The following is a 57671-nucleotide window of genomic DNA, read 5'->3' as shown; positions in this document are numbered from 1 at the left end:
TGAATTAGTTGGACTTATCGGCCCTAACGGTGCAGGTAAAACGACATTATTCAACTTGCTGACTGGTGTTTATGAGCCGAGTTCAGGTGAAGTAAAATTATCAACTGACGAAGGTGACGTGGTTTTAAATGGTAAAGAGCCAAGTGAAATCAACCGCTATGGTTTAGCAAGAACCTTTCAAAATATCCGTTTATTTGGTCAGTTGACTGTTTTAGACAACGTGTTAGTAGCTTTACATACTAAACACGGCGCTAGCTTTTTGTCTAGTGTTTTACGTACGCCAGCTTTCTACAAAAACCGAGAAGAATTAAAAGAACGCGCAATCGAATTGCTAAGTATTTTTAACCTTCAAGATTTACTATATGAAAAAGCGAAAAACTTGCCATATGGTCAACAACGTCGTCTAGAAATCGTTCGTGCCTTAGCGACTGAGCCAAAAATCTTATTCTTGGATGAACCAGCTGCAGGGATGAACCCAAATGAAACAGCTAATTTAACCGAATTAATCCGTCAAATTCAAAAGGATTTCGACATTACAGTAGTCCTTATCGAGCATGATATGTCGCTAGTAATGAATGTGTGTGAACGTATCTACGTATTAGAATACGGTAAATTGATCGCCCACGGTACACCTAGTGAAATCCAAAGTAATCCAGCTGTTATCAAAGCATACTTAGGAGGCGAGTAAAATATGACAATGTTAGAAGTAAAAGATTTGAAAGTCTCATACGGCATGATTGAAGCGATTAAAGGGATTAGCTTTGAAGTCAATCAAGGCGAGATTGTTTCCCTAATCGGTTCCAATGGTGCGGGTAAATCCACAACCTTACGGACAATTTCAGGTATCAAACCAGCTAAAAGTGGTCAAATTCTTTATGAAGGACAAGATATCCTAAAATCAAACGCAATGAAGATTGTAAAAGCAGGTATTTCTCAAGTACCTGAAGGGCGTCACGTATTTAAAGGGATGTCAGTTAAGGAAAACCTGTTAATGGGTGCTTACACTCGTAAAGACCGTGATGGCTTAAAAGAGGATATGGAAAAATCATTTGAATACTTCCCAATCATTAAAGAGCGTTTAAATCAAGACGCAGCGACTTTATCAGGCGGGGAACAACAAATGGTTGCCATGGCAAGAGCTTTAATGGCTAAGCCAAAATTACTATTATTAGATGAGCCATCAATGGGGTTGGCGCCATTATTCATTCAACAAATATTCAATATTATTGAAGAAATTAATGCAGCTGGTACAACAGTACTATTGATTGAACAAAATGCCAAGCAAGCGTTAAGTATTTCTGATCGTGCTTACGTTATGGAAACTGGTAAAATTTTATTATCAGGAACTGGTGATGAATTATTAACTTCTGAGAAAGTACAAGAAGCTTATCTTGGTGGGGCAATGATCTAGATTTATATAATCTTAATATAAGCGTTGAGTAATCGTAATGGTTTACTTAACGCTTTTTATGTATAATGCAAGGGAAAAATGGACTAATTATAGCCCAAAGTAAGATGTATGCAAGGAGGTGACAATATTTTGGCAAAGAGAAAGAAACAAGCAAGACGCAAATTAAAGGGTTGGCAAGGTTGGCTTAAAGGGTATCAACAAGCATTCAGGTTAATTTTCAAAAAAAGAAGACATAGAAAAGTACGATATCTTTCGAAGAAGAAACGTACGCAACGTCGTAAAGAAATATGGTTAGGAACACTTGCAATTCTTGGATTGATGCTATTTTTCCTTTCCCAAGACTATCAAGGCGTACCCACGTCAAGTGACACCTCGAGTGAAGAGGTGGAAATGGTATATACGGACCAAGAATTTGTGGATTTAGTCGGGCAATATGCAGTAACTGAATATCCTAATTCTCATGTATTACCAAGTATTGTCACCGCCCAAGCAGTATTAGAATCTAATTTTGGTAAAAGTCAATTATCTAGTGAGTATTTTAATTTATTTGGTCGTAAATCATATAGCCCAAATGATCCAAGTGTAGATTTACCCACACAAGAATTTGTGAATGGCCAATATATTACGGTGGATGAGCCTTTCCGGGTTTATACATCTTGGGAAGAATCAGTAGCTGATCACGGAAGGTTACTTGCAAACGGCACTTCATGGAATGAAACACATTATAATGGTGTTTTGAATGCAAGTTCGTATAAAGAAGCTGCCTATGCCTTGCAAGAAGCTGGCTATGCCACCGATCCTAATTATGCGGAATCTTTGATAGATGTGATAGAAAGATACGAATTAACTAGATTTGATAACCGGGTTCAATAGGATAAGTGAAAGAAAATTCATTTGCAATGGTACCTATTCAAGTGTATTATAAAAGATGAACAATATTTCGGTATATTGTACTTTTTATAGGGGGTAAAACCGTGGCGAAGACTAAGAGCTATAAGGACATAGCATATCAATACCTAAAGGAACAAATCGATAGTAATTTGCTATTACCAGATACACACTTAAAAGAAGTGGAAATTGCAGAAACGCTAGGCATGAGTCGTACGCCGGTTCGAAAAGCCATGGCACAACTTGCTGAAGAAGATTATATTCGTATTGAACAATACAAGGGTGCGGTAGTAGCGAAAAATGCACTAAACGCACGAGCAATTGTGGAACGTCTACAATTTATTGAATTGTTAACTATGAATCTCTTCCAGCAAATGCAAAATAAAGATGTCCAAGTAGACACCGAACGCGTTGAAGAATTGAAACAAAATATTTCTGAATCACTTGCAGCATATGACTTGGAAACTTACTTTGATACTGAATTCAAAATGTTTACCTATTTGGTATCCTTCTATCCGAATTCATACTTCAGACAGGTTACCTTGAATACAATTCAACCCCTACATGAATTGTACATAAAAGAAGCCAAGGAAGATCACTCAACCTTCAAACGTGAAGCGAATGATTTAAAAGAAATCTACCCAACGATGTTGAAAGCTTTAGTACATAAAGATTATGCGATGGCGCGTAAACAAGCCCGCATCTGGATAAACCAATTAATTCTTTATCAAATCAACAAATAGGAGAGAGACGAATCTTAAAAGGTTCGTCTTTTCTTATGGTATCAGCTTGTGTCGCACCTTGTTAGTTGAGCTCTTCAGAGCAGTCAGGTGTCCGCTTCAGATATAGTTTGTGTGATGTGCCATCACTACAACTATATCTTCCATCTTATGAGCGAGTTAATGCTTTAGCATATACTCGCTCAAATGTGTTAGAAGTCTCCTGCCTTAGCGCTCTGAATCACATCCTATAATCGGGTTCGCTCGACCAGCTCAAGTCCAATTCAGACTAACTTGCAGCTGATTGCATCAGCCACTGCATTAGTCCTCCAGCGTTGTTGAGCTGAACGGTCTCGCTCACACCTTGTTTAATCGGGCTCCACAAACCAGAAATGACTGCGTTTCAGATTAGTTTGCAACTGACTGCGTCAGTCACTACACTAATCTTCCAACGGTTCATTTCTACCGGTTTGTGTCGCACCTTGTTTTCGTTGAACAGGTGTTCTATAAATGGTATCCTTATCAATGAAACTATACGGGAAGGTGGCCTAATGATGGCATTGAATCAATTTACGAAGGGGCTTAATGATCGACAAAAGGAAGCTGTTGAGCATACCGAAGGGCCGCTATTAATTATGGCTGGTGCTGGTAGTGGGAAAACACGTGTTTTGACTCACCGCATGGCCTATATTTTAAGTGAAAAAGATGTGAATCCTTGGAATATTTTGGCGATTACATTTACCAACAAGGCCGCTAAGGAAATGAAAGAACGAGTTTCAGCTCTAGTAGGCCCGGATGCCAATGATATGTGGGTATCCACTTTTCACGCTATGTGTGTACGTATTTTAAGAAGAGAAGCTGAGGCAATTGGTTTTACAAGGTCCTTTACCATAGCTGATCCATCAGAACAACAAACCCTTATCAAACGTATTATTAAAGAATTAAACTTAGATAAGGATAAATTCTCTCATAAAATGCTGCTAGGGCGTATTTCTGATGCGAAGAATAACTTAATGCTACCAGATGACTACCGTCAAAATTATTCTGGATATATAGAAGATGTAGTGGCAGATGTATATGAACGCTACCAGAAAGGTCTTCAAGCAGCGCAATCTTTCGACTTCGACGATTTAATTATGTATACCGTTAAATTATTTGACCAACAGCCAGATATTCTGAAATACTACCAACAAAAATTTCACTATATCCATGTGGATGAATATCAAGATACCAACGAAGCCCAATATAAATTGGTCAAACACCTAGGAGGGTACTTCCATAATGTGTGTGTAGTAGGGGATGCTGACCAGTCTATTTATGGTTGGCGTGGTGCCAATATGGAAAATATCTTGAACTTCGAAAAGGATTATCCAAAATCAACCACTATCCTATTGGAACAAAATTATCGGTCTACTAAAAATATCTTGCAAGCGGCCAATAATGTCATCAATAAAAACACCTATCGTAAGGATAAGACCCTTTGGACTGATAATAACCAGGGTGAATTGATTTCTTATTACCGGGCGCAAAATGAGCGTGATGAGTCCAACTATGTCATCGGTAAAATTAAAGATGCTATCAAAGATCAAAACAAGCGTTACGGTGACATTGCCATTCTGTATAGAACCAATGCCCAGTCCCGTGTAATGGAGGAGAATTTGGTCAAGGCCAACATGCCTTACCGGATCGTTGGCGGTCTAAAATTCTACGACCGCAAGGAAATTAAAGACATTCTAGCTTACCTACGTCTACTGGCCAATCCGTCTGATAACCTATCATTTACGCGTATTATCAACGTGCCTAAACGTGGTATTGGACCAGGAACCCTAGATAAATTAAACACATTCGCCAGCCAGCAAGGGATTTCCCTTTTACAGGCGGCAACCCTAGTCGACCATTCACCAATCACTGGTAAAGGTGCTACGAATTTAAAGGCTTTCGGCAAAATGATGGCCAATCTCCAAACGCAACGCGAATTCTTAGCCATCCAAGACTTAGTCGAGGAAATTTTAGCGCAAACCGGCTACTTAAAGGACTTGGAAAATCAAAAAACACTTGAAGCTGACGCCCGCATCGACAATATTCACGAGTTCATTTCGGTAACCCAAGAGTTCGACAAACGTTGGGAAGCTGAGCAAGAAGACCGCGAACAAGCAGCGCAAATTGCGGCCCAAGAAGAAGCAGACCGGCCGACAGAATTACAAGAAGCCAACCTCAACCAAAGTGACGTGAATCCGGGCAATAACCCACTCAATCCAGATGGTACCTTCAATTTATTCGACCTTGAAGGGATTCAAGCAGAACTTGATGGTGTGATTGACAACAATCCGGCTGAAGATGATGCCTTGATGGGCTTTATCACGGATTTATCATTGGTATCAGATTTAGACAACCAAGAAATTGACCAACAAGGGGAATTGACCTTGATGACCTTACATGCGGCTAAAGGACTTGAGTTCCCAATTGTTTTCATTATTGGGATGGAAGAAGGCATGTTCCCACTAGCCCGAGCAGCTAAGGAGGAGTCGGAACTTGAAGAGGAACGACGACTTGCTTATGTAGGCATTACCCGAGCGGAAGAGAAACTATACTTAACCAATTCATTGTCGCGCTTGCTTTACGGGAAATACCAGTCCAACCCAGTTTCGCGATTTATCGCAGAAATTGATGACGAATTATTAGACGACAGCGAAAATGAGCGGTCTATTTTCCAACCATCTGGCGGCAGTCCATCAGACTTACCATTTGGTAGCAGCAGCTCATCAGGTTTCGGTTCATCATCTTCATCCGGCTCAGGATTTGGCTCAGGCGCAACTTTTGCGGCAGATTATGCCAGCAAACGTAAACGAGCGTCCAATACCTATGAAAGAGCCAATGCCAAGTCTTACTATGAACGCAAGAAAGAAGCGAAACGGTCAGTATTTGACCCAGTTACCGCTAATAAAGATATTAAAACAGTAGATGGTCCAGTAACCTGGGCTATCGGCGATAAAGCCGTCCACAAAAAATGGGGTGTTGGGACAGTTGTCAAGATTTCAGGTACTGGCAATGACCAAGAGTTAGATATCGCTTTCCCTAATCAAGGAATCAAGCGTCTATTATCTGCCTTCGCCCCAATTGAGAAACAAGCTTAAAATATACATCATGGAATAAAAGGAGATTGAACGATGACAAAGGATAACCAACAAAGTATTGATGTTGCGCGTATTGAAGCCTTAACCCATCTCTTGAATGACTATGCCTACCAATACTATGCCTTAGATAATCCAACGATTTCGGATACCGAATACGACAAACTTTACCGTGAGTTACAGGATTTAGAAGCCAAGTACCCAACTTTCATTCAAGCTGAATCGCCAACGCAACGGGTGGGGGACGCTGTGTCCGAAGCCTTTACTAAGGTAACCCATTCACAACCGATGATGTCACTAGGTAATGCCTTTAATTTTGAAGAAGTAGCTAAATTTGTAGCAGATGCAAAGAAAAATGTTGGCGACCATATACGCTTTGTATGTGAGTTGAAAATTGATGGTTTATCAGTAGCTATTCAATATGAAAATGGCCGTTATGTCAGAGCAGCCACCCGGGGGGATGGTGTTGTTGGGGAAGATATTACCAACAATGTTCGTACCATTAAATCAGTCCCTATGAAACTTCGTCAAGATATTGATATCGAGGTGCGCGGCGAAATCTACATGCCTAAAGATGCCTTTTTGGCCTTAAATGAAAAACGTGAAGAAGCAGGATTGCCAACTTTCGCTAACCCGCGGAATTCAGCTGCTGGGTCAATCCGTCAATTGGATTCAAAAGTCACAGCCAGTCGTAATTTGAATATTTTCTTATACTCTGGGGTCTTTTCTGATCAATTACCGATCAAGAGCCAACAAGACTTGTTCCAACATTTCCCAGACTATGGCTTGCGTGTAAACCCGCTAACCAGAGTGTGTGAAACTTTCGAAGAAATTCAAGCCTACATTGAAGAAATGACTGCTAAACGTCACGAATTGTCTTACGGTATTGATGGGATTGTTATCAAGGTAGACGATTTTAGTGACCAAGAAACTTTAGGCTATACGGTTAAGGCACCCAAATGGGCGATTGCCTACAAATTCCAAGCCGAAGAAGTGGAAACGACCATCCATGATATCGAGTGGACGGTTGGGCGTACAGGTGTAGTGACCCCAACTGCCATTATGGAACCAGTTTTATTAGACGGGTCAACCGTTCAACGGGCTAGCCTCCACAATATGGACTTGATTGAAGCTAAAGATATCCGCCTAAATGATACAGTGGTCATCCATAAGGCGGGGGATATTATTCCAGAAGTGGTGACGGTTGTTTTAGACAAGCGACCTGAAGATTCAACGCCGTATCCAAAACCAACGACTTGTCCGGTTTGCCATAGCGACCTAGTCCATTTAGAGGATGAAGTGGCCTTGAGATGTGTGAACCCAGCTTGTCCAGCCCAAGCAAAAGAGAAGTTGTACCATTTCGTGTCTCGAAACGCTATGAATATTACCGGTGTTGGCCCATCTGTCCTAGAACAAATGTATGACAAGGCCAATGTCCATAGTCCAGCAGACTTATACCAAGTCAAGAAAGACCAATTGATGGCCTTAGATAAAATTGGTGATAAGGCGTCAGATAAGATTATCCAAGCAATAGAAGATTCTAAAGAAAATTCCCTAGAGCGCTTATTATTTGGTTTAGGCATTCGTCATGTTGGTGCTAAAGCAGCTCGTCAGATCGCTGAAGTGTACCCAAGCATGCAAGAAATTATGACCAAGGAAATCTCCGATTTAACCAGTATTGAAGGGATTGGTGAAACCATCGCGGATTCCGTGGTTGCCTTTTTTGCCACAGACGGCGCGCGCGAAACCATTGAGGCCCTAGTGGAAAATGGCGTCAACATGCAGTACAAGGGGCCGGTTAAAGCAGAAGTTGAAGCCATCGATTCCTTCTGGGCCGGCAAAACAATCGTCCTAACTGGGAAATTATCTCAGTACACAAGACCGGAAGCTAAGAAAGCTATCGAAGCCTTAGGTGGTAACGTTACAGGGTCCGTTTCTAAGAAGACGGATATCCTAGTTGCCGGGGAAGATGCAGGGTCAAAATTGGCCAAAGCAGAAAACTTAGGCGTTACTGTATTTTCTGAACAAGACATGGTTGACAAGTTATAATATAATAGACTCTATGAAGTGCGTTTCGAAATAGCTTCTTTAGACGGACTACAGTCATCCTATCGGGCTTGAAAAGTTGAAACGACTTTTCTTGAAGCGCCAGAAGAAAAACGCGGACTTGTGATTGGGGAGAATACCAAGTTAAGAAAGGGAATGTCGTGTTGAAAATAAAAAAATTCAAAACATTATCCATATTATTGGTGGCGACGTTGGCCCTAGCAGCCTGTCAAAACGACCAAGCCGATTCCACTGAATCAGCGGGTTCAGCCAGCCAATCTTCATCTAGTAGTGAAGAACAACAAACAAGCCAATTGTCGACAGAATACTACTCGTCATACATTAGTGACGGCACTTACCAAACCAATTCTGCTTCAGGCATTACAGCGGGGGCGTCTTCACAAGCCAATGCGGAGAATTTAGAGCGCGGTTTGTATGACCTAGCCAAGAACATTTTTTCCACTGAAGACTACTCGCTCCAAGAAGGACAAGTCATCGGCGAGGATCAGACCTTGGCTTACTTAACAGCCCAATCGGACGAAAATCCAGATGGCCTAAATCCGTCCGGTTATGCATCGACCACTTTGGAAGGGTTTGAACCCCGCTATTTAAACACCCTTATGGAATACGATTTCGTTGACCAGGACGGGAATATCGCAGGGATTTCAATCGGTTTAGGGATGAACCATTCAGATACCTTCGCCTCTGATTCAGACAGCGAAGAAGTAGAAATTACATCCGAAGAGCGAATCGAACAAGGGAAGCAAATGGCTGAAACCATCGTCGCTGATATTCGTGAAAACGAAGCTTACGCAGACATTCCGATCCATGTAGCCATCTTTGAAAACGAAGAGTCTGGTGATTTAGGAGGCGGAACCTTCTCAACTGATGCCGTTTCATCAAGCGGCAACTCATTCGGTGACTGGTCCACTTATAATCAAGACTTCGTTGTTTATGACGTAGACGATGCACCAAATGAAGAAGATACTGTATCCTTCACCCGTTTCCGTGACCAAATCCAGTCCTTCTACCCTCAACTATCAGGTTTATCAGGGGTAGGATACTATCAAGATAACGAACTGCAAAACGTTAATATTGTAATCAATAGTCAGTTTGATGGTTATAGTGAAGTTATTGCCTTGTCTCAGCAAGCAATTTCAACTGCTAGCTCAGTATTCAATAACAATATTGAGATTCAAATTCAAGTAGTGACCGCTGACGGTGTACGCGCCTTATTGACGAGAAATAAAGATTCAGACACCTTTGACTATGTATTAGTCGATTAACATGTGTGATGTTTTGTGACATATCAATCTATTTTTCTTATTTGAAAATGGGGTTGTCAGCTGTTTGCTAGCTGACAGCAATAGGAAAAATGAGCAAATCGATAGGCAAGTTTTAGTATAAAAACTTGTCTATTGCCATTTATAAGCGATTTTTAACGATAGAAGATTAAAATTATAAAAAAGCTACTCATGTAACCTTAATTTACATTGTTGACTTGAGCGGTTTGTGCTAAAATAAAACAGGTAAAATAAGGCGAAAACTAAGCTGAAGAATGAAGGAGGAACCCGTTATGTCAATTTCTGAAGAAGAAGTTAAACGGATTGCTAAATTAGCTAAATTCAAGGTTGAAGATGAAGATGTCGTTCACTTTACTGAAGAATTTGGGAATATTTTAAATATGATTGAAGAATTACAAGAAATCGATACTACAGATGTAGCGCCTATGTTTTGGGCAGTCGATTTTGAAAACGTGATGCGCGAAGATAAAGTTGTGAAAATGCAAACGCGTGATGAATTATTTATCAACGCCAAAACAACAGTCGATGGCTTTATCGAAGTGCCATCAATTATTGATACAGATGGAGGCGACGCTTAATGGAAAAATTTACAGATACAATTCGCTCATTAAATGAGAAATTAGTAGCAGGCCAAGTGACATCTGTTGAACTAGTGGAAGAAGCTATCCGACGCATTAAAGCAGACAATGACGTTATTAACGCTGTGATCACATTAGACGAAGAAAATGCTTTAGCTAAAGCCAAAGCATCTGACGAAAAAGGTTACTCCTCTGACCGACCATTACAAGGAATTCCGATTGGATTAAAAGACAATATCTTAACAAACGGTGTCACAACTACAGCAGCATCTAAAATGCTAGCTGACTTTGTACCAATTTATGATGCAACAGTTACTGAAAAATTAGCTGCAGCAGGTGCGATTAATATTGCCAAATTAAACATGGATGAATTCGCCATGGGTGGTTCAAATGAAACGTCTTATTTCGGCCCAGTTCGCAATCCATTTGATACAGACCGAGTACCAGGCGGTTCTTCAGGTGGTTCAGCAGCCGCTGTTTCAGCTGGCCAAGTGATGGCAACATTAGGTACCGATACAGGTGGTTCAATCCGTCAACCTGCGGCATACAACGGTATTGTAGGAATGAAACCTACTTACGGTCGTGTGTCACGTTGGGGTGTTATTTCTTTTGCTTCTTCATTAGACCAAGTTGGGCCAATGACTCGTACAGTTGAAGATAATGCGATTATGTTAGAAGCAATTGCTGGTTACGATGACCATGATTCAACCTCAGCAAACATTGAAGTGCCTAACTATGCGGCCTCTATGAAAGATGGCGTTCAAGGGTTAACAGTTGGTGTACCGGTAGAGTTCTTCGGTGACTCAGTTGATGATCAAGTGAAAGAACAAGTACGCGCATCAATCAAGCAATTAGAAAATGCTGGTGCAACTATTAAAGAAATCAGCTTCGAAAACTTGAAATATGGTATTCCAGTTTACTATATCATTGCCTCTGCAGAAGCATCTTCAAACTTACAACGCTATGATGGTATCCGCTATGGTTACCGCGCAGAAAACTTCAATGATCTAGAAGAATTGTATGTCAATACAAGAACTGAAGGTTTTGGTGACGAGGTTAAACGTCGTTTAATGACAGGTACATTCTCTATCGCATCAGAAAACTTCGACGAATACTTCATGAAAGCTGCTAAAGTACGTATGTTAATTAAAGAAGCCTTCGACAACATCTTCTCTGAAGTTGATTTAATCGTCTCGCCAGTAACTACTGGTACAGCATTTAAATTAGGCGAGAAAAATGACGATCCAATCGAAATGTACATGGCTGACTTATTAACAGTTCCTGTAAACTTAGCTGGACTACCTGGTTTATCAATGCCTGTTGGTTTTGACGACAAAGGTCTACCAATTGGTTTACAAATCATCGGTAACCGTTTCGAAGAAGAAAAAATTTACCGTGCAGCTTATGCTGTTGAACAAGTAAACGACGCTTATACTAAACATCCAGCAGAGTAAGAGGGAGGAAATCGCATGAATTACGAAACAGTCATTGGACTTGAAGTCCATGTCGAATTAAAAACAGAATCAAAAATGTTCTCTCCATCTGCCGCTCACTTTGGAGCAGAACCTAACACAAATACAAACGTTATTGACTTCGGTTACCCTGGTGTCTTACCAAAAATGAACCGTCGCGGTATTGAATTCGCTATTAAAGCGGCCTTAGCCTTAAACTGTGAAATCAATCCAGTACAACACTTCGACCGTAAAAACTACTTTTACCCAGATAATCCAAAAGCCTTCCAAACAACACAGTTATGGCAACCAATTGGTGAAAATGGTTGGATTGAAATTGAAGTAAACGGCGAAACGAAAAAAATCCGTATCGAACGTCTTCACTTAGAAGAAGATGCAGGTAAAAACATCCACGGTGCTGGCGACTCACTAGTTGACTTGAACCGTCAAGGTACGCCTTTATTAGAAATCGTATCTGAAGCTGACATGCGTTCACCAGAAGAAGCTTATGCTTACTTAGAAAAAATCCGTGAAATCATCCGTTTCACAGGCGTTTCTGATGTAAAAATGGAAGAAGGGTCAATGCGTTGTGACGCCAACATTTCTTTACGTCCTTACGGTCAAAAAGAATTTGGTACGAAAAACGAATTGAAAAACTTGAACTCATTCAACTATGTTCGTAAAGGTCTTGCTTACGAAGAAAAACGTCAAGCACAAGTCTTAAACGCAGGTGGCGTAATTGAACAAGCGACTCGTCGTTACGATGAAAACACTGGTAAAACACAATTAATGCGTGTAAAAGAAGGGGCAGCGGATTATCGTTACTTCCCAGAACCAGACCTACCGCCATTTACAGTAGCTGATGCTTGGTTAGAAGAAATTCAAGCGACCCTACCAGAAATGCCAGCTGATCGTCGTAAACGTTATGTAGATACTTACGAATTACCTGAATATGACGCTCAAATCTTAACACAAACCTTAGAAATGTCTGATTTCTTTGATGCTGCAGTGAAAGCTGGCGCTGATCCGAAACAAGCTTCTAACTGGTTAATGGGTGAAGTGAATGCTTACATGAACGACAATGAAAAAGACTTAGACCAAATCGGTTTAACACCTGAATCATTGGCAGAAATGATTGGCTTGATTGAAGATGGAACCATCTCAAGTAAACAAGCGAAGAAAGTATTCAAAGCCTTAGCAGATAAAGGTGGTTCTGCTAAAGAGGTTGTTGAAGCTGAAGGGTTAGTTCAATTGTCTGATCCAGCACAATTATTACCATTGATTACTGAAATCCTTGATAACAACCAACAATCAATTGGCGACTACAAAGCTGGTAAGAAGAAAGCGACTGGTTTCTTAGTTGGTCAAATTATGAAAGCGACTAAAGGTCAAGCGAACCCACAAGTTGTTAATCAATTATTAACAGAAGAATTAGATAAACGCTAATTTTGAACAAAGATAAAACATGTCTGGTCCACCAAGTCGGTGAATCGGACATGTTTTTTTATTGTTAGTAAATGAATCGCAAAGTCTCTTGTTTACACTTACCCTCAAATACTCTGATATGGTCAGTTACCCTTTTTAACTGTTAAGGCATGCTAGGTAGTTCTAGGCTCAATCTTGCAAACCTATCTCACATACCTGAATAATTTAATGACCAACTTTAAAATCTACTATTTTTTAATCCGGATGGTAATATAAATTGGAAGCTTAAGATATATAATTGCCTAAAATTGGGGTAAAGCTAATTACGGTTAAAAAGTAAATATTGGCTATTTTTCCTAGCAAGTGCAGGGGTTTGACTGGGTAGGTTCAGGTAGAACAATTCGTAAAATTAACTAGTAAATATAAGCTAACAAAGGCTTGATACAAATCCAAGCTTTCTCTATGACTTGACAATGACCGTTAATGTTCGTATGCTTATAGGTGTTGAAAAGAGAATATGATTTGTTAGGCAGAGGCTCCTATACAAACACAGGCTACTGCCCAGAAACGTCCAGAGACGCCAATGGGTATAACAGGATCATCCGAATAGAAGGAATTTCTAACGTAGCTAACAGGAATGTTTACGTTGTATAGTGCTAAAACTCCACGAAAAGATCACGTAACAAAAATAGGTGTATACCCATTTTTGTTGTGGATATTTAGAGTAGGCTCTCGCTAATTTTAGTGGGGGCTTTTTATATTGCGACAAATCTTCATTTTAACAGGTATAAAATGAGGAGGTATTTTTATGGTAAAAAGGTGTATCATTTCTTAGTTGTTTTTATCATTCATTCAATGGTTAAAGACTTTCTTTGCATCCTTTCCAGAACATTAGGTGGCTGATTACAGTTTAGACTAATGTGAGGAAGTAGCATCGTGTGAAAGAAAGGATTGAATACAATGATGAATAACAGAGATAAATTAGGTTACTTTGAACTAGCTAGTAAACCTATTTTAGAAATAAAAGAAATTTTTAAAGTAAAAGTAGACGGATTTAAAGAAAACGAAGCAAATCAAATTAGAAATGAATACGGCGATAATGAAATAGATTATGGTACAGAGAAAAGTTTATGGCGCTATATCTTTGAGGCTTATTTCACGCCATTTACACTCGTATTATTAAGTTTAGCTTTGATTTCATTTTTAACAGACTATGTATTTGTAGAAGCTGCTGAACGGGAAATTCTAGGACCAATTATTATTGTGGTGTTAATTATCTTAAGTGGTACCATGTCTTTGATTCAAACTATCCGTTCAAATCAATCTGTAGAAGCATTAGAATCTATGGTCGAAGTGACATCGGCAGTTAAGAGGGAAGGTCAGTACCAAGAAATTAGAACGGAAGATATCGTAATCGGTGACTCAGTTCGGTTAAAAGCTGGGGATATGATTCCAGCGGATATTCGTTTACTAAACAGTAAAGATTTATTCGTATCTCAGACTTCATTAACAGGTGAAAGTCACCCTGTTGAGAAACGCGCACTGGATGAAATAGAGGAACCTACTACTGAAACAGATTATGCTACCCTAGTATTTACTGGAAGTGAAGTAGTGAGCGGTGTCGGTGAAGGTGTGGTGGTAAGAACCGGGAATAATACATTATTCGGTGGTATTGCGGATGCCTTTGCCAATGAACCTATCAAAACAAGTTTTGATGAAGGTATTGAAAAGACGTCACTATTATTAATTTGCTTTATGGGTTTGATGGCAGTGATTGTGATCCTCATTAACGGTTTAACAAAAGGTGATTGGTTACAAGCTTTACTATTTGGTATTTCCATTGCGGTAGGTTTAACGCCTGAAATGTTACCAATGATTGTGACAACAAACCTAGTTAAGGGTGCTAAAGATATGAAAAAAGAGGGTACGATTGTACGGAACCTTCAAGGAATACAAAACTTTGGTGCTATTGACGTATTAGTGACAGATAAAACGGGTACCTTAACACAAGATAATATTGTGCTGCAACACCATCTAAATATTGATGGGGAAGAAAGTGAACGTGTATTACGCCATGCTTATTTAAATAGCTATTATCAAACTGGTTTAGGTAACCTTATGGATAAAGCGATTATTCAAGCAGGTGAAGATGAATTAGCATGTGAAAAACTCGCTTATACAAAAGTAGATGAAATTCCTTTTGACTTCGAGCGTAGAAGACTGAGTGTAGTGGTTGAAGACCAAGCGGGTAAAACGCAAATGATCACTAAGGGTGCGATCGAAGAAATGTTGGCTGTATCATCTTACGTGGACTATGCGAGTGAAATACTTGAGTTGACAGACCAAGTGCGAGAAAAAGTATTAGCTCAAGTTGCTAAATTAAATAGCCAAGGATTACGTGTACTAGGCGTTGCCCAAAAAACAAACCCTAGTCCTGTAGATGCTTTCTCAGTAAAAGATGAAAGTGAAATGGTGCTTATTGGGTATTTAGCCTTCCTAGATCCACCAAAACCATCGACTAAGGCAGCTATTAAAGCTTTAAATGATCATGCAGTTAATGTGAAAATTATGACAGGTGATAACGAACTAGTGACGGTATCTGTAGCTGAGCAAGTAGGTATTCCTACAGATCACATTATTTCAGGTGATCAATTAGTGGATAAAACAGATCAAGAGCTAGGAGAAATTGCTGAAAAACACAGCTTATTTGTAAAATTAAATCCAACGCAAAAATCAACTTTAGTGACGATTCTAAGAGAAAATGGTCATGTGGTAGGGTTTCTAGGTGACGGGATTAATGATTCGCCAGCACTAAGAGCAGCTGATGTGGGCATTTCTGTGGATAACGCAGTGGATATTGCTAAAGAATCAGCAGATATCATTTTGCTAGAAAAAGACTTAATGATTCTTGAAAAAGGGATTCTAGCAGGACGAAAAGTATTTGGTAATACCATGAAGTATATCAAAGCGACTACTTCATCTAACTTTGGGAATGTATTCTCAGTACTGATTGCTAGTATCTTCTTACCATTCTTACCAATGCTACCTATTCAATTGCTGTTCTTAGGTTTAATTTATGAAATTGCGTCAATGTCATTACCATGGGACGATATAGATAAAGAATATTTACACCTACCTAAAAAATGGGCAGCTTCTTCCATTCAAAAATTTATGGTATGGTTTGGTCCAACAAGTTCCATTTTTGATGTCACGACATTTATCGTTACATTTTTCCTTATAGCACCAAGTATTGCTGGTGGACAATTTGTAAACTTAAACGAAGGTCAACGAGATTTATTTATCGCGATCTTTCAATCTAGTTGGTTTGTGCTTTCCTTATGGACACAAACGCTTGTTTTGTATACTTTACGCACACCAAAAATCCCATTTATTCAAAGTCGACCATCAAAAGTAGTACTTTCAATTACAGGTATTGGTATCTTAATCGGTTCATTTGCACCTTATACAGGGTTAGGTCACGCACTTGGCTTAGCTGCATTACCAATCCATTTCTGGGGGTTATTAGCCGTAACAGTCGTTTTGTATTTGATATTAGTACAAATCGTGAAACATATCTATGTGAAACGTCATGGCGAATTACTATAATGGCAGCTATTGATATTTGGAAAATAGCAAGAAAAAAGAGAGCGGCTGCTCTCTTTTTTGTGTCAATTTTATAAAGCTACCTGAGCAAAACCAAGGTGTGCGCGTTTTTCGATGGCTTTGGTAATTTGATAGGCAATTTCAAAGTCAATCATTCCATGGATCAAGGTACCGATACCGACTAAAACAATTAAAGTATACATGAAACCATCTGATGGTGGGACTACGCCAGCCGTAGTCAAAGCATATACAATCGCCACTTCGCCAAGACCGTGGATGGTGTTGATCACGCAGTTAAAGGCTGTTCTTGAGCCAATTTTTACCAGGGTATTTGGTGCTTTTCTTAGGTAATAAGCGCCTAAAGTTGCGAAAATTAAGTGAGTAAGGGCACGAGCCACGATAATGATTGGGAAACCTGCCATTAGAAAACCGATAGTAGTGCCGACTGCGACAATAGCTGCTGTTGAAGGCTTTCTAAACATGGACATGTCAACAGGGACATGAGAACCTAAGGTAAAAGAGGCAGGTCCAATGACGACTTTAAAGGGCATAATTAATGGAATAAAGATCCCAATAGCGGTAAGTAAACCAGTGATAGTTAAATTTTGTGTGCGCTTAGACACTTGATTCCTTTGCATGATAATTTCCTCCCAAATTTGTTGAGTTCATCATACGCAAAATTCCTTTAGGTGTCAAGACAGGTGTAAAGACTGACGGGGAAAATAATCTAAACTTTGAAAGTGTAAACTAAATACTTTCGTCTAATAAAATGCCAACAGCTTTTAAGTCGGCTTTAATGGCTTCAAATGTGGCTTCATCAGACGTTGTAATAGTGTGCAGGTGGATGCCGTTGGTTAAAGAAGAGAGCATGGTGCCAGTGGACTTATCCATAGCTGTTTGGAATTCCTTTATATCTTCTTGATTTTTGATTTGTAAGCTAGCTTTTAAAATACCGTAATAAGGGTGGTCTACCTCAACATTTTCAACGAAGCCACCATGGTTAATGATAATAGTTAATTCCTCAATAGCTTGGTCAGCTAAATGTTGGCAGACGATTTTGCCTCGGTAGCGACTTTCATCCACGCTTGTTGCCTTATCGGCTAAGAGATAACCTTGGTTACTGGCAATGATGTCATGGTGACTAGCCCGTAAAATAGCGACATCTCCTACAATAATTTGGCGGCTTACACCAAATTCTTTGGCAAGGCTAGTCGCCTTAAGGGGTGTTGTGGCTTGGTTCAATGTTTGTATGAGTAAGTCTCGTCGTTGGGTTGCTTTCATGGTGGGGCCTCCTTTAGATCTTTCGTTGATTATAGCATAGGTTTTCATCTGGCTACCAACAAGCTGGAGTTACGCACTCTTCCGGTAAGGGATGATCTCGATGTCTTTGAAAGCTTGACAATTAATGATAAGATAATAAGGAAGTTTTAACTTAAATTCAATACAAAATGATAAGGAGATAATTATGGCAAAAGTAGAAAGTTTTACCTTAGATCATGATGCAGTAAAAGCACCGTATGTGCGTGTTGCAGGTGCTGAGACAGGTGCGTTGGGGGACAAATTAAGCAAGTTTGATATCCGCTTTGTGCAACCAAACCAAGATTCCATTCCAACAAGTGCCATTCATACTTTAGAGCACTTATTGGCGGCTTATACGCGCGATTATTTAGAAGGGGTTATCGATATCTCACCAATGGGCTGTCGTACTGGCTTCTACATGATTGTTTGGGGAACACCATCAGTTGAGGAAGTGGCAACAGCCATGACAAAAGTATTGAATGATGTCTTAGCGGCTAAATGGTCAGATGTGCAAGGGACAGAACGCGTTGAATGTGGTAACTTCCGTGATCATTCACTATGGGGTGCGCAACAGTATGCAAAAGACGTTTTAGAAGCAGGGTTCTCAGTAGATCCATTCGAGCGTAAAGTCTTTAATTAGGGAGGTTTCTATGGATAAACAAGAGAAAATTAAAATTCTACAAGATGTCATCCAATTAGAAACACCAAACGGTAATGAAGAAATTGTCGCCCTATATTACAAGAACTTACTTGAAGCACATGGTATCGAATCGGAATTGATTCAATATGCGGATGGTCGTGTTAACTTGGTAGCAGAATTAAAAGGTCAAGAAGATGGGAAGATTTTAGCCGTATCAGGCCATATGGATGTGGTAGATGCTGGAAATCCTGACTTATGGACATACCCACCATATGGTGCTGAAATTCATGATGGTGTAATGTACGGTCGTGGGACAACTGATATGAAAGCTGGTTTAACGGCTTTAATTATCGCCATGATCGAATTAAAAGAATCAGGCCAAGTCTTTAGTGGGACAGTTCGTTTACTAGCTTGTGTTGGAGAAGAAATCGGTATGCTTGGGTCTAAACAATTAACTGACCTAGGTTATACAGAAGATATTGACGGCATGATTATCGCCGAACCATCAACTCCTTACTACAACACCAAACACAAGGGGTCAATCCAATATCAAGTCATTGCCCACGGACGTGCTGCCCATTCCTCTACACCGGAAAAAGGGGTTAACACCATTCAGCTGATTAACGATTTTATCAACAAGACCAATGTTAAGATTGATGAAGCGGCTGCGACAGCTGAAAACGATATGTTAGGTAAAATGTTGAATGTCTTCACCATGATTGAAGGGGGCAACCAAATCAACTCAGTCCCTGAATATACAGTCCTATCAGGAAATGCACGGACAATTCCTGAAGTAGGCAATGACGTTGTGGTTGGCATTTTCAATGACGTGATTGAAGATATTAACGCTAACGGTCAAGGTATGTTAGAATTGAACTTGTTACAAAACAACCAATATGCAGATGGAGATAATGATTCTGTATTAGTAGATTTAATTAAGGTAGAAGATCCACAAGCGGAAAACCGCGGGTTAAGTGGTGCTACTGATGGGTCTAACTTTACCAATGTAGATCACAAATTTGACTTTGTTATTTATGGACCAGGTAGGATTGATAGCGCTCATACCATAGACGAATCTATTGAAGTGGACCAATACTTAGCCTTCATCGATAAGTATGTGAACATATATAAAGGATACTTGAAGTAATCCTTTGGCTTTAAGTGTAAAATTCACTTAGATTATGAACCAAGAACATTGAATTTGGTAACAGAATGGATAAGCATAATGACACCTGTTTTGGCGATAAGATTGATACACTCATTTATTTGATGGGTTAAGAAAAACATTATAAAAAATATTTGATTAGTAACGCTGGCACTTGGGTGTTGGCGTTTTGTTGTTTTCTCAAGTATTTCAAGGGTATACATGGTAAAATGGTGGAGACAATGAAAAAGGATGATGATAAATATGAAACAAAAATATACAACGCCGATTCAAAAGAATGAATCTTTTGAGGGGACAATTGAAGACCTTACTTTCCAAGGATTAGGTGTGGTTAAAGTGGATGGTTATCCACTATTCGTAGAGGATGCTTTACCAGGTGAAGTGGGGACAATTAAGGCCATTTCTGTGGGTAAAAAGTTTGGCTATGGAAAAATGATGGAGCGAACAGTGGATTCACCGGACCGGGTAGACATTGTGGATAAGGTATCAAGCCAAGTGGGTACAATGCCACTACAACATATGACTTATGAAGCCCAACTTGCATTCAAACAAAAACAAGTGGAGAATGCTTTTAGTCGTTTTGGTCTAGCTGAAGGACGCGAAGTATTGGCTACTGTAGGTTCTGAAGATACTTTTAAATACCGTAATAAAGCGCAAATTCCTATCGGTATTGATAATGAAGGACAATTATATTCAGGCTTTTACCGGAAAAATTCTCATGAGATTATCCCTGTGGAAGACTTTAAAATCCAATTACCAGGCATTGATGAAGCCATCGCAAGTATTGTGGATATCTTTAACCAACATGGGTTAAAAGGTTATGATGAAGGGAAACACTCAGGATTAATCCGTAATATTGTCATTCGTAAGGGTTACTATACAAACGAGATGATGGTCATTATTGTAATTAACGGAAAAGATTTACCGAATGAAGACCAAATTGTAAATGAAATTGTTGAAAAATTACCAGAAGTTGTGTCTATTGTCTTGAGTTCGAATACTAAACAAACAAATGTCGTGATGTCAGGCAAACCACGTGTGGTATACGGTGTAGACAAATACGAAGATAAAATGTTTGATTTTACCTTTGATATTTCAAGTAGATCATTCTTCCAAATCAATACCCCTCAAGCGGAAAAATTATATCAATTGGCGATTGATGCGGCTGATCTAACAGGTGAGGAAACAGTAGTAGATGCCTACTGTGGTATTGGGACAATTACTTTGTCATTAGCGAAAAAGGCCAAACATGTATACGGGGTAGAAGTGGTAGGCGACGCTGTAAAAATGGCCAAAAATAATGCAGCTAAAAATTATATTAATAATGTCCATTTTGAAACAGGACAAGCTGAAACAGTTATGGGTGAATGGGTTAAAGCGGGTATTCAACCGGATGTCGTTGTTGTTGACCCACCACGTAAAGGCTTAGATGATACTTTCATCGAATCAACAATTGAAGCTAACCCAGAAAAGATTGTCTATGTTTCGTGCAATCCAACAACTATGGCACGAGACATCGCAAAATTCGTAGAAGCAGGGTATGACTTCGAGCAAGTTCAACCATTAGATATGTTCCCACAAACTTGGCACGTTGAAGCGACCTGTCGCCTAGTCAAAACTAAAAAATAAAAAGCTTATACAAAAGCCCAGTTAATAATGATATCCTCGCCATCTATTTCAATACTATCTATAAGAGAGTGTACAAGCTCTCTTTTTTTTATTAGGTCATCACTTTCTAATATCTCGCTAGCTTCTACTAAAAGCTTCTCAGCTTCATCTTGACTTAGGTTAGGTGTATCATCTGATTCAGTTACCTCTAACTCGTCCGTAAGCGCTTGTTTCTCGCTATTTAGCTTATCCATCCTAGTTAGCACGTCATCAACTGACGATGTTCCCATTTGATACAGGTCTAACAACCTCTCAACTTGCTTGTCTATCTCTTTGATGCGTGTTTCTATCGCAGCATTGCTGTTTTCTTTTTCAGGCTTATCTGATTCAATTTCTTTAATTAAAGTTGGGTCAAAAGCTAGTTTGTTAATTTCATCAAAAATAATCCTATCAAGGTCAACTGTTGCATAAGATTTATTCTTACAATTTGGGTCTATGATCATGTTCTTGGCACTTTTAGCCCTACTATAACAAGTATAATAAGGTCTATACTTACGGTTTTCGCCACGCCCTGAATAATTACCTTTGGCGAAATATCTAGCACCGCAATGATTACAGTAAACCAACCCTGTCAGTACATGTTTCGCTTGAAATGGGCGCTTTTTATTTTTGCCATCACCTTTATTCCAACTAATTTCATTGTAGCGTTTGACCGACTTATTAAATGTATCTTCATCAATAATAGCCTCATGCTTACCTTCGTATAGCTCGCCTTTCCATTCAATCTTGCCTGTGTAGATTGGTTGAGTTAAAGCGTTTCTTACAGTGGAGTGATTTACCCAACTACCATGTTTCGTTGTATATTTTTCTCGCATCATCTTTTGAATTCTAGCAATCGGCAAGCCTTTTTGAAATAACTCATGTACTTTTTTTACTTGCATAGCTTCATATTCATTAATTTGCAAGTAACCATCTATATAGTCATAGCCAATTGGATCATATCCACCGCCATGCCAAAAGCCTTCTCTAGCTCTTGCATCCAAGCCCATCTGCATACGTTCACGAATCTGTTCACGTTCTAATTGAGCGAATACCGATAAAATCCCAATCATTGCCCGTCCAAACGGGGTAGACGTGTCAAAGTTTTCACTCATACTAACAAATTCCACGTTATTTTTTAAAAACTCATCTTCAATTAGCAGCAGTGTATCCTTTTGAGACCGTGACAGTCTATCAAGTTTGTAGACCACTACCGCATTTACTTTCTTATTCTTTATATCTATTAGCATTTGTTTTAATGCGGGGCGTTCAGTATTCGCACCACTAAAACCGCCATCGGTATATACCTTGTAAACAGTCCATCCCTTAGCTGTACAGTAGGCTTTTAATCGTTCTTCCTGCTCACCTACTGAATAACCTTCATTAGCTTGTTCTTGCGTACTTACACGTACATATAACGCCGTTCTCATGTATATTTCAACTCCTATTTGTGTTAAAATTGGAGTACACAAAAAGCACACTTTTAGTGCGTTATTTTGTGACTTTCCATTGCCTTACCCTAGTGCTCGCCAAAGTCAAAGGGTAGGGCTTTTCTATTTACTTTTTTTACCTATTCAGCGCTAAAGAAAGCATCTGTCATACCATCAGTATATTTCAAAAGAATATCTTCTCCAATAGGTGCTACAATTGCGTATGATCCAGTTGTTTCACCGCCCGCATAGATTTCTGTAGCTACAATTTCGTTAGGTGTAAAGGCATATTCATTTTGCTGAACTTCTGCACCAGTAGAATCCACTGCAACGAAACCACTAATTAAGTATGGGACATCTGCATTATCAGAGTTATAAACGACATCGGCATCGAATATTACCCATTCTTGTCCTTCTGGTGCTTCAGCGTTAAATTCATTCCACTCAACTAATTGATTATAAGCTTCTTCTCCACGAACTAAATTAGATAGAGTGATATCTAGCGTACCTTCAACAGTGTTCGATTCATCATCAAACGCCGTTGTTTCAACAGTACCAGTTTCGCCAAAAGGCACAGGGTTTGAACGTTTGCCTAATTCAGAGGTAGAGTTATCTTGCTCAGAGGTTTCACTTGAAGCTTCATCAGTAGATGCGCTTGCATCTGATGGTGCCGATTCTTGTTCATTTGTACTGCCACATGCTGCTAGAGCAATTGCAGCTAAACCAACTAAAAATAATTTCTTCATAATTAAATTCCTTTCTTCTTCCAACACATGTTATAGTATCTTTGTACCCAGTAAGTCCTATCTCAAATCCCAACTTGAGATAGGGCTATTTTTATAAAACGACAGTTCCAATTACCTTAATATCATTAAATTCTCTAAATAGTAAATCTTCATATTTCTCATTTAGAGATACAAGTCTTAGCTTATCATCTTCTATATAAGCTTTCTTCAAGTAACTTTCCCCGTCAATAATAAATGCGCCAATCTGGCCACTTCTTAGCTGAGAATAATCATCTAATTTCTTTATAAACACGATTTCCTTATCTTTAAACATCGGTTGCATCGAGTCTCCGTTAACTTTTAAAACAATATCATAATGTTGTTCTGGCACAATTTCAGCGGGAATATTGATCGTTTCTTCTATATCTTCCACAAGCATTTCACCAGTACCAGCGGATAAGTATCCTCGCAAAGTTTCTTGAATATACTTTTTATTTTTGTAGCCATTTATTTGAACGACTTTATTTTGTTCTTTAAGTTGTTCACTAGCAAAGGAATAGACTTTCTTTTGACGTTTTGGTTCTAATTTATTGTATATTGTTGTAATTTCAAATTCATTTTCTACATTAGGGAAGAAAGTATTTATACTTACATTAAATATTTCGGCTAACTGAAATAGTACATCTTGATTAGTTTTTCTACTACCGCTTTCATACCTACTAATAGTTTGTCTTGTAGTCCCCATTTTTTCGGCCAAATCATCTTGTGTCATAAATCTTTCTTCTCTTAAAGATTTTATCTTTTGGCCAGTATATTTACTTAAGTCCATTTTTTTATAACCCCTTTCTTAAAATTATTATACCACTAATGTAACCGTATTGGAACTATTTTAGGTATAAAAATAAAACAAATGAAAACAATAAAAAACTTTTGGTACCTTTTGTTGACATGTAACCAAATTGGTGCTATATTAATCGTGTAACCAAATTGGTAACAAATAGATACGGAAAGGAGTGAACGTTTTATGCAAATTCTTTTGTACAACTTAAGAAAGCAAGCAAATAAATCGCAACAAGATATGGCTGACTTATTACATATAACAAGAACCAATTACGGCCAAAAGGAAAGAGGCCAATTACCTTTTTCTCAAGATGAAATGTTTGAAATTTCCTATTACTTTGGACTTAACATGGAAAAAATTTTTTTACCTCGAAGTTACCAAATTGGTAACAAAGAAAAAATATAGTTAGGGGTGTTCATAATGGTGATACATATCATGGCTGACGGAACGAAACGCCAGAGCGTGGAAGGTTACATAGTAAAGCTAAATGAGCGGACAGAAAAGGCATACAAGCTGTTAGCAAAGGAGAATAGAAAATGAACAACTTAGTAATTATGAAAGATAAACAGGCAGTAACTACTAGCCTGCAGGTAGCTGAAAATTTTGAGAAACAACACGGTCACATTTTGAGAGATATTCAAAATCTTAAGAAAGATGTATCCAATTTTGGAGAGATGTTTTTTGAAATAGTCACACCAGATGCTTATGGAAGAGATAGAAAAGCGTACTACTTAAACCGAGATGGTTTCACATTGTTGGCAATGGGCTTCACTGGTAAGAAAGCATTGCAATTCAAACTAGCATACATAAAAGCTTTTAATGAAATGGAAAACTATATCGAGACTCAACAACTACCGATGACGGCAGAAGACATCATGATTGCCACATTAGAAACTCAAAAAGAGTTAAAGAAACAGATTTCAAACGTTTCTAGTGATGTTGAGGGATTGAAAAAAGAGATTGATCTGAGTCGTAACCAAAAAGCTAGACTATCTAAATTGGTACGTAAAAATGCCATGCAGGCAGTTGGTGGGAAGAAGTCACAAGCTTATGAAAAGTTTTATAAAAAGGCTATTGCTGAACACTGGCGAGAAATTAAAAACTATTTTGGTGTTGCTAGTTATGAAGAAATTCCAAAATTGAGATTTGAGGAAGCGATGGAACTAGCAGAAATGTGGCAGCCGTCAATGGAATTGGCTTTTGAGATTATGAAAGCTGACAAACAAACGAGATTAGAGGTGTAAAGAATGAATTATTCAAGTAAGAAGTTTCTATATTGGTCATTCGTGACAGTAGCATATTTCATCGGTTGGGCATCAGCGATGGAATTTAATTATAACGATTTGATCGTAACGCTATTGTTTTGGGCAATGGTAGGAAATGCATATAAGACCTATCAATATGCAAAGACGGCAGATTTATTTATATGGATTGAGGAGGACTAAATGTGAAAACAAGAGCAATTGATTGGATCAAAGAGCAGCGTCAACAACAGATTGAAATATCAGTGAAAGCATATGCTGAAAGTGGCGATGTGGTGCATTTAGAAGATATCGAAGCAATCAATGAGCATTATGACGATATTTTAAAAGACTTACATACGGCACCTATGGTTCTCAAGGCACAAAATTATTCATAAAAAAAGCACCTACTGCAATAGGCGCTAAATAATACTAAAGTTAAGGAGAGTATACCATGCAAATTAAATTATTAAAAATGACAATTCGAAATTTCAAAGGCATTCAAGCTTACGAGTTAACACCAGAGGGTGAAACAGTAAATGTTCAAGGCGATAACGGTACAGGTAAGACAACGCTGTATGATGCATTCTTATGGGCTTTGTTTGGTAAAAACTCAGCAGACCAATCAGATAGCAAATTTGACTGGAAGCCACTTGATAGCCAAGGGAATGAATTACACCACCTAGAGACAGAGGTAGAAATCACCCTAGACATCGATGGCCAAGAAAAGAAACTAAGTCGAATGATTTCAGAAAACTGGACTAAAAAACGTGGATCTATCGAAGAAACGTTTTCTGGCCACAAGACAACTTTCAAAATTGATGATTTGTCAGTTAAGAAGAAAGAATATACCGAATATTTAGATGACTTAATTGGTGAAGAACGCTTTAAGTTATTAACCAACGTTAACTACTTCCCAGAAGTGCTTGACTGGAAGAAACGTCGTGAAGTCCTAATTGAAATGGTTGGAGATATTACCGATGCAGATATTATTGCTTCAAATAGCGATTTAAAGCCACTTACAGGACTTTTAAAGGGCAAGTCAGCAGAAGAACTAATGAAGCTAACTAAACAGCAAATGAAGCAAGCTAATGACGATATCAAGGCATTACCGAGCCGAATTGATGAAGTGGATAGAAGTTTGCCTGACTTAACTGGCTTAGATAGGAAACAGCTGCATGCTGATGAATCAGCTAAAGAACAACTAATCAGTCAGTACCAAGAAGATATCGCAAATATCAAGAATGGCGATGGTCAAAGTAAGTTGAAAAATGACTTGGCCAATAAGCAACTCGAATATCGTGAAGCACTTGCTAACTACAACGATAAGCAGAAAGAAGAAGTTTCTGGATTTGAAGAGATGCTGCAAGCTAAGCAAACTGAAAAAAATGAGTTAGCAATGCAGTTAACAGAGGCTAACAACAAGTTACAACAAGCTAACTTTAACCTTGAAAATGTCACAAAAGAGATTGAAGCCACAACAGCAGAAAAAGACCGCTTATCTAAACAATTCTTTGAGGTCAGAGATGAAGTAATGCCTAGCTTTGATGAACATCGAACAACATGTAAGATGTGTGGCCAAGAATTACCTGCTGATCAAATTGAAGAAATTAGAGCAAACTATCAAAAAGAAGTAGAAGAATTTAATCAAGATAAAGCTACAAAGCTTGAAGATATCCAAGTAAAAGGTAAAGAAAAAGCCATGAAAATCAAGGATCTCGAAGAAATGGTTGAAGCATTTGAAAAACAGAAATTGGATATCAACAGTGCAATTGGAAAGCTTGAAAAAGGTATTGCTGATTTAGATGAATCTATTGCCCAAATTCAAACAGAAATCAAATCTATTAAAGATGACCAAACACCGTTTGAAGATACTGAACTTGGTCAAAAGCTAACTAAAGAAGGTAAAGACATTCAAGCCAAAATCGATGCGGGTGATGCTAACCATGAAGATGATATCGAGTTATTAAACGAGAAAATCGACATCGTTAAGGCTGAATTACTCCTTATAAATGATGACCTATATAAGTTCACTACATATGCTAATCAATATAAACGTAAACAAGAGCTTATCGATAGCGAGAAAGAGATTTCAGCACACTATGGCCAACTAGAGACTCAACTTTACTTATTAGAAGAGTTTACAAGAGCAAAAGTTAATCTATTGACTGATGCAATCAACGACAAGTTTAAATTTGTGCAGTTCAAGCTTTTTGAAGAAAACATAAATGGTGGTTTAGAGGAAATCTGTGAGCCAACCGTTGACGGTAATAACTATTCAACAGGATTAAATAACGCAGCACGAATTAACGCAGGGTTAGACATCATTAATACATTGATGGGCTACTACAACACCAAAGTGCCAGTATTCATTGATAATGCAGAAGGTATTAACGAAATTATCGATATTGACACGCAACTGATTACTCTATCAGTTTCAAAACATAAAAATCTAAACGTAACGACTTTATAGGAGGCAAAGCAATATGACAAACCAACTAGTTAATCAAAATAATTCAGTTCAAGGACTACTTAAAAACCCCGCCATTCAAAAGAAATTCAATGACGTATTAAAAGATAAATCAAACAGTTTCACTTCAAGCTTAATCAGTTTAGTAAACGGTGATGGAAATCTTTCTGACTCAGAACCTATGAGTATCGTCGCTAGTGCGATGCAAGCAGCTCAATTAGACTTACCAATCGAAAAACAATTCGGATTTGCCTATATTGTCCCATTCAATGCTAAGAACAAACAAACGGGACAATGGGAGAAAAAAGCACAATTCATGCTTGGATATCGTGGATATATCCAGTTAGCACAGCGCTCAGGGCAATACCAATCAATTAATGTAATCAGTGTATATGATGGCCAACTAGAAAGTTGGAATCCACTTACTGAACAAGCAAAATTCGATCCTGACAATCAAATTAGTGATGAAGTTGTTGGCTATATTGGTTACTTTAAACTGCTGAACGGATTTGAGAAAACCACTTACTGGACTAAAGAGCAAGTTGAAAAGCACCGTATTGAAAACAACAAAGGAAAAGACAAGCGGAAGCTTACAGGTGTATGGGCATCAAACTATGATGCTATGGCGCAAAAAACAGTGCTTAGAAACCTTTTAAGCAAGTGGGGTATCTTATCCATCGAAATGCAACAAGGGGTGCTAGCAGACGATACAGTTAGCGATATCGATAATGATGGACAAATCCAACGAGTAGATGTGACTGAGTCTGTTGACGATGTACAAGTAGAGATTAATCAAAATGCTAACACAGAAGAATTAGACTTCAACCAGTCAGAAGATCCATTCCCAATCCAAGAAGAACAGAAAGCACCTAAATCAAACAACATCAAACCAAAGACCGAAACTACACCAGCAAGTAAAGGCTTTGAAGATATTGAACCTGGTTTCTAATCATGCTAGAAATTAAAACATTTGGCTCAAGCTCAAATGGTAACTGTTACTTGTTGAAAGACGGTGACAGCTACCTATTGCTTGAAGCTGGCATACAACCAAAAAGAATGCAACTAGATTGGTCAAAGATTGAGGGGGTATTGATAAGCCATGAACACCAAGACCACGCAAAGTATGCAAAAGAAATCATTAAGCGAACAGGAGCAGATTTATATTGCTCAGAAGGTACGAGCAGCGTACTCAGAGGTGTACCAAGCCATAGAATCCATGTGGCCAGTAGTAAAAGAAGCTTTAATATCGGTGGTTGGAAAATTATGCCGTTTGACGTTGAACACGATGCTAAAGAGCCTTTGGGTTTCCTCATCGAAACGCCTACTAAGCGGAGAGTACTGTTTGCAACGGACACCTATTATATTCGATATAAATTTACTGGCATCACTCATCTAATGATTGAGTGCAACTATGATCTAGACATTTTAGAAGATAACTTCTTATCTAGAAAAATAGATAAAAAGCAGCGTTTAAGAATCATTACAAGTCACTTTGAATTAAGTAATGTGAAGCAATTTCTAAAAGTTAATGATTTATCAAAGTTGCAAGAAGTACATTTACTGCATCTAAGTGACAGAAATTCAGATGCAGAGCAGTTTAAACGAGAAATACAGGCGATTGTTGGAGTTCCAACATACATAGCAGAGTAGGAGGTAGTTAAGTGGCAAATAGGAGAATGTTCGCAAAGACAATTATTGATAGTGATGTATTTCTGGATATGCCGCTATCAACCCAGGCGCTATATTTTCATTTAAGTATGAGGGCGGATGATGACGGTTTTATCAATAATCCTAAGAAAATATCACGAATGATTGGGTGTGCTGAAGACGATTTGAAATTACTCATTGCTAAAAAGTTCCTGCTGCATTTTGAAAGTGGTGTAGTAGTAATCAAACATTGGCTAATTCATAACCAATTAAGAAAAGATCGTTATACACCTACTAATTACCAAGATGAGTTCAAGCAGCTAGAGAAAAAAGAAAATGGATCATACCGAAAAAGTGAGGAAAATAGCGTCCCAACAAGGATTGACGTAACGCCAAAACCAAATGCCAACCAGTTGGCAACCACGTGGAAACCAATTGGCAACCAAATGGAAACCCAGGTAAGTATAGGTAAGGATAGTCTAGTTAAGGAAAGTAAAGACAAGGACAGTCAAGAAGAAAATGTCGTCATCGGTGCCATTGATTTTTACCAACAAAATTTTGGTGTCTTGAATCCTTACACCAGTCAACAAATAGTTGATGCGATAGATACCTTTAACGATGACATTGTCATCAAAGCTATGCAGATAGCACTAGACAACAATGCACGTAACTATAACTATGTTCGAGCCATATTGAAAAAGTGGTACGAAAACAATGCGACAACCATTGAGGATATTGATGCGCTAGAACTTGAACACAAAAATAAACAGGCTAAAAAGTCTTATAACAAACCACAGAAAGAATCTGTAGCACCTAAATGGCTAAGTAGTGATCAACGACAAAAGAAATATCAAGGTGATGTGGAAGCAGACGCACAAAAAGAGATGACTGATGACGAATTAGCAGCAATTGAGGAATTAAAAAAATCAGTATTAAGGGGAGAATAAAATGGCAAAAATCATGATTAGCTCAACAGCAGGAAAAGTAACTTTTGAAGCAGAAGAAATTACGCAAAGAAAGGTAATGCTGCTATTAAAGTTAATTGGCACTCAAGATGAGCCGACTGCAACCACTGACACAAAAGCTTTTGAAGAATATTTTGTTCCAGAAACAGAAAAAGAAGAAACGGAACATGACAAAAATTGGTACGAATATGGCGATTCGGTAAAAGTGGCGATTGATTGCCCTGCGTGTAAGACAAAAAGACAAGTTTATGGTCGATATGGAAATCGCTATACAAAATGCCCAGATTGTTTCACAAAATTACACAATGACCCCGCCACAGTTGAAGGCTTTGGAGTGAAAGACGATGAAGGTAATTTCTATTCAGCTAATTCTATTCACTACACAGATGATGAACAAAGAGAGTTAAAGAAGGTGCTTGGTAATGATGGCGAATAAAGAAATCATCATTCCTTACGAATTAATGGACCTGAATACTTATATCAACAATAACAGGGCTAATCGCATGAAAGGTGCTAAATCAAAACGAGCCTATACAAGGTTATGCGCGTTGTCAGTTAAAGCAGCAATTAACCAAGGTCTTGAAATCAAAGAAGATGAAATGCCTATTGATTTGCATTTTAAATGGTATGTGCCAAATAGGAAAAAAGATAAGGATAATATCGCCTTTGGTAAGAAGTTCATTTTGGACGGCATGCTGAAGGCTGGATTAATTGAAAATGATGGTTGGAAGCAGATAGGAAATTTTACAGATACGTTTGTAGTGGATAAAGAGAATCCGAGGGTAGTAGTGGAAATCAAAGGAGCAAACGAATGACAAAGATCAAAATCAACGAAAAGTATCGCATTGAAGTTGACCGGTACAACTACACATTAGTTGAAACTATTAAATACGTGAACAAAAAAGGCGAAGCTGATGAACGTGACAAACCACTTGGGTATTATCCATCATTAGAAAATGCACTTGTAGCTTTAAGCCGTTTAATGACGGTTAGAGAGCGAGAAACATATTCGCTAGACGAATACATTATCCAATCAATTGAATGCTCAAAAACAATACGTAACAGCCTTAAATTGAATGTTAAGGACTTGGAGGAACTAAAATGATGAATTCGGTGCAATTAATAGGCAGATTAACTAAAGATATAGATTTGAGATACACACAATCAGGTACAGCAGTCGGATCGTTCAATTTAGCAGTGGAACGAAACTTTAAAAATGCAGACGGAGAACGCGAAACAGACTTTATTCGTTGCCAGATTTGGCGAAAGGCAGCGGAAAATCTAGAAAAATTTACAAGTAAAGGCTCTTTGATTGGTATCGAGGGGAGTGTTCAGACTCGGAACTATGAAAATAACCAAGGCCAAAGAGTTTATGTGACTGAAATTAACGTAGACAACTTTACTTTGCTAGAAAGCAAGAAAGATAGCCAAAATAATAATGCTAGTGGCACTCAAAATAACGACAAGGGTGAATACAACCAACAAACACAAAACACCGAACAGGGGCAGTATGGAGCAAATAACGCTATTCAGTTTGGTGGGTTTGCGAATCAACAAAATAACATCAACGTCACAGATGATCAGTTACCGTTTTAGGAGGATAGAATATGAATTACTTATCAACTAGAGATTTATACAAATTACTGTCTTTTGAATTTGACATGACCCAAACCAAAATGCGTGAAGATTGCGAAGTAAGGATGTTCCTATGGCATAAAGACGAAGATATTAAGGATATGCTACCTAAAATTGACAAAGGATTAGCCCAGCTTTTTGGAGCTGACTATCGTAGTCCAGAAAATATCAGAAAATATGAGCGACACAGAGACATTGCACGCGATATTGACCCGAATATAATCGCTAAATATCGGGTTGAAAACGGCTATAGCATTAGTAAACTAGCAAGTTTAGCAGACATACCATACGAAACTGTCCGCAAAATAGAAAATTCAATTTCAGAGATTTCATCTTGGAGACAATATCAGAATTTAGCAGCGATTATTGGCAATGATTTATTAAAAGCTGATAGCAAGTATAAAGAGCGAAAAGACAAAAATCGCAAACCTAAAAAGCAATCAATAACATTCAAAAATATTGCGCAAAGAGGTTCAAAACTGAGTTGGGAAATGGGACATAAGGTAGTTTATTAGGAGGAGAAATGATGAATTTACAAGAAGAAATTTTAAAGATTAAAAATGAAATGATTGATGAATTTGACAAGCGGGTAGAGGCGTTGAAAGAAGAGGAACAGGAATTTCCACAAGATGGAGATGATTATTGGTCCATAAGTGAAACAGGCGAATATATAGGAGATAAATGGGATAGCCTCGATTTTGAAAAAGATATGCTCGAGATTGGCAACGTTTTTAAAACTAAACAACAAGCAGAGTTCGCAGCAGAAAAACTAAAAGTTGAGGCTGAGCTGCGGAAGTTTAGTAAGCCGTTTGAGATGCTTTCAACAAACTGGCTTATAGCCGAAGAGAAAGGTGGAACTATTGCAACACACTGGTCGTCGCACTCAAAATCTCAAGGGACGCTTTATTTTGAAAGCGAAGAAAAAGCCCGACAAGCTATTGAAACAGTCGGAGAAGACCGTATCAAGAAATACATTTTCGGAGTGGAGGACTAACCATGAAAATCGAAATTGAGAAACCAGTGATACCTAAATTTGTTGCTGATTGGATAGAGTCAAACGCAAGCGGTTTTAATATAAGGGGCATACTTGATGATATTAACAATTGGGATACACCAGACATTTTAAGCTGGTGTAGGAAAGTTGACGGTGAGCTGTCATACAAAACGCTAGTTACCGCTTACTTATATGGTTATGAAGTTGAAGAAGAGATACTTTACTACGCTAGGATGAAAGGTAGTAATTTGGTAATGGATGACATTTACACATACTGGCGCAAGGCATTAGGTGTTTCAAAGTTAGGGTTAGGTTGCAAACAACATGAGGACGTGCTTGTCAAAACCAAGATGACCAAAGAAGAATGGAACAAACTAGGTATCAACGACACCAATGCTGACTTTGAGGAGGTAGGAGAATGAAAGCTTATGTTCTTGGACTATATAGTAACGAAGATGCAGGTAATGAGTTAGTTTTCGCCAATACAGTAAAAGAAGCCAAGGGTAAGAATACCGAGTTAGACCCTGAAAGCTACATCGACTTGTACGCACATCGAGAAAAGGCGTTTGATGGCATGGAAAATACTCCAGAAGAAGTTATTTTAGAAAAAATGAAAGCAGAGGGGTGGCGTATCGGATGAATATGCGACCTAATAATGAAACGGGAGAAGTGCTAATAGGTTTATGTATATTGCTTGTACTTTTTGGAATGTTTTGGATGGTCACAGAGAATAGTCAAGAACTCGATATTTCTACCGCCAAACCGATATACCAACAACAAATCGGTGATGAAACCGAGCCAGATATTTTAATTATCTATGAGGCGGAAGTTGATGGGGTTAAGGTGTATCCGAGCGTTATTAAGGAGGCGGAATGATGCAATTAAAAAAATGTAAAGTGGTAATCAATAAAAAGGGCGAGCTGATTGAAGCTGACTTCTATGGAGTTTTTCAGAAGGCTTGGACTCATGGAGATAGTCCTTTAATAGGAGGTTTCAAGGCAGGGCAAATAGCTCACCCAGTTGCCGTTGTCGACTGGGGAGAGGGTCTAAAAGAAGTGAACATTGAAGATGTAAAGGATATTTGGAGAGGAATTTAACTATGACTAACAAAGTAACAGTATATTCAAAACCTGATTGCATGCAGTGTAATTTTACTAAAAAATGGCTGAAAGAGCGGAATATTCCTTTCACAGAATTAAATGTTAAAGAAGATGAAGATGCTCTATCTAAGATAAAAGAAATGGGCTATCAAGCGGTACCTGTGATTGTTACCGAAACTGAAAATTGGTATGGTTTCCAGCCTGACAAGTTGGCAAAGTTGGTGGAATAAATGGACTTAATAACACAAATACTAGTATTCATTGGTGCTTTTGCCCTAATCGTCGTGGTAGGTACTTTTGTAGGGATACTACTTGTTACGGTAGAAGACATCATTGCAGAGCGTGGGCAGGAAAGGGAAAGATCAAAATGGCGTACAAAAAAGTAACGGTAATTCAAGGGAAAATAGGTTGCTTAGAAATCGATGGGGAAAGTGCCTATGAGCAAGTAGATAGACAGGTTAAATCTAACAAACAAGATATCTATGTAAACGAGGATATCGGCAGTATGGTGACTGAGAGAATCATTAGGGCAAGTGATATTGAAGCGTACTATGTTAAGGATGTAATAAACTAGAAGGAGTGTTGGCATGCTATTTCCAGAAGTTGATGAAAAAGCTACAAAAGAAAAAGTGGATAGTTTACTAAAGAACTATCATAAGATTAGACGTCTGTCAGGCATGCCAATTGAGCAGAAGGTAACAGCAACATATAGCCTAGATCCGAAGAGCTTTACGGGTATGAATTCAAGCGAAATTGAGAATGGGACTATTAAGAAATTAGATGCAGTTAGCTTATATCGAGATATCAATGCTGCAATTAATACCTTGGATGTTTATTCTAGAAAACGCATATATGATAAGTACATCAATTCAACTAGGTTTTATGATTATGAGGTTTATAGCGCTGAAAACATCAGCGAAGCAACCTATTACCGTGAAGTTGGCAAAGCTATGATAGAATTTGCGGAAGCTTTTCAAAGTGGTAGTTTGCTAGTTTTTGAAAATGAGTGATTATTGAAAGATGTGTGATTGAGAAACATAGTATTATGCTAATTGAGATAAGTCGGTAAACTTATCTCGCCTCCTTTTTGGATCACCATTCCTGAGATAAACGAGTAAAGTCCTTGAGCCACGGAAATGGTGCAAGGCAAAAGTTGGGTACCTCCCGACTATATATAACAGTGACTATGCTTGGTGTGAGAATACAGCACGATTCTGTGGGTTCGATTCCCACAATAGTTATAGCAAGGCACAGCCAGCTCAAATAATGAAGCTCATTTAATCGTCACTGACTAACCTTGCTTATTGATTTATGCGCACTAACCGTCGGAACGTACCTACCAGACCAACCGACAGGCTGATGAGTAACCTTGAATACTAGGATCAAGCTACGCGGGTACTGGTTATGCGTATAAATGAGTAATAAAAATAACATCAATAGCTATCCAGTCTTTAAATAGACACACTTACGAGTGACGGGTGGCTTTTTTTAATACAACGAAAGGTGGTGGAAAATTGGCAAAAGAAAAGAAATTAACGTTAAAGCAGCAGCGTTTTGCTGATGAGTACATCATTAGTGGGAACGCTACACAATCAGCAATTGAAGCTGGATACAGTAAAAAGTATGCGAATACTAATGCAAGTAAATTACTACAAAACACTACAATCAAGCGTTATATAGATGAACAGCTTGAAATACTCAAAAATGAGCGTGTTGCTGACCAACAAGAGGTGCTTGAGTATCTAACATCTATTGTTCGTGGAGAACAAACCGAACAGACTTTAAGAGGTGTTGGTGAGGGCGCACAAGAAATTGATAACATTGACGTGAGCGCTAAAGATCGTATTAAAGCTGCAGAATTATTAGGTAAGCGCTATGGTATTTGGACTGATAAGACTGAACTAACTGGCGAGATTGATACAGAAATCAGCATCAAGATTGATTACGGTGATGATGGCGATGGAGATTAAAATTCAAGCAAACGCTAATTTCAAGAAGCCTGATCAATCTAAAAAACGTTACATCATCATGAAAGGTAGTGCTGGTAGTGGTAAGTCAGCAGATACGGCACAGCATTATATTTTGCGTTTAATGGCTCAAAAAGGGCGTAATTTGCTTTGTGTTCGTAAGTCGGACATAACCAACCGTGACAGTACCTTTGCAGAGCTTACAGGGGCTATAAACCGTATGTTTGGACGTAATGCCGACAAGTATTGGCGAGTAACTCAAAGCCCTATGAAGATAGAATGCAAGCTAAATAGCAATCAGATTATCTTTAGGGGTGTCAACGATGAAAAACAACGTGAGAAGCTTAAATCAATCACATTTAAACAGGGAAAACTAACTGATGTTTGGATTGAAGAAGCAACAGAAATAACACAAAGCGATTTTGAAATCATTGATGACCGTTTGCGTGGCCAACTGCCAAAAGGACAATTTTATCAAATAAGATGCACCTTTAACCCAGTTTCTAAAACACACTGGATTAAGAAGGTGTTTTTTGATGTTCAGGACGACAATGTTTTGACTCATCATTCAACATATCTGGAGAATCGGTTTATAGATGAAGCATACAATCAGCGTATGGAAAGACGTAAGCGAATAGACCCAGACGGCTACCGTATCTATGGCTTAGGCGATTGGGGTGAGTTAGGTGGGGTTATCCTACATAACTATGAGACTCGTGATATATCGCAAAATATCGATGATTATGATGATGTTTCAATTGGTCAGGACTTTGGTTTTAACCATGCTAATGCATTGCTTTTACTTGGTTGGAAAGATGGGGACATCTATGTTATCCGTGAGATCTATGAGCACGAGAAAACAACCGATGAAATTATTCAAAAAGCTGAGGGAATTATTCCTAAGAACAAAGATATGTGGTGTGATTCAGCAGAGCCAGACCGCATCAAGGAGTGGGAGCAAGCTGGATATATGGCTAGACCAGTTAAAAAGGAAAAGACCACAGATAAGAAGTACCAAGCCACTCAAATTGACTGGCTGAAACAACGGAACATCTATATTCATCCATCGTGCACTAACACTTTAAAAGAGATGCAACAGTGGAAATGGAAGAAGGATGAACGTTCTGGTGAGTATTTAGATGAGCCAGTACCTATCTTTGACGATGCAATGGCAGCATTGCGTTATGGAATTGAAACATGGCGTAAGCCAAACAATTGGCTATATTAAGGGGTGATAATTTGGACAATAAATATCTATTTAGTGATAACACGAAAGTGCTAGCAACAGCTTTAAATAAGGCGATTGATAATGATAAGCAATCTATAAATAAGGATAAAGCTAAGACAGGCGTTAACTATTACAACTATGAACATGACATTTTAAAGAACCGCATCTTTTACATTGATGATAATGACGTGCTTCATGAGGATAAAAACGCATCAAATGTAAAGATCCCGCATGCATTCTTTACGGAGCAAGTAGACCAGAAGGTGCAGTATTTGCTATCTAATCCAGTTGAAGCGACGGTTGAAGATGAGCAATTTCAGACGTATTTAGCAGAGTATTATGACGAAGATTTTCAACTATTCTTGCAAGAGGTTTTAGAAGGCGCTTCTAAGAAAGGGTTTGAATATGCCTATGCACGTACCAACACCGATGACAAGTTATGTTTCCAAGTTTCTGACAGCTTACAGACTTTCACTGTTGAAGATGATGAAGGCAATAAGCGCATCATTCGCTATTATGACAAGGATAAAACGGTTGAAGGTAAAAATACCACCGTAACGGTTGCTGAGGTATGGGACGAGGAGCAAGTCACTTTCTTTATCACTGATAAGAATAAACGTTTTGAATTTGATGATAGCCGTGAATTAAATCCTAGACCGCATGTTGTGGCTAAGGATGCTAAGGGTCAGTTATTAAAGAGAAGCATGGGGCAGATACCTTTCTACCGTTTATCTAATAACAAGCAAGAACGTACTGATTTAGAACCAATTAAAGCGTTAATTGATGATTATGATCTAATGGCTGCATTCTTGTCTAACAACTTACAAGACTTCTCAGAAGCTATTTACGTTGTACGTGGCTTTAGAGGTGATGACCTTTCTAAGTTACGTCAAAATATTAAGGCTAAGAAAACAGTTGGTGTTGGTGAAAATGGTGGTGTTGACGTTCAAACGGTCAATATTCCTGTTGAAGCACGTAAGACTAAACTAGAGATTGACAAGGATGCAATCTATAAGTTTGGTATGGCTTTTGATAGCACGCAGCTAGGCGATGGCAATATCACTAATGTTGTTATTAAATCAAGATACGCCTTGCTGGACATGAAAGCTAACAAAGCAGAGGTAAGACTTAGATCAATGCTTAAGTGGATTAATGAGCTGATTGTAGACGATATAAATAGACGTAATGAAACAAGTTACAATGCTAGCGACATTGAAATCACTATCACTAGAGAAACAATGGTCAATGAGAATGACATTTATCTGAATGAGAAAGTTCAAGCTGAAACACGAGAGGTTATCATCCAGTCTATTCTTGCATCAGCACCTCGTTTAGATGATGAATCAGTGCTTAAACTCATTTGTGATCAGTTTGAGCTCGATTGGGAAGAAGTGCAGCTATTACTTGAGGAACAAGGCTATACAACTGGCTTACAAGATGACACTGACCCACCAGAAGTAGGTGAAGATGATGCAACAACTGGACAAGTGGAATAAGGAGCTTGGTAGGCTATCCAAGAAGCGTTACAAGCAAATGGATAACGAACTATATAACGCTTATAAAGACGGCTTAAAACAGCTTAAATTGGAAATTAAGCAGTATATAGATGCTTATGACTCGCTTAGCTTTTCTCAAAGACTTCAAGTTGAACGTCAATTACAGGTTGCTACTCAGATTAATGACGTAGTCAATGAAATGGGTGGCAAAGAAGAGTGGTTGTTGCGTAGCTTTATATCTGATGAAGGTACTCAAGGTTACTTTGGTACATTCTATGCGCTTGAAGGCGCTGAAAATATTCAAATCAACTTTGCAATGTTGCCAGAGGATTACATTGAGGAACTTGTTAATACACCAGTAGCTGGTAAGAGGTTATCCACAAGGTTATACACAAACCAAAGTAAGTTGGCACAAGAAACCACCACTGCACTGCTTCAAGGTGCGTTTAGAGGTGAGGGCTATGCCAAGGTGGCCAAACGTGTAAGTGAGCTAACAGAAGCTAACTACAAGCAAGCTTTAAGGATAGCTAGAACCGAGGGTGGTAGGGTTCAATCAACTGCCAAACAGAAGTCTTACGTTGAAGCTAAGAACAAGGGTATTGACGTTCAAAAGAGATGGTTATCTACTTTAGACAAGAAAACCCGTCACTCGCATCAGCAATTAGATGGCCAGACGGTAGACGTTGAAGAAGAATTTACTGCACCAAGCGGGGCTAAGGCAATGGGTCCGAGGTTATTTCAAGAAGCCAGTGAAACAATCAACTGTAGGTGTACTACAATCACGGTTGTAAACGGCATCTCACCCGATTTTAGGAAAGACAACGAAACGAAGGAAATTGTTCAGTACAATAATTATAAAGAGTGGTTAGAGGCAAAAAATAAAACCTAGAACTATTTACTAGGTTTTTTTAAGTATTCAAGTATAGCTTGTTCTACCAATCTTGCTTGTGGAATCATGGTTTTTTCAGATTCCTTTTTTAACAATTCGATAGTTGTTTCTTCAAGCGTGAAAGTTACTCGCTTTTTCATGTTATCACCCCTTTACTATATAATACAATATAAGTATTGCATAGTAAACCATTAATTGATACAATATTAGTATGAATAAGTATTGTATTGGAGAGTGGTTACATGATCATTAATTGTGATAATTGCGGTAAAGAAGCATACAAAAAACCGTATCATGTTAAGAAAAACAAGAATCTGTTTTGCAGTCCAGTTTGTCATAATGAATTCAAGAGAAAGAAGCAATATGATCTAATGTCGAAAAATGTTGGTGCTGATTTTAGTTACTGGTTAGAAGAAAAGTATTGGGATGAAGAATTAACAACTAGAGATATATCAGAATTAGTTTATGGGAAGCGTACTAATTCACCTAACATAGCGGGGTGGATGGATAAGCTTAACATTCCAACAAGAGAACGAACTGACGCTGTAGCTTTGCAATGGAAAGATAATTACAAGCGTAGGGAAGTTCAAAGCGAATGGATGAGCGATAGACTGACTGGTAAACCATCACGTAGGCGAAGAAGTTTAAAATCTATCAGCGAAGAATACAAGGAACATGGATTGATAGTTATAAAGAGGCTGTTCGTTGATGGATATACTTATTTAGAGTGTGAGTGTGAGACGTGTGGTTCTGAGGTAGTTAAATCGTTAGGGAACATGAGCAAAGGTTGCCCTAGGTGTTTTAGTTCAAAGGGAGAAAAAGCTGTTGAGGAGTATTTAACAAGCGAAGCCATAGAGTTTATTCCACAATATAGGTTTGATGATTGCAGAAACAAAAATACGCTTCCATTTGATTTTTATTTACCTAAACAAAATATTCTTATTGAGTATGATGGTAGACAACACTTTGAAGTTGTAACATTTGGTGGTACAGAAGAAGAAGCGTTAATTAATTTTGAAAACATTCAAACTAACGACAAAATAAAGAATAAATATTCTAAAAAGAATAATATTAAACTAATAAGAATTCCTTATTGGGAAATTGATAACATAAAGCAAGTATTGGATAGAGAACTGAAATTAAGTCAAAAACAAGCACTTATCTGAAAAGGTAGGTGCTATTTTTATGCAATCAGTTAGGAGGCATCACAATGGCAATGACTGAATTTGAAAAGAAACTATTAGCCGAAGTTAAAGGCATTCGCAAGGAACTACACGACATGAATAAACCTGTTAAAATAAATAGCCACATTGACGGTAAAGACATAGTCAATGCAATTAATGAGAACACGCTAAACGTAATCAAGACATCAGGCGAGGCATGGAAATGATTAAGCGATGGCTATTAAAGGTATTAAACAGGTGCATTCTAGTGGCATACCGCTTGCGGTAGATTAGGAGCGTGGTCAATATGCTGAAAGATGCAGGTATCTAAATTTTGAATACGATGAAAACAAAAAAAGGAGAATGAATAATGGGAACTAAAGAATTTATTGAAAAGTGTCAACAATTGGTGGCTGACTATGCCAATGGCCATTTAGATGTAACAGATGATGCCAAAAAATTAACTGCTGATGAAGTGTACGTTGTTTGGTCGGTTAAAGCGTTACAGAATAGCAAGGCTTTATTAAGTACACCGTTGCCTGATGGTATGTACTACGAAGTTACTTATAATGGCGATGAAAATGAAATTTACTTCGATGCCTACAAGAAGTTTGAAAACAAAAAGATTGAATTATAACCATTAGCAAACGCTAGTGGTTTTTATTTGTCCGAAATGACGTTATAAACTAACTGGCTATCAGAATAACTAGCGAACCTTAAAACTTGAACTGACAAGAATAAAAAGAAAAAGGGGATATAAGAAGATGGATTTTAAAGAATTAGTTGCAAAGCATACAGGTGAAGATGGCAAATTGGACACAGAAGCATTTGTGAAAGAATTAAATACAGAAATGCCAAAGAATTACGTTCCAAAATCTGAGTTTAACTCAAAGAATGATGAACTGAAGGAAGCCAACCAGACCATTGATGGCCTGAAAAAAGCCAACACTGATAACGAAGAATTGCAGAAATCAATTGATGACTATAAAGCTAAAGCAGAACAAGCACAAGCAGAACTAGCGCAAACTAAAAAGGATACGGCTATTGAATCGGCTTTGCGTGAAGCGGGCGTTACAGACGTTGATTATATGCGATTTAAGTTAGGTGAGGTTGAAGTTGATAAAGATGGAAACATTGTTGATTTAGACAATAAAGTTAAATCTTTAAAAGAGTCTAATCCGACTTTCTTTGGAACAGACGATAATCCAGATGATAAAACGCCAACAGGCTATCAGGTCGTAGACAATGGACTTGATGAAGGTAAACCATCAGATCCGACAGCAACAGCAACAGCAGATTTTGAAGCAGCATTAGGACTATAAAAAGAAAAGAGGAAATTAAATGCCAAACGTATTAGAATATTCAAAAATTTTCCAACCGTCATTAGATAAGCAAGTCGTACAAGAATCAACTACAGGTTGGATGGAAGCAAACGCAAACTTAGTTAAATATAACGGTGGTAATGAAGTTAAACTACCTAACATTTTAATGGATGGATTAGCTGACTATGACCGTACAACTGGTTTTGTTGGTGGAGATGTAACACTAGAATGGAAAACATATAGCTTAACACAAGACCGAGGACGTACATTCTCAATTGATGCGATGGACGTAGACGAAACTAACTTTGTGGTAACTGCAGGTACTGTAATGGGTGAATTCCAACGTACAATGGTAGTGCCAGAAATTGATGCTTACCGTTACTCTAAGTTAGCTACATTAGCTATTGGTGCATCTCAAACACGTTCATTAGCTATCACAGCTGACAACATTGTTGATGAGCTATTATTCGACTTAAACGGTATGGAAGATGTTATCGGTGCTAAAGAAGTGGTAATCACAATGAATCCAATCTTAGCTGGTCAATTAGCTAAAGCTGGTAAAGATTACATTTCAAAAGCTATGCTTGCTAAGGGTGCTTTATCAGTTGAAGTACAATCATTTAACGATAATGCAATCGTAAAAGCACCTTCTAAGTTATTGAAAACTGCTTTCGAGTTTAACGATGGTACAACAGCAGGGCAAGAGACAGGTGGATTTAAAGCAGCAGCAGGCGCTTTAGATATCAACTGGTTAATCTCAACAAAAGATGCACCAATCGCAATCTCTAAGACTGACAAAGTGCGTACATTTGCACCAGATACTAACCAAAAGGCAGATGCTTGGAAGATTGACTACCGTAAATATCACGACTTATGGGTACCAGCCAGCAAGTTAACTTCAATTTACGCTAATACTAAACCAGCAGTATAGGAGGTGTAACCTATGCGTACATTTCAATTAGATAATGTGGTCAAGAAAACAGATAACGAGGTCAAGGCTAAGAAATACTTAGCCCTTGGCTTTAAAGAAATTGGTATTGAAGAAACAGAACAACAAGAACAAACTGAAAGCATCAACTTAAATAAGCTAGATGTCAAAGGTTTAAAAGAAGTTGCTGACGATCGTGGTATTGAATATGCTAAAAACGCCACTAAGGAACAAATGCTGGAACTTTTAGGGGAGTAGTCACTACTCCTCTTTTATTTTTGAGGAGGTTTAAGATGATTATTACTTTAGAAGATGCAAAAAAACTCAATCCAGATATTGAACAAGATGACCTAGATGCTTTTGAAACGAGTGTTAGAGAATTGACTAACAACAGCTTTCAAAATAAACACGTACGCTTTAAAGGTGTCGAGTTTGTAAGTGAAAGCATCATTCTCGTTAAGGAAGTCATCAGAGGCTTACGAGTTGGCGACACCATAGAAGTCAATTACAGCCATTATAACGATGGTTTGTTCACGGTGGCATCAATAGCTGGTAAACAGATTACAGTTGAAGGCACACCGTTTTTTGAAGCCAATTCAGGGCTTGCAATGGTGACTAAGGTGGAATACCCAGCCGACATTAAAAGAGGTATCAAGAAGCTGATTGAGTATGATGTGAAAATGGCTGATAAGGTCGGTATTAAGTCAGAAACAATTAGCCGAATGAGTACCACTTACTATGACGTTAACGGTTCTGATAATACAGACGGTTATCCATCTAGTTTACTATCATTCCTTGAGAAGTATGAAAAGATGAGGTGGTAGAATGCAACAAACTTTTACTATCCAACAGTTTTCTCAGTTTGATGACGGAATTGGTGGCTATACCGAAGAATGGGCTAAGTTTAAGACAGTCAAAGGCTACCTTGACCTAGTAACAGGTACAGACATTAATGCCGTTCAGAACGCAATTATAGAGCAATCAACGCATATTGTTATTATCCCTAGTTTTACAACAGGAATTACTGACAAAATGCGTGTAGTTGATGCTGATAACCGCTGGTACTCAATCACGTATGCTGATGATCCAGTTGGCCAACATCACCATAATGAGCTATACGTTAAGTTTGGCGGTGTTTTAAATGGCTAAAGGTTGGAAGTTTGAAGATAACAGTGCCAAGATAAAAGCGATGCTTGAATCAGCAAGTGAAGAAGCTATGGAATCAGCAGGATTAATGATAGAATCGCAAGCTAAATCCCTAGCACCAGTTGGTGATAGTGGAGAATTAAGAGATAAGATTAATCACACTGTAAGCCGTGAAAATGGTGTCGTGGTTGGTAAAGTTGGTTCGCCTACTGATTACTCAATTTATGTTGAGTATGGTACTGGTGAAATGGCCGAGAATGGTGCCGGTAGAAAAGGTGGATGGGTGTATAAGGCGCCTAATGGTAAATGGTATTACACTCGTGGCCAAAAACCTCAACCATTTTTAAGACCAGCTTTCAGACGTAACAAAAAGAACATTCAAGACATTGTTGGTAAGCACTACAAAGCTAAATTTTAGGAAGTGATGAGTTGATAGAATTTCTAAAAGAATTAAATCAACAATTTAGATTAGTCGTGCCAGAATCGTATCATGAGCGAAATAATAAGGCTACAGTCGTCTATCCATACGTTACCTATGACTTTGACAGCGAAGCCATAGAACGTAATGTAGACGGCTTTTATGTTGATGTAGATATCTTTGATAACAATTCAAGCTATATTGATATCTTTCAAATCGAAGAAGCCCTTAAAACTCATTTCAAAGATAATCGTAAATTGACGGATGATTTTTTCATCCGTTTTAATTTTTTGCGGTCTAACAAGATACCGACAGGCGACGACAATATTAAAAGACGTAATTTGCAGTTTTACTGCAAGATTGATTGGAGGAATAAATAATGGCATTAAAAAAGACAGGCTATAGCAACACTACTGCTAAAAATTATTTGATTAACGCTGCAACTATCTACACAGGCGTTAAATATGACGGTGAAGCGGGTGAATTCACAGGTACCTTGCACGGCGCTACTAGTGGCGGTGTAACACTAACAGTTGAGCAATCTTATCGTGATATCGAAATTGATGGCACTTTCCACATGAAAGTAAAAGGAAACAAGGTGCTAGAATCAGCAACGGCAACTGTTACAGCAAACATGAAAGAGTTAACTGCTGAAAATATCCGTAAATCGTTAAACGGTAGTATTCGAGAAGTTGTAGTTGGAGAGGCGCCAGTTGGCTATCAAGTCATTGAAACTAAGCGCTATTTAGAAGATGGTGACTACATTGAAAACATGGCCATTGTCGGTACTTTAAGTGGTACAGATAAACCCGTTATCGCAATTTTAGACAACGCCATTTCAACTGGCGGACTTGAATTAGGTACAGAAGATAATAACGAAGCGGTAGTAGAACAAACTTATGAAGCTCATGCGACTGTTGAGCAATTGGACGCAGATCAATACCCATGGAGAATTTTATTCCCAACGGTAGAGGCGTAGTATAGCAACCAGCTGAATAATAGGAGGACTTTAGATGACATTAGAAATGCGCGAACTTAAGGGTGATGACTTATTCACCCTTTTATCAATTGTAGGTAAATTAGATATTAAAGATGAATTTATGCAGTTATTTGAAGATAACAGCAAAGCTGATGTTAAACAGCCAACTGATCATCAGAAAAAAGAGCCTACTAAGGCTGAAAAAGCTAAATTAGAAGCTGAGAAAGCTAAACTTGAAGAAGAAGCTGAAAAGCGTGGCATGAAAGCAATGGCGAACATGTTACAAAAAGTGTTATTAAATATCGGAACGATTAAGAAGGATATTAATAGCTTGCTAGCTGACTTAACTGGTCAAACAGTTAAGGATATTCAAGAGTTAGGTTTAAAAGAGTACACCGCTTTAATCGTTGCATTCTTTAAGAAACCAGAGCTTGCTGATTTTTTCTCATCTATCGCATCATTAATGTAAACGATGGTGGCGAATTTGAACTAAAAGATACGCTATTTAAACGCTATGCTAATCCGTTAGACCTTATGAGTACATACTCATTAGAAGGTTTAGCGGATTTTATTTTGCAGTTATACGATGAAGAACGTGAAGAAGATCTTTGGGAAACGTGGCTACACAAAGAACAAAAAGACGACTTTAAAACGTTTAAGAAAAAATACTTTAAACAAGCTCATAGAAATAAACCTAAGGCGCTATCGAAGGAGGAAGAAGAACGCAACATTGCTAATGCAATGAGGTTCATCAAGCCTACTAACAAAGGTGGTGAGAACGAATAATGAATGAAATTTTTAAGTTGTTTGGGACAATCGGACTGAACAACAGGGAAGCAAACAAAGGTATCGATGAAACAACTGGTAAGGCTCAAAGTGCAAGTGGAAAGATCGCCGGATTCTTTAAAAAGGCAGCAGTGGCCATTGGTACCGTATTTGCTGCAGGAAAACTAATTGATTTTGGTAAAACGGCAGTAGAAGCGGCTGCAGGCGCTAAGGCGATTCAAGCGCAATTTGAGCAAGTATTTGGCGACATGCAAGGCGATGCGGGCAAAATGATATCCTCGATGGCGGATGAGTTTGGCATGGTGCCAACTCGATTGAAACCATCTATGACTAAGATGACATCGATGTTTAAAGGCTTGGGAATGGATACCGAAGAAGCCATGACACAGGCGAGTGATGCAGTACGCTTATCAGCGGATGCTGCTGCTTTTTATGATGTGTCTTATGAATCGGCTAACCAATCGCTAACATCCTTTATTAAAGGTAACTATGAGGGTGGGGAAGCCATTGGTATTTTCGCCAATGAAACCCAAATGGCTCAGTTTGCTATCCAAAAAGGACTTGTAGGATCTACCGCTGAATGGTCTGCACTAGATGAAGCCACTAAACAAGCTACACGTTTAGAATACGCCCAAAACATGCAAGAACTTGGTGGTGCGACTGGACAGGCTAGCCGTGAAGCTGATGGCTTTGAGAACGTTATGGGTAACGTCAAACAAGCATGGCAAGACTTCCTTGCACTTGTAGGTGGCCCAATTTTAGAACCTGTTGTAACAGCCTTGCAAAAGACAACCGAATGGCTACAACAAGCTGGTGGAAAGGTACAGGAGTTTCAAGGTTGGCTTGCCCAACTTAGAGATGAGGTGGCCAATTCAACGGCATATCAGTCCTTACAAGACGTTATAGGCGATTTAGTCGATAAGTTTATGGAGCTAAAAGAAAGCTTTGGAAACAGTCAGTTATTCGCTGATATGAAACAAGCTTTAAGCGATTTAAAAGATACTATCCTAGAAATTGACTTTAGAAAGCTTATTGATGATGTTTCAGAGTTTCTTGACAAGTGGGGACCTTTGATTGCTGGTATTTTAGGTGCAGTTGCAGCATTTAAAATTATTTCTGGTGTGATTCCGATTGTTGTTGGTGCTTTTAAAGCATTCTCAATCATCAAGTCATTAATCACTAGTGTAGGGCTATTACAAACGGCCTTTACATTCCTAGCACCAGTAATTGGGGCTATTAGTTGGCCAGTGGTAGCAGTTGCAGCAGTGATCGGTGTGTTAATCGCCGCTGGTGTTGCATTGTATAAGAATTGGGATGAAATAAAAGCTAAAGCAACAGAAGTTTGGGGCAACCTTGTTACCTTCTTTAGTCAGACTTGGGAATCCATTAAGACTAATGCAAGTAGTGCGTGGGAAGGTATTAAAACTTACTTTAGCAATCTATGGACATCCATTAGCACAACAGCAAGTGACGCTTGGAATAGTCTTGTAACATGGCTTACAGGTATTTGGACAAGTATAGTCACAACCGCTCAAAGTATTTGGCAAGGAATAGTAAATGTATTTACATTCGTTTGGTTGCTTGTTCAAGAGGCGTTTAACATTGCTTGGACACTCATTTCAAGTGGTTTATATGTGATTTGGCAAGGTATCGTTATAGCAGCATTAGCTATATGGCAACCAATCGTGGCTATTTTCACCACGGTTTGGAATATGGTTTCAAGTGTGTTTACAACTGTTTGGAACACAATTACGTCATACTTAACCACCATATGGCAAGGTATCATGACGGTTGCAATTGCAATCTTTACACCCATAGCTAATTTCTATACAGCTTTATGGGAAGGCGTTAAAGCCGTAGCGTTCGCCGTGTGGGATGCTATTGTTAGCTATTTAACCGCTAGATTCACATTAATCTGGACAACTGCAACCACAATATTTAATGCGGTTAGAACTGTAATAACAACTGTTTGGAATGCTATTAGTAGCGTTATTTCCACTGTCGTTAATGCAATTGTTACAGTGGTTTCTACTGGTTTTAACAACGTTAAAAATGGTGTGACTGTTATATTTAACGCTATCCGTTCAGTTGCTTCTAGCGTTTGGAATGCTATTAAGACAGTAATTACCAATGTAGTAACCAGCATTAGGAGCGGTGTGACAAGCGGCTTCAATGCAGTTAAATCAGCAGTAACAAGCATATTCAATGCAATCCGCTCAACTGCATCTAGTATTTGGAATGCAATCCGCTCAACAGTAGTTAACATTGCAAATAGCGTTAAATCAGGTGTATCTGGTGCCTTTAATAGCTTACGATCAACTGTTGCAAGTATTTGGAACGGTATTAAAAATGCTATTACAACACCAATTAATGCTGCTAAAAATGCAGTTAAATCAGCTATTGATAAAATGAAGAGTTTCTTCAATTTTTCATGGTCACTACCCAAGTTAAAAATGCCACACTTTAGTTTTAGCGGTAAATTCTCACTTAATCCGCCATCAGTTCCTAAGTTTGGGGTTGAATGGTATAAAGACGGTGGTATTTTAACCAAGGCTATGGCGTTTGGTATGAATGGTAATGACGTGATGGTAGGTGGAGAAGCTGGTAAAGAAGCAGTTTTACCTTTAAACCGTGAAACGCTTGGCGGTATCGGTCAGGGTATTGCTGATACTATGGATATAGGTTCAGAACAGTTAGCTATGTTATTGCAAGAAATCAAAGATGAATTGCATAACCTTTTAGAAAAAGACGATACTGTTGTCATTCAAGTAGACGGAAAGACAATTGCTAAAGTAACTAAAAACCCAATGGATGATGAACTAGGTAAGAAATCTAGAGATAAGCAAAGGAGGCTAGCAAGTGATTGGTAATCAACATATTAGAAATTTCTATTTCAATGGCAAAAGCACAGAAGAGTTAGGATTAGTTCTGAATTATTTCCGTGTAAAAATGCCGTCGAAATCCAAGAACAGAGTCCCTTTGCCTCATACGAATAAAACGCTAGATTTCAGTACCATATACGGTGAACAGCTATACGGTGACCGAGTGATAGACGCGAAAGTAACACTTCCAGAGTTTGAGTATCTTAGCCATAGTGATAAGTGGTCTTTCTGGACACAATTCACTAACTGGCTAATGAGTACCACAGAACGATCATCTCTAACCTATTCGATGATGCCAGAGTATTACTTCATGGCAGAAGTTGATAATGCGCCAACCTTTGAAGAATTTGAATTCTCTGGTGCTATGAGTTTTACATTCTCATGCTACCCATTTAGAGTTTCAAGTCTTCCTGAAGGACATGATCTAGTAGCATTTATGAATACGAAATTAGATGTAAGACAGCAAACTAATTTCACTTTTAAATCGTATTGGAATAGCTTTAAAGAATTGAATGTGGGGGATTATGCCACTTATGGAGCTTGGGCGACACAATATTATGACCCGAACTCGTCCACTGGTGGGGGAGATAAGATCAACCCTGGTTTTCATGGGTACACCTATCCGATTGTCGATAAGATTACAGCCGCTGAGTCTGACCTACGGCCATCCAGATATGCTTACAAGCTATCGAATAACGATGGCTGGCTACTGGAGCAAGATATTGTACAAGCTCAAACTGAGTACCTAGATGTAGTTGTGGTTAACCCTGGTATTTCTGATGTTGCACCAATTATCACAACGAATAATTCAGCAACTATTGTTAGAGATGATGAAATTTATAACCTGCAACCTGGCGTATATGAGACAGAACAATTTGTTTTGAAGTCCGGAGAAAATCATCTGAAAATGTACATTCCTGATGTAACGCTGAATATAGACTTCAATTTCCATAAGGAGCTGATTTAGGTGTATCAAGTTAAAATATATGATGGTCCTGATGATGCTACAGGAATTACTATCCACACATACCGAAGTGGACGAACAAAACTGGAAAATGGAAAAATAAATCAAGAAGTAGGGCTAATCCCTACTTTTTCTTTTTCCTTTTATCCTGATAACCCAGCTTTTGGAAAGGTTCAACCATACAGAACTTTGATAAATGTATTTAATACCAAAACCAAAAAGATGGAGTTTGAAGGGCGGGCGCTAGACTATTCTGACAGCATGGACGTTGATGGCATAATCTTGAATGATTTTAAAGCGGAAGGTGAACTTGCTTATTTAAATGATAGTGTACAGGCACATGTTGAATTTAGAGGAACAGTCCAGCAAGCTCTAGAAACACAAGTTAATCGCCACAATTCGATGGTTGAAGATTATAAATATTTTAAGGTTGGAATTGTGGAAGTAGAAGATCCTAATGATTATCTGTACTTTTATCTAAAGCAAGATGAAACTACATTAGACAGTATCGAAAGAACGCTTATTGATAAATTGGGTGGGGAGTTGCGTGTTCGTAAAGAGGGTAATGTCAGATACCTAGATTATTTAAATTTTGATGGCGATTTTGGAACAACTGAAATCAGACTAAGAAGCAATTTAAAATCTATGAGTCGTGATATAGATCCAACTGATGTAATTCCTAGACTGATCCCACTAGGTACCAGGATTGAAAGTGATGATCCGGATGCTACAGATGCAAGTCAGCAACGTATAACCATTGAAAGTGTGAATAATGGACTGGATTATATCGATAATCCAGAATTAATCAAACAATTCGGTGAAAAGTCCGTGCCTAAAATTTGGGACGATGTAACGACACCTGAAACGCTATTAAGTACTGCTAAACGATTTATGGAGAACCAGAAAACGGCTTTAGTGCAGTACGTTGTTGAAGCCTATGATTTAAGCTTAATTAATCAGAACATCGATGCATTCGAATGTGGCTGGTACTATCATTTGGTTAACCCAGTTATGGGTGTAGATGAAACGCTAAGAATTATCAAGAAAACCATTGATATTAACGCACCTGAGAATGATAAATTTGCTATCGGTAATTTATTTGAATCGTACACTGATATCCAGTTGGATCTTCAAAAAGAATATAGTAATGTCGTTCAATTACAGCAGGCAATAGCAAATGAAGCCAGAAAAGTAAATAACACCGTTTCAACGTTGCATCAAACTACTACAGCGCTGTCTGGGAAATTTGAGAAGTTTGAGAGCGAAAAGGTTGTCTCTATCGAAAATAGGATTAAAGCCCTTGAAGAAGCAAAAGTTACACCGCCTGGTGATGGTGAAGTAGACTCAAACGGTTATGCCACCAGTCGTGTTTTCCCAGTCGACTACACGCTACCTGGCATCAATTTCTTCGTACGATCAGGTAAATCACCGGGCTCAATTGAGTACGATATGACGTACGGTCCTAGAGATGGTGTGCTGCATAGCGGTCAGGATATTGGTACTAATGGCGATAGAAACTATAAAGCCCACGCAACGACTGATGGTGTTGTCCGTAAGGCTGAATTTATGACTGGCGGGATTGGTAATGCGGTGTACGTGGAACATACTGGTGACAAGTATTGGTCAAACTATATGCACTTGAAATCGATCAGCGTATCAGTTGGTCATACGGTTAAAGCTGGTGACGTGATCGGTGTAATCGGTGGTACGGGCGGAAATTACGCACCGCACTTACACTTTGAGATTAGTCCAGATGGAAACTTCCACAGTGGTGGAAATACAGTCAATCCGCAGTCATATCTTGGTATTACGGCAGACAATACAACAACTTTACCTAGACCAGTTTAATGCTGGTCTTTTTATTTAATTTAAAAGGAGCTGATACATTTGGCAGATGAACAATACATACCGATTAGCGTATTAAGGGAGTATATGCCTAAATTAAAGGACGAGGATTTGAAAGAATTAGGTCCAATTGAATATGATCAAAGCAAAGTGCCGGAAGTATCTAAGAAGCATGCTGAAAATGTACGTAGAAAAGTGTACTTACCAGATATGACTGAATCATTTGCAAGAGGCGTTGAATATGCAGGTTTGATTGCTAGTAAGAGCGAATCCTTATCTAACGCTACAAAAGAACGACAAGATACATTAGAAATTTACAACAATCAAGTTATCCAAGAAATAACTGACAAAGATGTCTTCAGCGCACCAGAAATAATTGCTGCTAGAAGTGGTGAATCAACTTTAAAGGCTAGATTAGACAAAGACTTGGCACAAACGAAGCAAAGGTTTGAAGAAAACCCTAATCCATCAATCGGGAAAGGTCCGAAAGATACAAGACCGGTTATCACCTTTATTACAGATGACGCTCGTCGTCAAGATATAACGATATTTAAAGACATGTTTCAACGAGTTGGTTTACCGGTATCAACTGCCGTAACACCGTATCGCTCAATAAATACACCAGACTACGGAAATGTGTATTTGACGGTAGATGAGATTAGAACTCTACAAGATGAATTCGGCTGGGAAATTGTATCTCATACTTGGAATCACGAAAGGCTCACAGAAATAAGCGATGAACAATTAGATTTCACGCTTAAAGAAAGTAGAGACTGGTTAAGAGATAATGGGTTTAAAGGCTATGAATATCTTATGTATCCATTCGGATTGTATGATGAACGTGTTAAACGGGTTACAGCCAAATATTATAAAGCAGCTAGAACAACTGCTGGACTTTGGGGCAGTGTTATCAATGAGTTTCCAGTCGCTTCATACCAGCTTTCAACACGCTTCTTCTCGCAAACAGTCAGCTTAGACATTTTAAAGGCAGATGTAGATCGACTTATAGAACGTGGCGGATGGCTAAATCTTTTCTTTCACTCGTGGGAAATTGACGATTGGAATCGGGAAGCAGATTTTGAAGAATTATTGAATTATGTTAAAGGCAAACAAGATTTAGGTTTACTGGATGTTATGGGGTATAAAGATACTTATGAACGATATGGAAATATTATCGACCAAGCATCTTATGTCGATAAGAATGACGACATGTTTATACTGCAACAAAATGGGGATATACGTACGAATTTTGGTAAAACGAAAAAAATTGCCGATAATTCATTAAACAATTATAGTTTACCTAATGAATTTCCGATAGATTGCACATCCTATATGACTAGCACACGTTCTGAAAACGGTTTTCCAACACCAGCAGGAACTTTGGAAACAATTTATTTCAATCCAAACCCCAACGAACCAACAAATACTAGATATTGCAGACAAACGTATTATCCTTACAATAGCAGTTTGGTATATACGAGGGGCTATCTTGCCAGTGGATGGACAGCATGGGTTACTCCGGGAGGGGGAACATCAACCGAAAGTCAATTCGCAATTATTACTGGCAGTACCGTCAATGGTAACACTCCGCCAAATGAATTCCCTGCAAGTAAACTCACTTTATACAGTATAGGTACAAACACACCCGGTATGCCTGTAACTATCGGTGGTATATTATCTGTGTATAAAATCAGCACATCTTACAGCTTCTGGTATCAAGAGTATAAAGCCAGTGGTGGGAACAGAAAGTGGCGCCGATACGCAACATCTGAAACCGCTTGGTCCGCATGGCAAATGATTGTGGCCGATTATGGTGGTGCTAGACCCACAAATGTCGCCCCGGGGTTCATGTTTTTTGATGCCACGATTGGCAAACCTATTTGGCTTAAAAGTGAAGGTGTGTGGGTAGATGCAAACGGTGTTACAGTGTAGGCCCAAACTGCGCATGAAATGAAAATAAAATGAAAAACGAAGGATAGTCAATTTGGCTATCCTTTTTACCTTGTTAAAAATAGAAAGGAGCGTGAGAAATGAAGAAATTTAAAGAGCATGTAATCTACTAATTTTTAATGGCGTTGTTGTTAAGAACGGCAACTAAACTCAAACTACACAGATAAAGAAAAAGGAGATTTATATTATGACAACATTCTACAATCAATCAGCTAAACGTTTTTACTTTGACACACCTCAAACAGACAAATTGCAAGCTTTTGCTGTACAAAATTCAACAGGAGTACTAATTGACGGAACTTTTACAAACACCAGTTCAGAGGATTCTAAAATCACTATTACGCTTAACGGTGCTGATATTTTGTATGAAAAAGCAATTTCGGCAGGCGATAATGAGGTAATTCCATTTAACATCGTGCTACAGGCTGGCGATATCGTGTATATCAAACAGTCCGTAGCTAATGCAGTCAACGTGTCCCTTAACGGATCAGTTGGGTAACAAGTGAACTAGCGCTCAATAAGTTGGGCGCTTTTATTTTTATTTGAAAGGAGCGTGAGAAATGAAAAAAATTAAGGAGCACTTAGTCAACTACTATTTCTCATATTTGTTGTCTTTTACTTCTGTGGCGTACGGTTGGAAGTTAGTTATTCATCCCGAGATTTTGCAAACTTACAGAGTCTATCAAAAAATTCGAGATGTGTTCGACCACCGCTTTATAGGTGTTTTTTTCTTACTATTAGGAGCGTCCTATGCAATTGCCACTTTATTTGACTTCAAAAGAATCAAACGGTTATTGCTACCGATTTTCAGCTTTATTTGGACATTCTTTGCCTTTAGCTTCATATTATCAGAGCCACCAAACACCGTGGGAATACTAACCCTGTGCGTGGCGTTTATAGGTTTTGGTGTTTCGTTGAGGGGTGATTTTAAGGATGGATGATTTAAACCCACTTTTGATTGCCATTGTACCAGCTTTTTTAACCTATCTTGGTACGAGGTACAAGTTCCAAAATGAGCGTGAGCAGTATGCCAGTAGTGAGTGGAAACAACTGTACGAAGAAACAAAAGAACGAATGGACAAATTACAAAGTCAAGTAGAAATGCTAAGTGAGCAAATGGCGGAAATGAAATCTATGCACGCCAAAGAAGTTGAGAAATTGGAAAACCAAAACACTGAATTAAAAGAAGAAAATCGGCAATTAAGAGTAGAAAATGGAAATTTGAAAAATCAATTGATAGAAAAGGAGCGAGGTAAATAATGGACATTTTAAATTATGTCGTACAAGAAGGACTGGTCATGATACCGGTCCTTTTTATTATTGGCGAGATTGTTAAAGGGACAGAATTGCTATCAAATAAATGGATACCGTTAGTAGTATTGGTAATCAGTATGGCATTTACGCCATTGGTGTTAGGTACTTATACAGCGGACACCATTGTGCAAGCGGTGCTAGTTGCAGGCGTAACGGTGTTTGGTAATGAGTTGGTTAAACAATCAAGTAAAGGAGAGGTTAAATAATGTCTTACACAATCCAAAAAGATTTAACCTTAATTAACAAAGGAACAAAAGGCCTAAACAATCCACAATGGATCATTGAACATTTCGTGGGTGCCGCTGGACAAGCTTGGGGAAATGCTAACTACTTTAAATCAGTTTATCGTGGAGCATCAGCTCACTACTTTGTTGACCCTAATGGTATAGTTCAGGTAGTAGAGGACGATACACCAGCATGGCACGTTGGTGATGGATTCCGTACTGGTAAGGGCACTTATAATGGCTATCACGGCTATGGTGCAACGAATAATAACTCAATCGGTATTGAAATGTGTCAAGATACTTCAACGGGTTCTGATGTTTGGCATTGGGAGTTCGACCCTGAAACTATCAAGCGTGCTAAGTGGCTAACTAAACAATTACAGAAAAAACATAATATTCCCGATGAGCGTGTAATTCGTCATTATGATGTTTCTGGTAAACTATGCCCGGGTAACTGGCAATGGAATGATTGGAAAAAATGGCGTGAATTTAAAGTTGAATTGGCGGGTTATAAAGTGGCGCAACAAGCTACAAACATCACTCAAAATGATGGTTATGTATCTGTAACTGCTAAAATGCACACCGTACAAACTGGTGAAACATTAGGTGCGATTGCTAAGAAATATGGTGTAACAGTTGATAACTTGGTTAAGTGGAACAAGTTAGAGAATCCTAACCTTATTTTCCCAGAATCAAAACTGTATGTGGCTAATCCAGCAATTACTACTTCAACTGGTCAGCAGCTACATTTACCAGCAAGCGCTAAGACGTGGCGAGTGTATAACGCAAGTGGTCCATATACTAGTAACTACGCTATCCACCAGTTAACACCATCCAACTTCGGGGGTTTAACCTATGATATTTTAGGTAACCCAGCGCCACACGTTTACTTAATTAAGACTAGTGTTAAGGGCACAGTAGCTATCTATGCCGGACCGGGAACTGGCGCTACAATCACTGGTAAAGGCGGCAGCATGGCCAACACAACTAAGAAACTATACTTACCCGCAAGTGCTGACACTTGGCGTGTATATCGTGTTAAAGGACCTTATACTGTCGGTAATGAGATCCATCTACTAACACCTAAGAAGTTCGGTGGACTGACTTATGACATTGTTGGTAACCCAGCGAAAGATATCTACTTAATTGACACAGAAGTCAAAGGACGAGTAGCGGTATATGCTGCACCTTCAACTGGTGCTGTAGTTAAATAATTAATTAAATCAAAGCCCTCACTGCCTGTTTAGGTGGTGGGGGCTTTTTTTGTGTTTCCTGTTATAATATACTCGGTGATAATATGAAATTAATATCTAAGTCAATGGTAGATACCAATTTTAGTATTTCAGAATTTTTAGATAAAAAAGGATACGAATATAACAGTGATTACATCTGCTTGACCAGCTATAAAGATAACCGTGTGTACATATTACTAGTTGACGATTCAATCTACACAATTATGATCATGAACGGAAACAGATACATCTTTGAAATGGAAAACGATATCTATGGCGTGATGGATGAGTTCAAAAATGAGATAAACTTATTAATCTAGTAATACCAACCGTTTAAGTGACATGTTTTTGAGTGTACTCAAGGCATGTTGAGACAGTGATACTACTTGAGAAGAAACGTTAGTTTCGCAGAAGTAGATCTCCTACCCATGCACGGATTTTCCAAGAAGGCAAGCAAAATGAGCAAGCTGAGTGGCTGAAACATTGTATGTTTAACGGTATAATTCATGAGGGAACAAAGCGACTTCATTTACAAGCTGTCAGCTAAGGAAACCTAGGTATTGATACCTAGGAGGAATTAGCG

Annotated in this window: 67 protein-coding genes, 1 pseudogene and 1 riboswitch (1 of these 69 running past the window's edge); of the genes and pseudogenes, 62 read left to right on the top strand and 6 right to left on the bottom strand. The window is 38.5% G+C overall.

From position 1 onward, the window contains the following. From AC973_RS06445 to mgtA, 11 genes are all read left to right on the top strand, one after another. On the top strand, window positions 1-688 hold the 3' portion of the coding sequence (locus tag AC973_RS06445; RefSeq protein ID WP_016897926.1) for an ABC transporter ATP-binding protein. 86 nt of this gene lie to the left of the window's left edge; the window shows 688 of its 774 coding nt (coding positions 87-774); its start codon lies off the left edge, out of view; it ends in the stop codon at window positions 686-688. A gap of 3 nt (window positions 689-691) precedes the next feature. Further along, the gene (locus AC973_RS06440) at window positions 692-1411 is read left to right on the top strand and encodes an ABC transporter ATP-binding protein (RefSeq protein ID WP_048728832.1); all 720 of its coding nucleotides are present in this window, start codon (window positions 692-694) and stop codon (window positions 1409-1411) included. A gap of 129 nt (window positions 1412-1540) precedes the next feature. Beyond that, on the top strand, window positions 1541-2284 hold the full coding sequence (locus AC973_RS06435; protein WP_048728830.1) for a glycoside hydrolase family 73 protein: 744 nt from the start codon (window positions 1541-1543) through the stop codon (window positions 2282-2284). A 101-nt stretch (window positions 2285-2385) separates the two neighbouring features. Beyond that, window positions 2386-3042 carry a GntR family transcriptional regulator gene (locus AC973_RS06430; RefSeq protein ID WP_016897923.1) on the top strand — a complete coding sequence of 219 codons (657 nt, stop codon included), beginning with the start codon at window positions 2386-2388 and terminating at the stop codon, window positions 3040-3042. 527 nt (window positions 3043-3569) lie between these two features. After that, a complete protein-coding gene (locus tag AC973_RS06425; RefSeq protein ID WP_318278574.1) occupies window positions 3570-6152 on the top strand; it encodes a UvrD-helicase domain-containing protein in 2583 nt (860 codons plus the stop codon). A gap of 33 nt (window positions 6153-6185) precedes the next feature. Beyond that, window positions 6186-8198 (top strand): NAD-dependent DNA ligase LigA, encoded by a 2013-nt coding sequence (ligA, locus tag AC973_RS06420; RefSeq protein ID WP_048728824.1) that lies wholly within the window; start codon window positions 6186-6188, stop codon window positions 8196-8198. 158 nt (window positions 8199-8356) lie between these two features. Next, window positions 8357-9481 (top strand): CamS family sex pheromone protein, encoded by a 1125-nt coding sequence (locus tag AC973_RS06415; protein ID WP_048728821.1) that lies wholly within the window; start codon window positions 8357-8359, stop codon window positions 9479-9481. 290 nt (window positions 9482-9771) lie between these two features. Then, complete coding sequence (gene gatC / locus AC973_RS06410) at window positions 9772-10077, top strand: Asp-tRNA(Asn)/Glu-tRNA(Gln) amidotransferase subunit GatC (protein WP_016897919.1); 306 nt, start codon at window positions 9772-9774, stop codon at window positions 10075-10077. After that, entirely contained in the window at window positions 10077-11531 is a 1455-nt protein-coding gene (gene gatA / locus AC973_RS06405; protein ID WP_048728820.1) for an Asp-tRNA(Asn)/Glu-tRNA(Gln) amidotransferase subunit GatA, read from the top strand. Before gatC ends, gatA begins: the two co-directional genes overlap by 1 nt. A 15-nt stretch (window positions 11532-11546) precedes the next feature. Continuing rightward, window positions 11547-12974: an Asp-tRNA(Asn)/Glu-tRNA(Gln) amidotransferase subunit GatB gene (gene gatB / locus AC973_RS06400; RefSeq protein WP_048728816.1), complete on the top strand. Its 1428-nt coding sequence runs from the start codon at window positions 11547-11549 to the stop codon at window positions 12972-12974. 493 nt (window positions 12975-13467) lie between these two features. Then, window positions 13468-13635, top strand: a riboswitch (M-box (ykoK) riboswitch). 278 nt (window positions 13636-13913) lie between these two features. Continuing rightward, entirely contained in the window at window positions 13914-16559 is a 2646-nt protein-coding gene (mgtA, locus tag AC973_RS06395) for a magnesium-translocating P-type ATPase (protein ID WP_107069906.1), read from the top strand. Between the two features lie 68 nt (window positions 16560-16627). On the opposite strand, the gene AC973_RS06390 is transcribed toward mgtA, so the two are convergent. Both AC973_RS06390 and AC973_RS06385 read right to left on the bottom strand, forming a co-directional pair. After that, window positions 16628-17194, bottom strand: a complete 567-nt coding sequence (locus AC973_RS06390; protein WP_048728813.1) for a hypothetical protein — start codon at window positions 17192-17194, stop codon at window positions 16628-16630. Between the two features lie 109 nt (window positions 17195-17303). Then, on the bottom strand, window positions 17304-17837 hold the full coding sequence (locus tag AC973_RS06385; protein WP_048728810.1) for a transcription repressor NadR: 534 nt from the start codon (window positions 17835-17837) through the stop codon (window positions 17304-17306). 184 nt (window positions 17838-18021) lie between these two features. Between AC973_RS06385 and AC973_RS06380 the strand changes: the two genes are divergently transcribed. From AC973_RS06380 to rlmD, 3 genes are all read left to right on the top strand, one after another. Continuing rightward, window positions 18022-18495, top strand: a complete 474-nt coding sequence (locus AC973_RS06380) for an S-ribosylhomocysteine lyase (RefSeq protein ID WP_048728807.1) — start codon at window positions 18022-18024, stop codon at window positions 18493-18495. Window positions 18496-18505: 10 nt separating this feature from the next. After that, window positions 18506-19642 carry an ArgE/DapE family deacylase gene (locus AC973_RS06375; RefSeq protein WP_048728804.1) on the top strand — a complete coding sequence of 379 codons (1137 nt, stop codon included), beginning with the start codon at window positions 18506-18508 and terminating at the stop codon, window positions 19640-19642. A 261-nt stretch (window positions 19643-19903) separates the two neighbouring features. Next, window positions 19904-21289 (top strand): 23S rRNA (uracil(1939)-C(5))-methyltransferase RlmD, encoded by a 1386-nt coding sequence (gene rlmD / locus AC973_RS06370; RefSeq protein WP_225968946.1) that lies wholly within the window; start codon window positions 19904-19906, stop codon window positions 21287-21289. Window positions 21290-21294: 5 nt separating this feature from the next. On the opposite strand, the gene AC973_RS06365 is transcribed toward rlmD, so the two are convergent. From AC973_RS06365 to AC973_RS06355, 3 genes are all read right to left on the bottom strand, one after another. Then, a complete protein-coding gene (locus tag AC973_RS06365) occupies window positions 21295-22737 on the bottom strand; it encodes a recombinase family protein (RefSeq protein ID WP_048728801.1) in 1443 nt (480 codons plus the stop codon). A gap of 140 nt (window positions 22738-22877) precedes the next feature. Further along, on the bottom strand, window positions 22878-23483 hold the full coding sequence (locus tag AC973_RS06360) for a hypothetical protein (RefSeq protein WP_048728798.1): 606 nt from the start codon (window positions 23481-23483) through the stop codon (window positions 22878-22880). A 91-nt stretch (window positions 23484-23574) separates the two neighbouring features. Beyond that, a complete protein-coding gene (locus AC973_RS06355) occupies window positions 23575-24291 on the bottom strand; it encodes a helix-turn-helix domain-containing protein (protein WP_048728794.1) in 717 nt (238 codons plus the stop codon). Between the two features lie 195 nt (window positions 24292-24486). On the opposite strand from AC973_RS06355, the gene AC973_RS06350 reads away from it, so the two are divergent. The 25 genes and pseudogenes from AC973_RS06350 (at window position 24487) to AC973_RS09970 (ending at window position 39935) form a co-directional block, all read left to right on the top strand. After that, entirely contained in the window at window positions 24487-24708 is a 222-nt protein-coding gene (locus tag AC973_RS06350; RefSeq protein WP_048728791.1) for a helix-turn-helix transcriptional regulator, read from the top strand. A 15-nt stretch (window positions 24709-24723) separates the two neighbouring features. Then, a complete protein-coding gene (locus tag AC973_RS10200; RefSeq protein ID WP_414629573.1) occupies window positions 24724-24843 on the top strand; it encodes a BOW99_gp33 family protein in 120 nt (39 codons plus the stop codon). Then, window positions 24840-25547 carry a Rha family transcriptional regulator gene (locus AC973_RS06345; protein WP_048728788.1) on the top strand — a complete coding sequence of 236 codons (708 nt, stop codon included), beginning with the start codon at window positions 24840-24842 and terminating at the stop codon, window positions 25545-25547. The genes AC973_RS10200 and AC973_RS06345 overlap by 4 nt, the downstream gene beginning before the upstream one ends. A 203-nt stretch (window positions 25548-25750) precedes the next feature. Further along, on the top strand, window positions 25751-25942 hold the full coding sequence (locus tag AC973_RS06335) for a hypothetical protein (protein WP_048728781.1): 192 nt from the start codon (window positions 25751-25753) through the stop codon (window positions 25940-25942). A 56-nt stretch (window positions 25943-25998) separates the two neighbouring features. Next, on the top strand, window positions 25999-28017 hold the full coding sequence (locus AC973_RS06330; protein ID WP_048728779.1) for an AAA family ATPase: 2019 nt from the start codon (window positions 25999-26001) through the stop codon (window positions 28015-28017). A 13-nt stretch (window positions 28018-28030) separates the two neighbouring features. Then, a complete protein-coding gene (locus AC973_RS06325; protein WP_065419871.1) occupies window positions 28031-28963 on the top strand; it encodes a recombinase RecT in 933 nt (310 codons plus the stop codon). Between the two features lie 2 nt (window positions 28964-28965). After that, window positions 28966-29664: an MBL fold metallo-hydrolase gene (locus tag AC973_RS06320; protein ID WP_048728775.1), complete on the top strand. Its 699-nt coding sequence runs from the start codon at window positions 28966-28968 to the stop codon at window positions 29662-29664. A 26-nt stretch (window positions 29665-29690) separates the two neighbouring features. Further along, window positions 29691-30392, top strand: a pseudogene (locus AC973_RS09720) (DnaD domain-containing protein); the annotation flags it as partial. Window positions 30393-30609: 217 nt separating this feature from the next. After that, window positions 30610-31062, top strand: coding sequence for a hypothetical protein (locus tag AC973_RS06310; RefSeq protein ID WP_048728772.1), 453 nt, complete (start codon window positions 30610-30612; stop codon window positions 31060-31062). Further along, window positions 31049-31441 (top strand): RusA family crossover junction endodeoxyribonuclease, encoded by a 393-nt coding sequence (locus tag AC973_RS06305; protein ID WP_349675143.1) that lies wholly within the window; start codon window positions 31049-31051, stop codon window positions 31439-31441. Before AC973_RS06310 ends, AC973_RS06305 begins: the two co-directional genes overlap by 14 nt. After that, complete coding sequence (locus AC973_RS06300) at window positions 31438-31731, top strand: hypothetical protein (protein ID WP_048728770.1); 294 nt, start codon at window positions 31438-31440, stop codon at window positions 31729-31731. The genes AC973_RS06305 and AC973_RS06300 overlap by 4 nt, the downstream gene beginning before the upstream one ends. Beyond that, a complete protein-coding gene (gene ssb / locus AC973_RS06295) occupies window positions 31728-32222 on the top strand; it encodes a single-stranded DNA-binding protein (RefSeq protein WP_048728767.1) in 495 nt (164 codons plus the stop codon). The genes AC973_RS06300 and ssb overlap by 4 nt, the downstream gene beginning before the upstream one ends. Window positions 32223-32233: 11 nt before the next feature. Further along, window positions 32234-32776, top strand: coding sequence for a helix-turn-helix domain-containing protein (locus AC973_RS06290; protein WP_048728763.1), 543 nt, complete (start codon window positions 32234-32236; stop codon window positions 32774-32776). 8 nt (window positions 32777-32784) lie between these two features. Beyond that, on the top strand, window positions 32785-33255 hold the full coding sequence (locus AC973_RS06285; RefSeq protein WP_157850751.1) for a hypothetical protein: 471 nt from the start codon (window positions 32785-32787) through the stop codon (window positions 33253-33255). 2 nt (window positions 33256-33257) lie between these two features. Further along, complete coding sequence (locus AC973_RS06280) at window positions 33258-33677, top strand: DUF1642 domain-containing protein (protein WP_048728758.1); 420 nt, start codon at window positions 33258-33260, stop codon at window positions 33675-33677. Further along, window positions 33674-33895, top strand: coding sequence for a hypothetical protein (locus AC973_RS06275; RefSeq protein ID WP_048728755.1), 222 nt, complete (start codon window positions 33674-33676; stop codon window positions 33893-33895). The genes AC973_RS06280 and AC973_RS06275 overlap by 4 nt, the downstream gene beginning before the upstream one ends. Further along, window positions 33892-34131: a hypothetical protein gene (locus AC973_RS06270; RefSeq protein ID WP_048728751.1), complete on the top strand. Its 240-nt coding sequence runs from the start codon at window positions 33892-33894 to the stop codon at window positions 34129-34131. Before AC973_RS06275 ends, AC973_RS06270 begins: the two co-directional genes overlap by 4 nt. Continuing rightward, on the top strand, window positions 34128-34352 hold the full coding sequence (locus AC973_RS06265) for a hypothetical protein (RefSeq protein ID WP_065419870.1): 225 nt from the start codon (window positions 34128-34130) through the stop codon (window positions 34350-34352). Before AC973_RS06270 ends, AC973_RS06265 begins: the two co-directional genes overlap by 4 nt. Window positions 34353-34354: 2 nt before the next feature. Next, window positions 34355-34585, top strand: coding sequence for a glutaredoxin-like protein NrdH (gene nrdH / locus AC973_RS06260; protein ID WP_048728743.1), 231 nt, complete (start codon window positions 34355-34357; stop codon window positions 34583-34585). A 137-nt stretch (window positions 34586-34722) separates the two neighbouring features. Then, window positions 34723-34929 carry a hypothetical protein gene (locus AC973_RS06255; RefSeq protein ID WP_048728740.1) on the top strand — a complete coding sequence of 69 codons (207 nt, stop codon included), beginning with the start codon at window positions 34723-34725 and terminating at the stop codon, window positions 34927-34929. 13 nt (window positions 34930-34942) lie between these two features. Beyond that, on the top strand, window positions 34943-35365 hold the full coding sequence (locus AC973_RS06250) for an ArpU family phage packaging/lysis transcriptional regulator (RefSeq protein WP_048728738.1): 423 nt from the start codon (window positions 34943-34945) through the stop codon (window positions 35363-35365). A 504-nt stretch (window positions 35366-35869) separates the two neighbouring features. Continuing rightward, complete coding sequence (locus tag AC973_RS06245; protein WP_225968945.1) at window positions 35870-36325, top strand: terminase small subunit; 456 nt, start codon at window positions 35870-35872, stop codon at window positions 36323-36325. Further along, the gene (locus AC973_RS06240) at window positions 36303-37550 is read left to right on the top strand and encodes a PBSX family phage terminase large subunit (protein WP_225968947.1); all 1248 of its coding nucleotides are present in this window, start codon (window positions 36303-36305) and stop codon (window positions 37548-37550) included. The genes AC973_RS06245 and AC973_RS06240 overlap by 23 nt, the downstream gene beginning before the upstream one ends. 11 nt (window positions 37551-37561) lie before the next feature. Further along, window positions 37562-39046, top strand: coding sequence for a phage portal protein (locus AC973_RS06235; RefSeq protein ID WP_048728729.1), 1485 nt, complete (start codon window positions 37562-37564; stop codon window positions 39044-39046). Next, complete coding sequence (locus AC973_RS09970) at window positions 39018-39935, top strand: phage minor head protein (RefSeq protein ID WP_192828990.1); 918 nt, start codon at window positions 39018-39020, stop codon at window positions 39933-39935. The genes AC973_RS06235 and AC973_RS09970 overlap by 29 nt, the downstream gene beginning before the upstream one ends. Window positions 39936-39937: 2 nt before the next feature. On the opposite strand, the gene AC973_RS09710 is transcribed toward AC973_RS09970, so the two are convergent. Next, window positions 39938-40075 carry a ribbon-helix-helix domain-containing protein gene (locus AC973_RS09710; protein ID WP_082148255.1) on the bottom strand — a complete coding sequence of 46 codons (138 nt, stop codon included), beginning with the start codon at window positions 40073-40075 and terminating at the stop codon, window positions 39938-39940. Window positions 40076-40177: 102 nt separating this feature from the next. Here AC973_RS09710 and AC973_RS09705 point away from each other — a divergent pair, with 102 nt between their 5' ends. From AC973_RS09705 to AC973_RS06115, 23 genes are all read left to right on the top strand, one after another. After that, complete coding sequence (locus AC973_RS09705; protein ID WP_048728725.1) at window positions 40178-41101, top strand: hypothetical protein; 924 nt, start codon at window positions 40178-40180, stop codon at window positions 41099-41101. 44 nt (window positions 41102-41145) lie between these two features. Next, the gene (locus tag AC973_RS06220; RefSeq protein ID WP_048728722.1) at window positions 41146-41325 is read left to right on the top strand and encodes a hypothetical protein; all 180 of its coding nucleotides are present in this window, start codon (window positions 41146-41148) and stop codon (window positions 41323-41325) included. A 143-nt stretch (window positions 41326-41468) separates the two neighbouring features. Beyond that, window positions 41469-41735, top strand: a complete 267-nt coding sequence (locus tag AC973_RS06215; protein WP_048728717.1) for a DUF6275 family protein — start codon at window positions 41469-41471, stop codon at window positions 41733-41735. 127 nt (window positions 41736-41862) lie between these two features. Then, on the top strand, window positions 41863-42420 hold the full coding sequence (locus AC973_RS06210) for a phage scaffolding protein (RefSeq protein ID WP_048728715.1): 558 nt from the start codon (window positions 41863-41865) through the stop codon (window positions 42418-42420). A gap of 19 nt (window positions 42421-42439) precedes the next feature. After that, a complete protein-coding gene (locus tag AC973_RS06205) occupies window positions 42440-43351 on the top strand; it encodes a hypothetical protein (protein ID WP_048728712.1) in 912 nt (303 codons plus the stop codon). Between the two features lie 12 nt (window positions 43352-43363). Next, entirely contained in the window at window positions 43364-43606 is a 243-nt protein-coding gene (locus tag AC973_RS06200) for a hypothetical protein (RefSeq protein WP_048728710.1), read from the top strand. 35 nt (window positions 43607-43641) lie between these two features. Further along, window positions 43642-44172: a hypothetical protein gene (locus tag AC973_RS06195; RefSeq protein ID WP_048728707.1), complete on the top strand. Its 531-nt coding sequence runs from the start codon at window positions 43642-43644 to the stop codon at window positions 44170-44172. A gap of 1 nt (window position 44173) precedes the next feature. Beyond that, window positions 44174-44497, top strand: coding sequence for a head-tail adaptor protein (locus AC973_RS06190; protein ID WP_048728705.1), 324 nt, complete (start codon window positions 44174-44176; stop codon window positions 44495-44497). Then, the gene (locus AC973_RS06185) at window positions 44490-44912 is read left to right on the top strand and encodes an HK97-gp10 family putative phage morphogenesis protein (protein WP_048728703.1); all 423 of its coding nucleotides are present in this window, start codon (window positions 44490-44492) and stop codon (window positions 44910-44912) included. Before AC973_RS06190 ends, AC973_RS06185 begins: the two co-directional genes overlap by 8 nt. Before the next feature lie 11 nt (window positions 44913-44923). Next, window positions 44924-45292 carry a hypothetical protein gene (locus AC973_RS06180; RefSeq protein ID WP_048728702.1) on the top strand — a complete coding sequence of 123 codons (369 nt, stop codon included), beginning with the start codon at window positions 44924-44926 and terminating at the stop codon, window positions 45290-45292. After that, window positions 45292-45891: a hypothetical protein gene (locus tag AC973_RS06175; RefSeq protein ID WP_048728701.1), complete on the top strand. Its 600-nt coding sequence runs from the start codon at window positions 45292-45294 to the stop codon at window positions 45889-45891. The genes AC973_RS06180 and AC973_RS06175 overlap by 1 nt, the downstream gene beginning before the upstream one ends. 34 nt (window positions 45892-45925) lie before the next feature. After that, a complete protein-coding gene (locus AC973_RS06170) occupies window positions 45926-46360 on the top strand; it encodes a hypothetical protein (RefSeq protein WP_048728699.1) in 435 nt (144 codons plus the stop codon). Between the two features lie 65 nt (window positions 46361-46425). Then, the gene (locus AC973_RS06165; RefSeq protein WP_065419869.1) at window positions 46426-46677 is read left to right on the top strand and encodes a hypothetical protein; all 252 of its coding nucleotides are present in this window, start codon (window positions 46426-46428) and stop codon (window positions 46675-46677) included. Further along, window positions 46677-49547, top strand: a complete 2871-nt coding sequence (locus tag AC973_RS06160) for a phage tail protein (RefSeq protein ID WP_048728689.1) — start codon at window positions 46677-46679, stop codon at window positions 49545-49547. Before AC973_RS06165 ends, AC973_RS06160 begins: the two co-directional genes overlap by 1 nt. Window positions 49548-49812: 265 nt before the next feature. Next, a complete protein-coding gene (locus tag AC973_RS06155; protein ID WP_192828989.1) occupies window positions 49813-50526 on the top strand; it encodes a hypothetical protein in 714 nt (237 codons plus the stop codon). A gap of 186 nt (window positions 50527-50712) precedes the next feature. Beyond that, complete coding sequence (locus AC973_RS09480; RefSeq protein ID WP_192828988.1) at window positions 50713-52371, top strand: phage tail spike protein; 1659 nt, start codon at window positions 50713-50715, stop codon at window positions 52369-52371. Between the two features lie 39 nt (window positions 52372-52410). Further along, entirely contained in the window at window positions 52411-54300 is a 1890-nt protein-coding gene (locus AC973_RS06145; RefSeq protein WP_048728680.1) for a polysaccharide deacetylase family protein, read from the top strand. Between the two features lie 205 nt (window positions 54301-54505). Next, window positions 54506-54817, top strand: a complete 312-nt coding sequence (locus tag AC973_RS06140; RefSeq protein ID WP_048728674.1) for a hypothetical protein — start codon at window positions 54506-54508, stop codon at window positions 54815-54817. 61 nt (window positions 54818-54878) lie between these two features. Continuing rightward, window positions 54879-55259, top strand: coding sequence for a hypothetical protein (locus AC973_RS06135; RefSeq protein ID WP_048728672.1), 381 nt, complete (start codon window positions 54879-54881; stop codon window positions 55257-55259). Continuing rightward, window positions 55252-55578: a hypothetical protein gene (locus tag AC973_RS06130; protein WP_048728670.1), complete on the top strand. Its 327-nt coding sequence runs from the start codon at window positions 55252-55254 to the stop codon at window positions 55576-55578. The genes AC973_RS06135 and AC973_RS06130 overlap by 8 nt, the downstream gene beginning before the upstream one ends. Then, window positions 55578-55838, top strand: a complete 261-nt coding sequence (locus AC973_RS06125) for a phage holin family protein (protein ID WP_053083822.1) — start codon at window positions 55578-55580, stop codon at window positions 55836-55838. The genes AC973_RS06130 and AC973_RS06125 overlap by 1 nt, the downstream gene beginning before the upstream one ends. Continuing rightward, window positions 55838-57070: an N-acetylmuramoyl-L-alanine amidase gene (locus tag AC973_RS09475; RefSeq protein WP_053083821.1), complete on the top strand. Its 1233-nt coding sequence runs from the start codon at window positions 55838-55840 to the stop codon at window positions 57068-57070. The genes AC973_RS06125 and AC973_RS09475 overlap by 1 nt, the downstream gene beginning before the upstream one ends. A gap of 83 nt (window positions 57071-57153) precedes the next feature. After that, window positions 57154-57408 carry a hypothetical protein gene (locus AC973_RS06115; protein WP_048728667.1) on the top strand — a complete coding sequence of 85 codons (255 nt, stop codon included), beginning with the start codon at window positions 57154-57156 and terminating at the stop codon, window positions 57406-57408. Window positions 57409-57671 lie beyond the last annotated feature (263 nt).

This window comes from Carnobacterium sp. 1290_CSPC (assembly GCF_001053265.1).
In the GTDB taxonomy this organism is placed as follows: Bacteria; Bacillota; Bacilli; order Lactobacillales; family Aerococcaceae; genus Aerococcus; species Aerococcus urinaeequi.
This window is presented reverse-complemented; position numbering and strand designations above follow the sequence as displayed.

What these genes read in the sequence shown, in the direction of transcription:
- AC973_RS06175 (WP_048728701.1), top strand. Translation starts at nt 45,292, where the DNA reads ATGGCATTAAAAAAGACAGGCTATAGCAACACTACTGCTAAAAATTAT.
- AC973_RS09710 (WP_082148255.1), bottom strand. Translation starts at nt 40,075, where the DNA reads ATGAAAAAGCGAGTAACTTTCACGCTTGAAGAAACAACTATCGAATTG.
- AC973_RS06425 (WP_318278574.1), top strand. Translation starts at nt 3,570, where the DNA reads ATGATGGCATTGAATCAATTTACGAAGGGGCTTAATGATCGACAAAAG.
- AC973_RS06255 (WP_048728740.1), top strand. Translation starts at nt 34,723, where the DNA reads ATGGCGTACAAAAAAGTAACGGTAATTCAAGGGAAAATAGGTTGCTTA.
- AC973_RS06390 (WP_048728813.1), bottom strand. Translation starts at nt 17,194, where the DNA reads ATGCAAAGGAATCAAGTGTCTAAGCGCACACAAAATTTAACTATCACT.
- AC973_RS06165 (WP_065419869.1), top strand. Translation starts at nt 46,426, where the DNA reads ATGAGTACATACTCATTAGAAGGTTTAGCGGATTTTATTTTGCAGTTA.
- AC973_RS06310 (WP_048728772.1), top strand. Translation starts at nt 30,610, where the DNA reads ATGGCAAAAATCATGATTAGCTCAACAGCAGGAAAAGTAACTTTTGAA.
- AC973_RS06330 (WP_048728779.1), top strand. Translation starts at nt 25,999, where the DNA reads ATGCAAATTAAATTATTAAAAATGACAATTCGAAATTTCAAAGGCATT.
- AC973_RS06270 (WP_048728751.1), top strand. Translation starts at nt 33,892, where the DNA reads ATGAATATGCGACCTAATAATGAAACGGGAGAAGTGCTAATAGGTTTA.
- AC973_RS06220 (WP_048728722.1), top strand. Translation starts at nt 41,146, where the DNA reads ATGGCAATGACTGAATTTGAAAAGAAACTATTAGCCGAAGTTAAAGGC.
- ligA (WP_048728824.1), top strand. Translation starts at nt 6,186, where the DNA reads ATGACAAAGGATAACCAACAAAGTATTGATGTTGCGCGTATTGAAGCC.
- AC973_RS06440 (WP_048728832.1), top strand. Translation starts at nt 692, where the DNA reads ATGACAATGTTAGAAGTAAAAGATTTGAAAGTCTCATACGGCATGATT.
- AC973_RS09970 (WP_192828990.1), top strand. Translation starts at nt 39,018, where the DNA reads ATGATGCAACAACTGGACAAGTGGAATAAGGAGCTTGGTAGGCTATCC.
- AC973_RS06355 (WP_048728794.1), bottom strand. Translation starts at nt 24,291, where the DNA reads ATGGACTTAAGTAAATATACTGGCCAAAAGATAAAATCTTTAAGAGAA.
- AC973_RS06360 (WP_048728798.1), bottom strand. Translation starts at nt 23,483, where the DNA reads ATGAAGAAATTATTTTTAGTTGGTTTAGCTGCAATTGCTCTAGCAGCA.
- AC973_RS06250 (WP_048728738.1), top strand. Translation starts at nt 34,943, where the DNA reads ATGCTATTTCCAGAAGTTGATGAAAAAGCTACAAAAGAAAAAGTGGAT.
- AC973_RS06215 (WP_048728717.1), top strand. Translation starts at nt 41,469, where the DNA reads ATGGGAACTAAAGAATTTATTGAAAAGTGTCAACAATTGGTGGCTGAC.
- gatA (WP_048728820.1), top strand. Translation starts at nt 10,077, where the DNA reads ATGGAAAAATTTACAGATACAATTCGCTCATTAAATGAGAAATTAGTA.
- AC973_RS06385 (WP_048728810.1), bottom strand. Translation starts at nt 17,837, where the DNA reads ATGAAAGCAACCCAACGACGAGACTTACTCATACAAACATTGAACCAA.
- AC973_RS06200 (WP_048728710.1), top strand. Translation starts at nt 43,364, where the DNA reads ATGCGTACATTTCAATTAGATAATGTGGTCAAGAAAACAGATAACGAG.
- AC973_RS06365 (WP_048728801.1), bottom strand. Translation starts at nt 22,737, where the DNA reads ATGAGAACGGCGTTATATGTACGTGTAAGTACGCAAGAACAAGCTAAT.
- AC973_RS06210 (WP_048728715.1), top strand. Translation starts at nt 41,863, where the DNA reads ATGGATTTTAAAGAATTAGTTGCAAAGCATACAGGTGAAGATGGCAAA.
- AC973_RS09705 (WP_048728725.1), top strand. Translation starts at nt 40,178, where the DNA reads ATGATCATTAATTGTGATAATTGCGGTAAAGAAGCATACAAAAAACCG.
- gatC (WP_016897919.1), top strand. Translation starts at nt 9,772, where the DNA reads ATGTCAATTTCTGAAGAAGAAGTTAAACGGATTGCTAAATTAGCTAAA.
- AC973_RS06265 (WP_065419870.1), top strand. Translation starts at nt 34,128, where the DNA reads ATGATGCAATTAAAAAAATGTAAAGTGGTAATCAATAAAAAGGGCGAG.
- AC973_RS06170 (WP_048728699.1), top strand. Translation starts at nt 45,926, where the DNA reads ATGACATTAGAAATGCGCGAACTTAAGGGTGATGACTTATTCACCCTT.
- AC973_RS06300 (WP_048728770.1), top strand. Translation starts at nt 31,438, where the DNA reads ATGACAAAGATCAAAATCAACGAAAAGTATCGCATTGAAGTTGACCGG.
- AC973_RS06160 (WP_048728689.1), top strand. Translation starts at nt 46,677, where the DNA reads ATGAATGAAATTTTTAAGTTGTTTGGGACAATCGGACTGAACAACAGG.
- AC973_RS06325 (WP_065419871.1), top strand. Translation starts at nt 28,031, where the DNA reads ATGACAAACCAACTAGTTAATCAAAATAATTCAGTTCAAGGACTACTT.
- mgtA (WP_107069906.1), top strand. Translation starts at nt 13,914, where the DNA reads ATGATGAATAACAGAGATAAATTAGGTTACTTTGAACTAGCTAGTAAA.
- AC973_RS06380 (WP_048728807.1), top strand. Translation starts at nt 18,022, where the DNA reads ATGGCAAAAGTAGAAAGTTTTACCTTAGATCATGATGCAGTAAAAGCA.
- AC973_RS06285 (WP_157850751.1), top strand. Translation starts at nt 32,785, where the DNA reads ATGATGAATTTACAAGAAGAAATTTTAAAGATTAAAAATGAAATGATT.
- AC973_RS06155 (WP_192828989.1), top strand. Translation starts at nt 49,813, where the DNA reads ATGAGTACCACAGAACGATCATCTCTAACCTATTCGATGATGCCAGAG.
- AC973_RS10200 (WP_414629573.1), top strand. Translation starts at nt 24,724, where the DNA reads ATGGTGATACATATCATGGCTGACGGAACGAAACGCCAGAGCGTGGAA.
- AC973_RS06350 (WP_048728791.1), top strand. Translation starts at nt 24,487, where the DNA reads ATGCAAATTCTTTTGTACAACTTAAGAAAGCAAGCAAATAAATCGCAA.
- AC973_RS06375 (WP_048728804.1), top strand. Translation starts at nt 18,506, where the DNA reads ATGGATAAACAAGAGAAAATTAAAATTCTACAAGATGTCATCCAATTA.
- AC973_RS06185 (WP_048728703.1), top strand. Translation starts at nt 44,490, where the DNA reads ATGGCTAAAGGTTGGAAGTTTGAAGATAACAGTGCCAAGATAAAAGCG.
- AC973_RS06320 (WP_048728775.1), top strand. Translation starts at nt 28,966, where the DNA reads ATGCTAGAAATTAAAACATTTGGCTCAAGCTCAAATGGTAACTGTTAC.
- rlmD (WP_225968946.1), top strand. Translation starts at nt 19,904, where the DNA reads ATGAAACAAAAATATACAACGCCGATTCAAAAGAATGAATCTTTTGAG.
- ssb (WP_048728767.1), top strand. Translation starts at nt 31,728, where the DNA reads ATGATGAATTCGGTGCAATTAATAGGCAGATTAACTAAAGATATAGAT.
- AC973_RS06275 (WP_048728755.1), top strand. Translation starts at nt 33,674, where the DNA reads ATGAAAGCTTATGTTCTTGGACTATATAGTAACGAAGATGCAGGTAAT.
- AC973_RS06290 (WP_048728763.1), top strand. Translation starts at nt 32,234, where the DNA reads ATGAATTACTTATCAACTAGAGATTTATACAAATTACTGTCTTTTGAA.
- AC973_RS06140 (WP_048728674.1), top strand. Translation starts at nt 54,506, where the DNA reads ATGACAACATTCTACAATCAATCAGCTAAACGTTTTTACTTTGACACA.
- AC973_RS06205 (WP_048728712.1), top strand. Translation starts at nt 42,440, where the DNA reads ATGCCAAACGTATTAGAATATTCAAAAATTTTCCAACCGTCATTAGAT.
- AC973_RS06115 (WP_048728667.1), top strand. Translation starts at nt 57,154, where the DNA reads ATGAAATTAATATCTAAGTCAATGGTAGATACCAATTTTAGTATTTCA.
- AC973_RS06125 (WP_053083822.1), top strand. Translation starts at nt 55,578, where the DNA reads ATGGACATTTTAAATTATGTCGTACAAGAAGGACTGGTCATGATACCG.
- AC973_RS09475 (WP_053083821.1), top strand. Translation starts at nt 55,838, where the DNA reads ATGTCTTACACAATCCAAAAAGATTTAACCTTAATTAACAAAGGAACA.
- AC973_RS06130 (WP_048728670.1), top strand. Translation starts at nt 55,252, where the DNA reads ATGGATGATTTAAACCCACTTTTGATTGCCATTGTACCAGCTTTTTTA.
- AC973_RS06345 (WP_048728788.1), top strand. Translation starts at nt 24,840, where the DNA reads ATGAACAACTTAGTAATTATGAAAGATAAACAGGCAGTAACTACTAGC.
- AC973_RS06195 (WP_048728707.1), top strand. Translation starts at nt 43,642, where the DNA reads ATGATTATTACTTTAGAAGATGCAAAAAAACTCAATCCAGATATTGAA.
- AC973_RS06305 (WP_349675143.1), top strand. Translation starts at nt 31,049, where the DNA reads ATGATGGCGAATAAAGAAATCATCATTCCTTACGAATTAATGGACCTG.
- nrdH (WP_048728743.1), top strand. Translation starts at nt 34,355, where the DNA reads ATGACTAACAAAGTAACAGTATATTCAAAACCTGATTGCATGCAGTGT.
- gatB (WP_048728816.1), top strand. Translation starts at nt 11,547, where the DNA reads ATGAATTACGAAACAGTCATTGGACTTGAAGTCCATGTCGAATTAAAA.
- AC973_RS06190 (WP_048728705.1), top strand. Translation starts at nt 44,174, where the DNA reads ATGCAACAAACTTTTACTATCCAACAGTTTTCTCAGTTTGATGACGGA.
- AC973_RS06135 (WP_048728672.1), top strand. Translation starts at nt 54,879, where the DNA reads ATGAAAAAAATTAAGGAGCACTTAGTCAACTACTATTTCTCATATTTG.
- AC973_RS06280 (WP_048728758.1), top strand. Translation starts at nt 33,258, where the DNA reads ATGAAAATCGAAATTGAGAAACCAGTGATACCTAAATTTGTTGCTGAT.